The organism is Streptomyces sp. CA-142005 (genome assembly GCF_050942335.1).
In the GTDB taxonomy this organism is placed as follows: Bacteria; Actinomycetota; Actinomycetes; order Streptomycetales; family Streptomycetaceae; genus Streptomyces.
Genome location: NZ_CP192078.1, coordinates 844,702 through 901,111 on the forward strand (window position 1 = coordinate 844,702; position 56,410 = coordinate 901,111).

General features: G+C 71.0%; 50 protein-coding genes and 2 pseudogenes (2 of these 52 running past the window's edge). 24 read left to right on the forward strand and 28 right to left on the reverse strand.

Annotation, left to right across the window (positions count from 1 at the left end; translation table 11 throughout):
- The 11 genes from ACQPXS_RS04250 to ACQPXS_RS04300 all read right to left on the reverse strand — a co-directional run.
- Positions 1-704, reverse strand: partial view of an SMP-30/gluconolactonase/LRE family protein gene (locus ACQPXS_RS04250; RefSeq protein WP_433447041.1) — the 5' portion only. The gene continues 229 nt to the left of window position 1, outside the view; only the first 704 of its 933 coding nucleotides appear in the window; its start codon is at positions 702-704; the stop codon falls past the left edge of the window.
- Positions 701-1,333: a bifunctional 4-hydroxy-2-oxoglutarate aldolase/2-dehydro-3-deoxy-phosphogluconate aldolase gene (locus tag ACQPXS_RS04255; protein ID WP_433447043.1), complete on the reverse strand. Its 633-nt coding sequence runs from the start codon at positions 1,331-1,333 to the stop codon at positions 701-703. Before ACQPXS_RS04255 ends, ACQPXS_RS04250 begins: the two co-directional genes overlap by 4 nt.
- Before the next feature lie 33 nt (positions 1,334-1,366).
- Positions 1,367-2,206 (reverse strand): hypothetical protein, encoded by an 840-nt coding sequence (locus tag ACQPXS_RS04260; protein WP_433447045.1) that lies wholly within the window; start codon positions 2,204-2,206, stop codon positions 1,367-1,369.
- A 5-nt stretch (positions 2,207-2,211) separates the two neighbouring features.
- Positions 2,212-3,357, reverse strand: a complete 1,146-nt coding sequence (gene dgoD / locus ACQPXS_RS04265; protein WP_433447047.1) for a galactonate dehydratase — start codon at positions 3,355-3,357, stop codon at positions 2,212-2,214.
- Positions 3,354-4,091, reverse strand: a complete 738-nt coding sequence (locus ACQPXS_RS04270) for a FadR/GntR family transcriptional regulator (RefSeq protein WP_433447049.1) — start codon at positions 4,089-4,091, stop codon at positions 3,354-3,356. The genes dgoD and ACQPXS_RS04270 overlap by 4 nt, the downstream gene beginning before the upstream one ends.
- 85 nt (positions 4,092-4,176) lie before the next feature.
- Positions 4,177-4,947 carry an SDR family NAD(P)-dependent oxidoreductase gene (locus tag ACQPXS_RS04275; RefSeq protein WP_433447051.1) on the reverse strand — a complete coding sequence of 257 codons (771 nt, stop codon included), beginning with the start codon at positions 4,945-4,947 and terminating at the stop codon, positions 4,177-4,179.
- 73 nt (positions 4,948-5,020) lie between these two features.
- On the reverse strand, positions 5,021-7,117 hold the full coding sequence (locus ACQPXS_RS04280; protein ID WP_433447053.1) for an alpha-galactosidase: 2,097 nt from the start codon (positions 7,115-7,117) through the stop codon (positions 5,021-5,023).
- Positions 7,114-7,977, reverse strand: a complete 864-nt coding sequence (locus ACQPXS_RS04285) for a carbohydrate ABC transporter permease (protein ID WP_433447055.1) — start codon at positions 7,975-7,977, stop codon at positions 7,114-7,116. Before ACQPXS_RS04285 ends, ACQPXS_RS04280 begins: the two co-directional genes overlap by 4 nt.
- Positions 7,977-8,912 carry a carbohydrate ABC transporter permease gene (locus ACQPXS_RS04290; protein ID WP_433447057.1) on the reverse strand — a complete coding sequence of 312 codons (936 nt, stop codon included), beginning with the start codon at positions 8,910-8,912 and terminating at the stop codon, positions 7,977-7,979. Before ACQPXS_RS04290 ends, ACQPXS_RS04285 begins: the two co-directional genes overlap by 1 nt.
- Positions 8,912-10,201: an ABC transporter substrate-binding protein gene (locus ACQPXS_RS04295; protein ID WP_433447059.1), complete on the reverse strand. Its 1,290-nt coding sequence runs from the start codon at positions 10,199-10,201 to the stop codon at positions 8,912-8,914. Before ACQPXS_RS04295 ends, ACQPXS_RS04290 begins: the two co-directional genes overlap by 1 nt.
- Positions 10,202-10,317: 116 nt before the next feature.
- The gene (locus ACQPXS_RS04300; RefSeq protein ID WP_433455704.1) at positions 10,318-12,450 is read right to left on the reverse strand and encodes a glycoside hydrolase family 27 protein; all 2,133 of its coding nucleotides are present in this window, start codon (positions 12,448-12,450) and stop codon (positions 10,318-10,320) included.
- Positions 12,451-12,760: 310 nt separating this feature from the next.
- On the opposite strand from ACQPXS_RS04300, the gene ACQPXS_RS04305 reads away from it, so the two are divergent.
- Both ACQPXS_RS04305 and ACQPXS_RS04310 read left to right on the forward strand, forming a co-directional pair.
- Entirely contained in the window at positions 12,761-15,049 is a 2,289-nt protein-coding gene (locus tag ACQPXS_RS04305) for a SpoIIE family protein phosphatase (RefSeq protein WP_433447061.1), read from the forward strand.
- 35 nt (positions 15,050-15,084) lie between these two features.
- On the forward strand, positions 15,085-15,513 hold the full coding sequence (locus tag ACQPXS_RS04310) for a hypothetical protein (protein ID WP_433447063.1): 429 nt from the start codon (positions 15,085-15,087) through the stop codon (positions 15,511-15,513).
- Between the two features lie 871 nt (positions 15,514-16,384).
- Here ACQPXS_RS04310 and ACQPXS_RS04315 read toward each other — a convergent pair.
- The 6 genes from ACQPXS_RS04315 to ACQPXS_RS04340 all read right to left on the reverse strand — a co-directional run bounded on the left by ACQPXS_RS04315 (position 16,385) and on the right by ACQPXS_RS04340 (position 24,780).
- Positions 16,385-19,750 carry a GH92 family glycosyl hydrolase gene (locus ACQPXS_RS04315; RefSeq protein WP_433447065.1) on the reverse strand — a complete coding sequence of 1,122 codons (3,366 nt, stop codon included), beginning with the start codon at positions 19,748-19,750 and terminating at the stop codon, positions 16,385-16,387.
- A gap of 820 nt (positions 19,751-20,570) precedes the next feature.
- Positions 20,571-21,989, reverse strand: coding sequence for an MFS transporter (locus ACQPXS_RS04320; protein ID WP_390682346.1), 1,419 nt, complete (start codon positions 21,987-21,989; stop codon positions 20,571-20,573).
- A gap of 323 nt (positions 21,990-22,312) precedes the next feature.
- Complete coding sequence (locus tag ACQPXS_RS04325) at positions 22,313-22,657, reverse strand: hypothetical protein (protein ID WP_433447068.1); 345 nt, start codon at positions 22,655-22,657, stop codon at positions 22,313-22,315.
- Between the two features lie 371 nt (positions 22,658-23,028).
- A complete protein-coding gene (locus ACQPXS_RS04330) occupies positions 23,029-23,913 on the reverse strand; it encodes an alkaline phosphatase family protein (protein WP_433447070.1) in 885 nt (294 codons plus the stop codon).
- Positions 23,914-24,125: 212 nt separating this feature from the next.
- A complete protein-coding gene (locus tag ACQPXS_RS04335) occupies positions 24,126-24,350 on the reverse strand; it encodes a hypothetical protein (RefSeq protein WP_433447071.1) in 225 nt (74 codons plus the stop codon).
- Positions 24,351-24,426: 76 nt separating this feature from the next.
- Entirely contained in the window at positions 24,427-24,780 is a 354-nt protein-coding gene (locus ACQPXS_RS04340) for a VOC family protein (protein WP_433447073.1), read from the reverse strand.
- Positions 24,781-25,211: 431 nt separating this feature from the next.
- On the opposite strand from ACQPXS_RS04340, the gene ACQPXS_RS04345 reads away from it, so the two are divergent.
- Entirely contained in the window at positions 25,212-26,066 is an 855-nt protein-coding gene (locus tag ACQPXS_RS04345) for an alpha/beta fold hydrolase (RefSeq protein ID WP_433447075.1), read from the forward strand.
- Positions 26,067-26,165: 99 nt separating this feature from the next.
- Here ACQPXS_RS04345 and ACQPXS_RS04350 read toward each other — a convergent pair whose 3' ends face one another.
- A complete protein-coding gene (locus tag ACQPXS_RS04350; RefSeq protein WP_433455706.1) occupies positions 26,166-26,627 on the reverse strand; it encodes a DUF2199 domain-containing protein in 462 nt (153 codons plus the stop codon).
- A gap of 526 nt (positions 26,628-27,153) precedes the next feature.
- Between ACQPXS_RS04350 and ACQPXS_RS04355 the strand changes: the two genes are divergently transcribed.
- Complete coding sequence (locus tag ACQPXS_RS04355; protein WP_433447077.1) at positions 27,154-28,446, forward strand: lanthionine synthetase LanC family protein; 1,293 nt, start codon at positions 27,154-27,156, stop codon at positions 28,444-28,446.
- A gap of 26 nt (positions 28,447-28,472) precedes the next feature.
- Here the strand turns inward: ACQPXS_RS04355 and ACQPXS_RS04360 are convergent, their stop codons facing one another.
- Together ACQPXS_RS04360 and ACQPXS_RS04365 are read right to left on the reverse strand one after the other, a co-directional pair.
- Positions 28,473-30,104 (reverse strand): sigma-70 family RNA polymerase sigma factor, encoded by a 1,632-nt coding sequence (locus ACQPXS_RS04360; protein WP_433447079.1) that lies wholly within the window; start codon positions 30,102-30,104, stop codon positions 28,473-28,475.
- A gap of 109 nt (positions 30,105-30,213) precedes the next feature.
- Positions 30,214-31,362, reverse strand: a complete 1,149-nt coding sequence (locus ACQPXS_RS04365) for a PP2C family protein-serine/threonine phosphatase (RefSeq protein WP_433447081.1) — start codon at positions 31,360-31,362, stop codon at positions 30,214-30,216.
- A gap of 170 nt (positions 31,363-31,532) precedes the next feature.
- On the opposite strand from ACQPXS_RS04365, the gene ACQPXS_RS04370 reads away from it, so the two are divergent.
- Positions 31,533-31,736: a hypothetical protein gene (locus ACQPXS_RS04370; protein WP_433447083.1), complete on the forward strand. Its 204-nt coding sequence runs from the start codon at positions 31,533-31,535 to the stop codon at positions 31,734-31,736.
- Between the two features lie 53 nt (positions 31,737-31,789).
- On the opposite strand, the gene ACQPXS_RS04375 is transcribed toward ACQPXS_RS04370, so the two are convergent.
- Entirely contained in the window at positions 31,790-32,275 is a 486-nt protein-coding gene (locus ACQPXS_RS04375) for a hypothetical protein (protein ID WP_433447085.1), read from the reverse strand.
- Between the two features lie 192 nt (positions 32,276-32,467).
- Between ACQPXS_RS04375 and ACQPXS_RS04380 the strand changes: the two genes are divergently transcribed.
- Together ACQPXS_RS04380 and ACQPXS_RS04385 are read left to right on the forward strand one after the other, a co-directional pair.
- Complete coding sequence (locus ACQPXS_RS04380; RefSeq protein ID WP_433447087.1) at positions 32,468-33,304, forward strand: DUF2182 domain-containing protein; 837 nt, start codon at positions 32,468-32,470, stop codon at positions 33,302-33,304.
- Between the two features lie 157 nt (positions 33,305-33,461).
- The gene (locus ACQPXS_RS04385; protein WP_351810091.1) at positions 33,462-34,154 is read left to right on the forward strand and encodes a DUF899 domain-containing protein; all 693 of its coding nucleotides are present in this window, start codon (positions 33,462-33,464) and stop codon (positions 34,152-34,154) included.
- An 811-nt stretch (positions 34,155-34,965) separates the two neighbouring features.
- Here the strand turns inward: ACQPXS_RS04385 and ACQPXS_RS04390 are convergent.
- Entirely contained in the window at positions 34,966-35,478 is a 513-nt protein-coding gene (locus ACQPXS_RS04390) for a hypothetical protein (protein ID WP_433447090.1), read from the reverse strand.
- A gap of 421 nt (positions 35,479-35,899) precedes the next feature.
- Here ACQPXS_RS04390 and ACQPXS_RS04395 point away from each other — a divergent pair, with 421 nt between their 5' ends.
- From ACQPXS_RS04395 to ACQPXS_RS04410, 4 genes are read left to right on the forward strand one after another with little or no spacing between them, the layout of a single operon-like run.
- Positions 35,900-36,334 carry an SRPBCC domain-containing protein gene (locus tag ACQPXS_RS04395; protein ID WP_433447092.1) on the forward strand — a complete coding sequence of 145 codons (435 nt, stop codon included), beginning with the start codon at positions 35,900-35,902 and terminating at the stop codon, positions 36,332-36,334.
- Positions 36,321-36,671, forward strand: coding sequence for an ArsR/SmtB family transcription factor (locus ACQPXS_RS04400; protein WP_433447094.1), 351 nt, complete (start codon positions 36,321-36,323; stop codon positions 36,669-36,671). The genes ACQPXS_RS04395 and ACQPXS_RS04400 overlap by 14 nt, the downstream gene beginning before the upstream one ends.
- A gap of 39 nt (positions 36,672-36,710) precedes the next feature.
- On the forward strand, positions 36,711-37,376 hold the full coding sequence (locus ACQPXS_RS04405; protein ID WP_433447096.1) for a DUF2182 domain-containing protein: 666 nt from the start codon (positions 36,711-36,713) through the stop codon (positions 37,374-37,376).
- A gap of 60 nt (positions 37,377-37,436) precedes the next feature.
- Positions 37,437-38,204 (forward strand): DUF899 domain-containing protein, encoded by a 768-nt coding sequence (locus tag ACQPXS_RS04410; RefSeq protein ID WP_433447098.1) that lies wholly within the window; start codon positions 37,437-37,439, stop codon positions 38,202-38,204.
- 46 nt (positions 38,205-38,250) lie between these two features.
- Here ACQPXS_RS04410 and ACQPXS_RS04415 read toward each other — a convergent pair.
- From ACQPXS_RS04415 to ACQPXS_RS04425, 3 genes and pseudogenes are all read right to left on the reverse strand, one after another.
- A pseudogene (locus ACQPXS_RS04415) lies at positions 38,251-38,577 on the reverse strand (response regulator transcription factor); the annotation flags it as partial.
- A gap of 203 nt (positions 38,578-38,780) precedes the next feature.
- On the reverse strand, positions 38,781-39,236 hold the full coding sequence (locus ACQPXS_RS04420; protein WP_433447100.1) for a hypothetical protein: 456 nt from the start codon (positions 39,234-39,236) through the stop codon (positions 38,781-38,783).
- Between the two features lie 101 nt (positions 39,237-39,337).
- A complete protein-coding gene (locus ACQPXS_RS04425) occupies positions 39,338-40,051 on the reverse strand; it encodes an FAD binding domain-containing protein (protein WP_433447102.1) in 714 nt (237 codons plus the stop codon).
- A 252-nt stretch (positions 40,052-40,303) separates the two neighbouring features.
- Between ACQPXS_RS04425 and ACQPXS_RS04430 the strand changes: the two genes are divergently transcribed.
- From ACQPXS_RS04430 to ACQPXS_RS04490, 13 genes are all read left to right on the forward strand, one after another.
- Positions 40,304-41,260 (forward strand): DMT family transporter, encoded by a 957-nt coding sequence (locus ACQPXS_RS04430; protein ID WP_433447104.1) that lies wholly within the window; start codon positions 40,304-40,306, stop codon positions 41,258-41,260.
- A 10-nt stretch (positions 41,261-41,270) separates the two neighbouring features.
- The gene (locus ACQPXS_RS04435) at positions 41,271-42,338 is read left to right on the forward strand and encodes a glucose-1-phosphate thymidylyltransferase (protein ID WP_433447106.1); all 1,068 of its coding nucleotides are present in this window, start codon (positions 41,271-41,273) and stop codon (positions 42,336-42,338) included.
- Between the two features lie 127 nt (positions 42,339-42,465).
- On the forward strand, positions 42,466-43,065 hold the full coding sequence (locus tag ACQPXS_RS04440; protein ID WP_433447108.1) for an acyltransferase: 600 nt from the start codon (positions 42,466-42,468) through the stop codon (positions 43,063-43,065).
- A gap of 271 nt (positions 43,066-43,336) precedes the next feature.
- The gene (locus ACQPXS_RS04445) at positions 43,337-44,509 is read left to right on the forward strand and encodes a hypothetical protein (RefSeq protein WP_433447110.1); all 1,173 of its coding nucleotides are present in this window, start codon (positions 43,337-43,339) and stop codon (positions 44,507-44,509) included.
- Positions 44,506-45,276 carry a WecB/TagA/CpsF family glycosyltransferase gene (locus tag ACQPXS_RS04450; RefSeq protein ID WP_433447112.1) on the forward strand — a complete coding sequence of 257 codons (771 nt, stop codon included), beginning with the start codon at positions 44,506-44,508 and terminating at the stop codon, positions 45,274-45,276. Before ACQPXS_RS04445 ends, ACQPXS_RS04450 begins: the two co-directional genes overlap by 4 nt.
- Positions 45,276-46,535, forward strand: a complete 1,260-nt coding sequence (locus tag ACQPXS_RS04455) for a nucleotide sugar dehydrogenase (protein ID WP_433447114.1) — start codon at positions 45,276-45,278, stop codon at positions 46,533-46,535. The genes ACQPXS_RS04450 and ACQPXS_RS04455 overlap by 1 nt, the downstream gene beginning before the upstream one ends.
- 4 nt (positions 46,536-46,539) lie before the next feature.
- A complete protein-coding gene (gene wecB / locus ACQPXS_RS04460) occupies positions 46,540-47,655 on the forward strand; it encodes a non-hydrolyzing UDP-N-acetylglucosamine 2-epimerase (RefSeq protein WP_433447116.1) in 1,116 nt (371 codons plus the stop codon).
- A 51-nt stretch (positions 47,656-47,706) separates the two neighbouring features.
- Complete coding sequence (locus ACQPXS_RS04465) at positions 47,707-48,555, forward strand: chain length determinant protein (protein ID WP_433447118.1); 849 nt, start codon at positions 47,707-47,709, stop codon at positions 48,553-48,555.
- Positions 48,518-50,086, forward strand: coding sequence for a lipopolysaccharide biosynthesis protein (locus tag ACQPXS_RS04470; RefSeq protein ID WP_433447120.1), 1,569 nt, complete (start codon positions 48,518-48,520; stop codon positions 50,084-50,086). The genes ACQPXS_RS04465 and ACQPXS_RS04470 overlap by 38 nt, the downstream gene beginning before the upstream one ends.
- A 5-nt stretch (positions 50,087-50,091) precedes the next feature.
- Entirely contained in the window at positions 50,092-51,147 is a 1,056-nt protein-coding gene (locus tag ACQPXS_RS04475) for a hypothetical protein (RefSeq protein ID WP_433447122.1), read from the forward strand.
- A gap of 8 nt (positions 51,148-51,155) precedes the next feature.
- Positions 51,156-51,956: a glycosyltransferase family 2 protein gene (locus tag ACQPXS_RS04480; RefSeq protein WP_433447124.1), complete on the forward strand. Its 801-nt coding sequence runs from the start codon at positions 51,156-51,158 to the stop codon at positions 51,954-51,956.
- Between the two features lie 41 nt (positions 51,957-51,997).
- Positions 51,998-52,675: a class I SAM-dependent methyltransferase gene (locus ACQPXS_RS04485; protein ID WP_433447126.1), complete on the forward strand. Its 678-nt coding sequence runs from the start codon at positions 51,998-52,000 to the stop codon at positions 52,673-52,675.
- Positions 52,669-53,652 (forward strand): class I SAM-dependent methyltransferase, encoded by a 984-nt coding sequence (locus tag ACQPXS_RS04490; RefSeq protein ID WP_433447128.1) that lies wholly within the window; start codon positions 52,669-52,671, stop codon positions 53,650-53,652. The genes ACQPXS_RS04485 and ACQPXS_RS04490 overlap by 7 nt, the downstream gene beginning before the upstream one ends.
- A 96-nt stretch (positions 53,653-53,748) precedes the next feature.
- On the opposite strand, the pseudogene ACQPXS_RS04495 reads toward ACQPXS_RS04490, so the two are convergent.
- The 3 genes and pseudogenes from ACQPXS_RS04495 to ACQPXS_RS04505 form a co-directional block, all read right to left on the reverse strand.
- Positions 53,749-54,980 (reverse strand): annotated as a pseudogene (locus tag ACQPXS_RS04495) (GNAT family N-acetyltransferase).
- Between the two features lie 111 nt (positions 54,981-55,091).
- The gene (locus ACQPXS_RS04500) at positions 55,092-55,991 is read right to left on the reverse strand and encodes a glycosyltransferase family 2 protein (RefSeq protein ID WP_433447130.1); all 900 of its coding nucleotides are present in this window, start codon (positions 55,989-55,991) and stop codon (positions 55,092-55,094) included.
- Positions 55,988-56,410: the end of an O-antigen ligase family protein gene (locus ACQPXS_RS04505; protein WP_433447132.1), read on the reverse strand. The gene runs 1,605 nt beyond the window's last position; the window shows 423 of its 2,028 coding nt (coding positions 1,606-2,028); its start codon lies off the right edge, out of view; it ends in the stop codon at positions 55,988-55,990. Before ACQPXS_RS04505 ends, ACQPXS_RS04500 begins: the two co-directional genes overlap by 4 nt.

The window sequence follows — 56,410 nt, forward strand, 5'->3', positions numbered from 1 at the left end:
GCGGGCAGCCGTACGACGCGGTCCAGGGTGCCGTCGGGAAGGTGGCGGCGTACCGTCCCGGTGCCCCACACGGCGACCCATACGGCGCCTTCCGCGTCGATCGTCATCCCGTCGGGGCTGCCGTCGTCCACGGTGACGAAGACCTCGGGCATGCCGAGCCGGGCGGTTCGGGGGTCGACCGGATAGCGCCGGACGACGCCACGGGCGCTGTCGGCCAGGTACATGGAGCAGCCGTCGGGCGTGAACACCGGTCCGTTGGGCACGGTGATGCCGTCCAGGACGCGTACGACCGTGCCGTCGGGGTCGACCCGGTAGAGCGAGCCGGCTCCCTCGTCGGCGTCGTACGCCATGCTGCCGGCCCAGAACCGGCCCGAGGGGTCGGCCACGGCGTCGTTCATGCGCATCCGCGGGCCCGGCTTGTCCTCCGGGCTTGCGAGCCGGCTCGTGGTGCCGTCGGGGTGCAGGAGGCAGATGCCGGTTCCCGCGGCGGCGATCCAGGTGCCCGGGTGACCGGCCACGGGAGCCACGGCCCCCAGCGGGACCGGGAGTTGGGCGAGGGTCTGCAACGGGGCGGCGGGATCGTCCGGGGGCGCGAGGAGGCGACCGTCGAGGAGGTCCACAAGGACGATCCCGGCGCCCGTCCAGCGGATGCCCTCGCCGAGTTCGAGGCGGTCGGGACGGGTGGCGAGGGGGTGGGGGGTCACGGTGCCGCCTTTCGTACGGCGGTGCGGAAGGCGTGGGCGCGGGCCCTGAGCGCGTCGAGGCTGCCGCCGTCGGCGGCGTCGCCGACGAGAGGGGATCCCACGCCGACCGCCGCCGCGCCCGCGGCGAGACAGTCGCGGGCGACGGCTTCGTCGACTCCGCCCACGGGGACGAACGCGGCGTCGGGGAACGGGCCGCGCAGGGCCTTCACATACGCCGCTCCCCCGGCCTGGGCGATCGGGAAGATCTTCAGTGCCGCCGCGCCCATCCTCCGGGCGGCGATCACGTCGGTCGGGGTGAACACGCCGGCGAGCACCGGCAGCCCGAGGTCGTGTGCCGCGGGTATGGCCTCTCCCAGGCCGGGTGTGACCACGAACGTCACGCCGGCGCGGTGGGCGGCACGGGCGTCGTCGGCGGTCAGGACGGTGCCGGCGCCCAACGCGCGGTCATCACCGAGGAGTTCGCGGGCGCGCGCGATGACGGTGAGGGCGTCCGTGCCGGTGAGCGACACCTCGATGAGTTCGATGCCCTCCTCGGCCAGGGTGAGCACGGTGCGCAGCGCGGCGTCGGCGTCACCTCCGCGGACGATGGCGAGCAGGCGGTGGGCTGCCAGCGCAGCGGGTAGATCCACGAACCGGTCTCCTCGGTCTCCGTGACGGCTGATTCAGGGGCAGCGGCAGGCGGTGGTGAGCGTGAGGCGCCAGCGCAGCCGTCCCGTGGCGGGCACCTGTGCGGCGTCCTCGGGGCCGGCGTCGGCGAGGTCGAAGACGCGGCCGAGCATCGGCTCGACGCCCGTGCTGCGGTAGGGGTCCGGCTGGGGGAAGCCGCCGAGGTTGCGCCACAGCGCGATCGACACGGGCTGTCCGGGTGCAGCGCGCCCGGCCGGGGGCTGGTCGTGCACGCGCAGGCTCAGGGCCAGCCGGTCGGTGCCGTCGTGCACGCAGCACAGGTGTGTGTCCACGACGGCTCCGACCGCCGTGCCGTCGTCGGGGCCGAGCCGGTCGAGGGCCGGCCCGCGGGGGGTGGGCCAGGCACCCTCGATCCAGGGTGCGCCGGCGGGCCACGGCTCCTTCAGGAGAGGCGCGGCTTCCGGGAACAGACGGGTGGCCGCGCCCCTGCTCATGCGGAGGATCGCGTCCGGTGAGAGGTCGAGCAGGGCGTGGGCCGCCCAGAGGAAGCGGAAGCCCGGTTCGGCGGTCAGCGTGTAGTCGGCCTCGGCTCCGTCGGGCGTGGCGCGGATGGTGCGGGAGAGGGTGAAGGCGTCGCAGTGGACGCGGTCGGTGTCGCCGTCCCGGGTCCACGGGCGGGACCAGGCGTCGCCGTGGTCGGGGCGGCCGCGGACGGTCGGCAGACACTCTTCGAGCCCGCCCGCGTCCACGAACGCGTCACCGGGGACGGCCTTGTCCCGTTCCGGCACGTGGCGGTGCCACAGCCATTCGCGGCCGTCCGCGCGCAGGGAGGTCCAGCGGCCGCCGTGCGCGGGGTCGGTGACGATCTCCAGCATGCGGCTCACCACTCCGCGAACGAGCCGTCGGGGTGCCGCCACACGGGGTTGCGCCAGGCGTGTCCGCTGCGGTCGGCGGCACGCACGGCCGCCTCGTCGATGGTGATGCCGAGGCCTGGGGCGTCGCTGCGGCGGGCGTGGCCGTCGACGAACCGGAAAAGCTCGGGGTCGGCGACGTACGACAGCAGGTCGGCCTCCTTGTTGTAGTGGATGCCGCGGCTCTGCTCCTGGATCAGGAAGTTGGGGGTGGCGAAGGCGATCTGGAGGCTGGCCGCGAGTGCGATGGGGCCGAGGGGGCAGTGCGGGGCCAGCTGGGCGCCGAAGGTGTCCGCGAGGGAGGCGATCCGGTGCACTTCGGAGATGCCGCCCGCGTGGGACAGGTCGGGCTGCGCGACGGCGATCCCGGCGGTGAGAGCAGGCAGGAACTCGCCGCGGGAGTAGAGGCGTTCGCCGGTGGCCAGCGGCACCGTGCTCGCGGTGACGAGACCGGGCAGCAGGTGCTGGTGCTCGGGGAGGACCGGCTCCTCCACGAACAGAGGGTGCAGCGGGGCCAGTTCGGCCAGGACCCGGCGGGCGCCGGCGGCGGTGAAGCGGCCGTGGAAGTCGACCGCCACGTCCCGGTCGGGTCCGAGCGCCTCGCGGGCGGCCGCCACCCGCGTCACGACGGCCGCCGTCTCGGCCGCGGTCGTGATCGGTGAGGTGGCCCCTGCGGCGTTCATCTTCACCGCCGTGAAACCGGCCTCCACCTGGGCCGCTATCTGGTCGGTCAGCTCGGCGGGCTCGTCGCCGCCGACCCAGGCGTAGACGCGGACGCGTTCGCGCACGGGCCCGCCGAGCAGGGCGTGCACCGGGGCGCCGTAGGTGTGGCCGGCGATGTCCCACAGGGCCTGGTCGAGACCGGCGACCGCGCTGGACAGTACGGGGCCGCCTCGGTAGAAGCCGCCCTTGGTGAGCACCTGCCAGTGGTCCTGGATGCGCAGCGGGTCCTGGCCGAGCAGCTGTTCGGCGAGTACGTCCACGGCGGTGCGGACCACCTCGGCGCGGCCCTCGACGACGGGTTCGCCCCAGCCGACCACGCCGTCGTCGGTCTCGATCCGGCAGAACAGCCAGCGCGGCGGAACCAGGAACGTTTCAATGCGGGCGATCTTCACTTGCCGCCGGTGCCTTTCGTGTCGTCGGGGCCGTCGATCCGGTCCAGGTCGCGTCCGGCCTGCTCGAGCAGGGCGTGCATGGCGGCCTCGGCGGCCCGCGGGTCCTGGTCGCGTACGGCGTCCAGGACGGCGCGGTGGGCGGGAACCGGGTCCTCACTGTGCGGGGAGCTGTGGACCAGGCGGTCGCGGTGGGCGAGGCCGGACTCGATGACCATCTCCATGCGCTCCAGCAGCTCGTTGTGGGTGGCTGCGAGCAGGGCGCGGTGGAAGGCGAGGTCGGCCTCCACGGCGTGGCCGGGGTCGGCGTCGTGCTCCGCCATCGCCGCGACGGCGGTGTCCAGGGCGGCGAGGTCGGCGTCGGTACGGCGCTCGGCGGCCAGGCGGACGGCGGCCGGCTCGATGATGGCGCGCACCTCGGCCAGGTTGCGCAGCAGCGCCCGGTCGGCCTCGCCGGCCCCGCCCCCCTCGAACTGCCAGCGCAGGACGTCGGCGTCGAGCAGGTTCCAGTCGGCGCGCGCCCGGACGAAGGTGCCGCGCTTCTGGCGGGCGTCGACCATGCCCTTGGCCGCCAAGACCTTCAGGGATTCACGCAGGGCGGTGAGGCTGACGTCCAGTTCGCTCTGCAGCGCCACCAGATCGAGCGTGGCCCCCTCCGGGATCTCGCCGCTCAGGATGCGGCGGGCCAGCGCCTCCACGGTCTGTCCGTGCACGCCGCGGCGGGCGTAGGGCGTCATGTCGTACAGCCTTTCTCCTCGGATGTGCACGTGTGGGTCGAGTACGGATCGGATGTGCACGTGTCCCATGTGACCACGGCGGTGATCACGCGGACGCCTTGACGACGCTCCAGCCGCCGTCGACGACGAGGTGCGAGCCGGTGATGAAGGAGGCCTCCTCGGCGCTGAGGAAGGCGATGGCCGCGGCCACTTCGGCGGGGGTGCCGAAGCGGCGGGCCGCGGTCCCGGCGACGCTGCGCTCGCGCTCCTCGGGCGGCACCCGGTCCCAGGCCCCGGTGAGCACCGGTCCCGGCAGGACGGCGTTGACGCGCACCTCTGGCCCGTACTCGACGGCGAGTTGGCCGCACAGGGACAGCAGCGCGCCCTTGGAGGCGGCGTATGCCGGGTGGCCGGGGATGCCGGCGTGGGCGTGGACGGACGAGGTGAGCACCACCGCCCCCGCGCCGGAGCGCAGGTCGGGCAGGACCGCCCGGAAGCCGAGGAAGGCGGCGGTGAGGTTCACGGACAGCTGCCGCTGCCAGGAGTCCAGGGACATCTCGTGGGCCGGGGTCACATCGACGGTGAAGGCGTTGCTGACCAGCACGTCGACGGGCCCGTAGGCATGGGCGGCGGTGACGATCCGCTGCCAGTCCTGCTCGGCCGAGACGTCGGCGGACACGAACCGGGCCCGACCGCCGTCCTTGGTGATGCGCTCGGCGACGGCCTCGCCGCGCTCCTCGGCGACGTCGGCCAGGACCACGGCCGCGCCCTCCTGGGCGAGGCGTTCGGCGGTGGCGGCCCCGATGCCGGAGGCGGCTCCGGTGATCACGGCCGTGCGGCCGGTGAAACGGGCGCCGTGCCGTCGTGCGGGATCCATGGGGCGTGGGCTCCTTCGTTTTGGGTGGCCTTCGATGGCTGCGGGCAGAGGTGCGGCGATGCGTGCGTTCGGGCTACTCGCGGGCCAGCACCACCAGTTCCGCATCATGGTCGGCGGTCCACGCGAAGGGCACCCCGTAGTGCAGCAGATGGGCGCCGCTGTACGTGATCGCGGTGGCGGTGTCGCGGTAGGCGGCGGTGGGTTCGAGGCCGCGCAGCCGCAGCCGGGCGGGGCGGCCGGGCACGAGCGGGGCGCCGTCGAGGCGTCCGGTGCTGAAGGCGGCCACGACGGTACGGCGCCCGTCCGGGGCGTCGTACTGGACTCCGCAGGTGGCGTCCCGCGGGCTGCCGAGCAGACGGGCCTCGCCGTGGTGCACGACGTCCCGCACCTCCTTGTACCGGGCGATCCAGCCGGCTGCCTCGGCGCGCTGCTCGGGTGTCCAGGCGCGCAGGTCGGCGCCGATGCCGAGGACCCCGCACATCGCGGTGACGAAGCGGAAGGCGAGGCTGCGCGGGCGGGGGTCGAACACGCCGGGCGCGTCGGTCACCCACGAGCTCATCACGTGGGGCGCGTGGGCGTGCAGGAAGCCGTGCTGGACGGCGAGCCGGTCCAGGGGTGCGGTGTTGTCGCTGGGCCAGACGACGTCGGTACGCGCGAGGGTCGTGTGGTCGACGCGGCCGCCGCCGCCCGCGCAGCCCTCGATGGTGACGTGGGGGTGTGCGCGCAGATGGTCCAGGACGCGGAGATAGCCGTGGACGTGCTCGGCGTCGAGGTCCAGGCGGTCCGCGGGCCCGGCGCCCGGGCGGCCGCGCTCGGTCGGCGGGCGGTTCATGTCCCACTTCAGGTAGCCGATGTCGTGGCCGGTCAGCAGCAGGTCGAGGGTGGCGAGGACGAAGTCCTGCACGTCGGTGCGGCCGAGGTCGAGCAGGAGCTGGTTGCGGATGCGGCGGGACGGACGGCCGTCGATCCGGTAGACCCACTCCGGGTGCTCGGCGTGCAGGCGGCTGCCGGGGCTGACGGCCTCGGGTTCGATCCAGAGCCCGAAGTCCAGCCCGAGGGCGCGGATGTCGTCGACGAACCGGTCGAAGCCCTGCGGGAAGGCCGCCGGGTCGGGGTGCCAGTCGCCCAGTCCCCCGGTGTCGTCGGTGCGGCCGGTGAACCATCCGTCGTCCACCACGAACAGCTCGGCGCCGAGGTCGGCCGCCGCCTTGGCCAGTTCCAGCTGGCTCGCCGCGTCGACGTCGAAGCCGGTGGCCTCCCAGGAGTTGTAGAGGACCTTGCGGGGGCGGTGCAGGCGCTCGCCGGCGAGCCGGCGCTCGTAGCGGTGCCACACGCGGGACAGTCCGTCGAGCCCGTCCGGACTGAAGGCGCAGGCCAGGCGCGGGGTGGTCAGGGTGTCGCCGGGAGCCAGGTGCAGCACGCCTTCGTGCGGTACGCGTCCGGCGCGGACACGTACCGCTGCGCCGGGCCCGGCCTGCGCGGTGATGTGCCAGTTGCCCGGCCACTCCAGGGCGATGCCGTAGGTCGGGGCGGGGGCGTCGTGGGGTGCCGTCGCGTCCTGGACGGCGAGCCAGGGCGCGTAGGCGTGGCCGGGCACGCCCTGGGTGCTGCCCATGGTGAACGTGCCCCGGGCCAGGTCGAGTTGGGTGCGCTGGAACTCCTGGGACCACTGGCCGGTCAGATAGGTCAGCCGGGCCGCGGTGGCGACCGGGATGTTCACGGCGGCCGAGTCCAGCCGTTCCAGGCGCACTTCCTCCTCGCCCGTGCAGGTCAGCTCGGTCCAGCGGTGCAGGACGTCGGTGCCCGGCACGGTGGCGTAGCACAGGGTGGTGCGCAGGCCGAGGACGTCGTCGGTGAAGGTGAGCCGGAGCGTGCCGGTCGTCTGCTGTGCTCCCTCGAAGGTCCACCACACGCCGCGTTCGGAGCCGGGTCGTGCGGCGACGAGGTCGGCGCCGGTGAAGGGGCGCAGCCCGTGGGGCAGGTATTCCGCGGGGGCCGCGTCGGCCGGGGTGATGAAGTGGGTGCGGTGGGACCAGTCCAGCGCCGGCGGTCCGTGCTCCACGCCGAGCGGTCCCCAGGCCTCGAGTTCGGCCCAGGGGCCGTCCGTGGAGAGCCGGACGGTGTAGCCGGTGTGGTCGGTGCGCAGGGTCCAGCGCTGGTGCGGTGTCACTTCACTGCTCCGAGATTCAGGCCGGCCACGAAGTGGCGCTGGAAGCGGAGGAAGACGGCCACGGTGGGGGCGGCGGCGATGACGGAACCGGCGGCGATCACGTTCCACATGGACACGTACTGTCCCTGGAGTCCGATGAGGGCGGCGGTGATCGGCATGTTGCTGTCGCTGCGCAGCACGGTGATCGCCCACAGCAGGTCGTTGAAGATCCAGGTGAAGGACAGCGCGCTGAGCGCGGCGAGCGCGGGCCGGGTGAGCGGGAGGATGATGCGCCAGAAGATCTGCCAGGGCCCGGCGCCGTCCACGACCGCCGCCTGCTGGATCTCGGCGGGGATCGCGCGCATGAAGCCATGCAGGACGAAGACGTAGAAGCCGACGCCGAAGCCGATCTGCACACCGATCAGGGCGGGCAGGGTGTCGTAGACGCCCATCATCTCGCTCAGCTTGGACACCGGGATGAGCAGGATCTGCGGTGGCAGCAGGTTGCCGCCGAGCATGAGCAGCAGCAGGGAGCGACGGAAGGGCATCTCGTAGCGGCTGAGGGCGAACGCCGCCATGGCCGCCAGCGCGAGGGTCAGCAGGACGCAGGGGACGGTGACGATCAGGCTGTTGATCAGGGCGCGTTGCTGGCCGCCGTCGACCCAGGCCTGCCGGAAGTTGTCCAGGGTGAAGGAGCGGGGCACGCTGCCCAGGCCGTGGGCGGCGATGTCGTTGAAGGACCGCAGGCTGGTCACCAGGACCAGGAGGATGGGCAGCAGCCACAGGACGGCCAGGGCTCCGGCGCCGAGGTGGAAGCCGGCGGTGGCGGCCCGCCGGCGGCGCAGTGCGCGGGCGGAGGTACGGGGGTGGGTGAGGGACATCAGTCGGCCTCCCGGAAGGCCCGGACCAGGTAGGAGGCGATGACTCCGAAGGCCAGCAGGAAGATGACGACGGCCAGGGCGGAGCCGTATCCCAGGCGCAGGGACTGGAAGGCGGTGGAGTACATGTAGGTGCTCAGCAGTTCGGAGGAGTGGTAGGGACCGCCGCGGGTCAGCGACCAGACCACGTCGAAGGAGCGCAGCGAGTCGATGATGATGACGGACAGCACGACGGCGTTGACGCTGCGCAGCTGGGGCAGCGTCACATGGCGGAAGCGCTGCCAGGCGCCGGCGCCGTCGACCTTGGCCGCCTCGTACAGCGCGGGGTCGATGCCTTTCAGGCCCGCGAGGTAGAGGACCATCACGTAGCCGATCTGCCGCCACAGCGCGGGGACGATCACCGCGTAGAGGGCGGTGTCCTGGTCGGCGAGCCAGGCATGGCGCAGGCTGTCCAGACCGACCGACTCCAGGAGCCGGTTGAGCACGCCGTCGGGCTGGTAGATGGCCTGCCAGACCAGGGCCGTGGCGACGAGGGAGAAGACGACGGGCAGGAACAGGGCCGCGCGGTAGAAGCCGACGCCCCGGCGCTCCTGCTGGAGCAGGAGCGCGGCGGCCAGTCCCAGCAGGGCGGACAGGCCGCCGAAGAGCAGCAGCCAAAGGACGGTGTGGCCCACCGCGCCGCGGAAGACGTCGTCGCCCGCCATCTCGCGGAAGTTGCCCAGCCCCACGAACTTCGGCGCCGAGACCCCGTCCCAGCTGGTCAGGGCGAGGTAGAAGCCCTGCAGCGCGGGCCAGAAGACCCACAGGGCCTCGGCGAGCAGGGGGACGAGGACGAAGGCGAGGACCAGCGGAGGTGTGCGCCGGGGGCCCCGGCCCCGGCCGCCTCGCGGCGGCACGGGGACCGGGGACTTGCGGTGCGGTGCGGTCAGGACGGCCATCAGGCGTTCCAGATCTTCTCGGCGTCGCGCTGCCAGTCGGTGAGGATGCTGCCGACGTCCTTCGGCTTGGCGATGAACTTCGTGAGCGCGGTGTCGGCGGTGGGCTGGAGGGCGTCGCTGGAGTCGCGGTTGAAGAACTGGGTGATCTCGACCGCCTGCTCGATGTGCCTGCGGCCCTTCTTCACCAGTGCCGTGCCGGCGTCCTTGGCGTCGGGGTTGCAGGGCAGGACGGTCCCGGACGAGCCCTTGATGTAGATCTCCTGGGCCTCGGCGGTGGCGAGGTAGCGCATCAGGTCGAAGACCTGGTCGCGGTGTCCGGTGCGGGCGCTGGCGAAGTAGCCGTCGGTCGGGGCCTCTTCGGCGAGCGGGACCTTGGGATCGATGACGGGGAAGCGGAAGAAGTCGATGTCCTCGAGGGCGCTCTTGGGAGCGGCGTCGGCGAAGAAGGTACCGATGAGCATCATGCCGGTGCGGCCGTTGAGCAGGGCGGTCGTGGCGTCCTGGAAGGCCAGGGCGGTGCCGTTCGGGTCGAAGTACGGCAGCACCTCCCGCCAGCGGTCGAAGACCTTGTGCACCTCGGGGTCGTCGAAGCGGTGCTTGCCGGCGAGGAGTTCGCGGTGGTAGGCGGCGCCGTTGATGCGGATGTCGAGGTAGTCGAACCAGGCCGAGGCCACCCATGGGGTGCCGCCGCCCGCGCCGAGCCCGATGGGTGCCACGCCCTTGGCCTTGAGCTTGTCGCACAGGTCGAGGAACTCGTCCCAGCTGGTGGGCTCACTGACGCCCCACTTGGCGAAGTTGGACTTCCGGTAGAACATGCCCCACCAGTAGTAGGTGGTGGGCACGAAGACCTTCTTGCCGGAGCTCGCGGTGCACAGGCGGTTCAGCGCCTTGGTGTACCGCTTGAGGTCGGGCGAGGAGTTCCAGACCTCGTCGAGGTCGAGGAGCAGGTCCTTCTTCGCGTAGGCGTCCGACACGGAGCCGGGGTACCAGGTGTACACGTCCGGCGGGTTGGCGGAGGTCAGGTAGGTCGGCAGCTGGGTGCGGAACGTCTCCGCGGCCACCGTGTTCAGGCTGGCGTTCCCCTGTCCCTTCTTGCCGTAGGCGGCGACGAGGTCCTCCATCGCGGCCTTGGCCTGGGGTGCGGAGAGGTTGGACTGAAGGGTGACCGGGCCCTTGGAGGAGGATTTGGCGGAGGAGGTCGAGGTGACGCAGCTGCTGAGCAGTGCCGTCGCTCCGGCGGCTCCGAGTCCGGTGAGGAAGCGGCGGCGGTCGGTCAGGTGGTTCGTCATGGAGGGCTCCCTGCGGCTCCGCAGCGGCGGGGACCGGCCCCCCTTGTGGCCGGTCCCCGCTCGCGGCGGATCCAGAGTCGCGTGGCGATCTCGCCACGTCAAGATTAATTACTAATTTATTTGAACTGGGTTCTGTGCACGTAGCCGTCGACGCCGCGGTACACCGCGTCGACCGCGCCGTCCGGGCCGGCGACCGCTCCCAGCGCGCCGTCGAAGGCCGCGCTGGGGAACTCCTGCCGCTTGGTCCAGCCCTGCCACGCGCCGCCGTCGTACCGCTGCTGCCACAGGGTGTAGTCGGCGGCCCGCGCGTACAGCACCACGGCGTCCCCCACGGCGACGAGCGTCGGGCTGCCGCTCACCGTGCCGCCGAGCGAAGTCCAGCCCGACCACTGCCCCGAGACGTCCCGCGCGATGGTCCACACGTCGTCCGCGGCGGTGCGTACGGCGACATGGACACGCCCTGCGGCGTCGACGACCGCGGACGGCCTGCCGTACACCGGCCGGTCACCGGGCGTGCCGAGCGACGACCAGGCGGACGACGGCCCGCGCTGCACGACGCGCCCGTCGGCGTCGCGGGCGACGAGCGTCCAGTGCGCGGGGTCGGTGAAAGCCACGGTCGGCGCGTCGGTCAACCTCCCGCCCAGGTCCTGCCAGGCACTCCAGCGCCCGCCGGAGAAGACCCTCCGGTAGGCGTGGTCGTCGGTTCCGCGGACGAAGACGTCGACACGGCCGCCCGCGGAGGCGTAGGCCGCGGGCTGGCCGAGGATCCGTCCCCCCACGGGGCCGGCGAGGTCCCTGCTGCGCGCCGGATCCGTGCCGCCCTCCGTGTGCTGGACGAGAGTCCCGCCCGGCCCGCGGAAGAAGGTGGTCAGCGTGTCGCCGTCACGCACCACGGCAGGGCTCGCCGACGCCTTCTCCCCCAGGCTCGTGCCGGGCGGCGCGTCCTGCCCGGTCAGCCCGAGGAACGCGGTGCCGTGGGCGGGGACCTCGACGGTGTACGAACCGGTGTGCGTGCCGCGGTCGGCGCGTGCCCGCAGGTCCCGCACCTGGACGGGCCCGCCGAGGGCGACGTCGGCGAAGTTCACGGTGCGCTCGGCCGGCCGATCCGAGCGGTTGAGCAGGACGACCGCACGCCGGCCGTGGCCCGAGAGCACCTTGCTGTAGACATCGCCGACGGCGTCCGTGGCAACGCGGACCCCCTGGATCCCAAGCGGGTCCTGGTCGACGGCGATGATCTCCGGGTTGCGCAGCGTGGCGATCATCGACGGGGACAGGGTGCGCGGGTCGGACCCCAGGACGAGCGGGGAGGCCATCTCGGCCCACATCACGAACTGGGTGGTCGACTCCTCCTGGGTCAGCTCCAGGGAGCCGTCGGTCATGCGGCGCATCGGGATGAGGTAGTCGGGGTCGTTGTAGTGGCCCGGTCCCTGCGCCTCGGGGTGCCAGGCGTTGGCGTCCATGTTGCGCAGGATGTTGGGCCACTCCCCCGGGCTCGGGGTGCCCCAGGCGATGTCCGTGCCGGTGCGCCAGGAGTCCGCGATCGTCGGCGCGTAGGCGAAGGTGTTGTGCGCGTCCTGCTCGGGCGTGTGCGGCAGGCCCCAGTCGTCGGTGAGCGGGTTGCACAGGTTCAGCAGCATCCTGCGGCCGGACTTGGCGACCGCGTCGCTGAACTCCTTGAACGCCGGCCCCGGATCGAGCTTGGCACCGATGCCGCACAGGAAGTCGACCTTGATCGCGTCGATCTTCCAGCCGGCGAACTGCCGCGCGTCCTCGGTGTAGTGGCCGCGGCTGCCGAGTCCGCAGCTCTTGCCTCCGTCGTAGGTACCGGCGTCGGTGTAGATACCGGCTCGCAGCCCGCGCTTGTGCAGATAGGAGACGAGAGCCGGGATGCCGGACGGGAACCGGTCGGGGTTGGCCACCAGCCGCCCCTGCGCATCGCGGGGGTTGTCGGCCTGCCAGCCGCCGTCGAGCCAGACGACGTCGTAGCCGCTGTCGCGCAGTCCGCTGCTCACCAGCTTGTCGGCGACCGCACGCACCTCCTTCTCGGTGGGCGCACCGAGTCCGTAGTACGTGTTCCATCCCATATAGGGCGTGGGGGCGAGACCGCTGTCGTAGTAGGTGGGCGCTCCTTGGTCCACGGTGTCGGCCGCGGTGGCCGCGGGCACCGCGGAGGCGGTCAGCACGACCGCGATCGCGGCGGCCAGCGCCAGGCGGGTGGTCCGGGTGCGCCGGGATGCACGTACGGGCAAGCGTGAAGTCACGTGCGACTCCTGGAAGTTGGGGAGCAGGAGAGGCCGCCGGAAGGTGGCGGAAGGCGGGGTGTCCGCCGCCCGCAGCGGGCGGCGGTGTACGGCGAAGACTGTGGCCCGCGGCCAGAAGCCTGTCAATATTAATTACTAATTTAGTAGCAGCCCTGCTTCTGGGTACGGCGGCCGGGACCGGGTTGCGCGGTTCGGGGACACGTGCACCTGTATGCCGCTCATCAAGGTGAGCGGCCCGATCACTTACCCCACTATGGAAGGGGCGCGTGTGCGCGGGCCGAGCGGAGGTGTGGTTGCGATGTCGAGCGGTGCCGTGCTCTTGCGAGTCGCCGACGACGGGCGGATCGTCGAGTGCTCCGCGCGGGCCGCGGACCTGCTCGGCCGGTCCCGAAAGGAGGCTGTGGGCCGCACCGTGGCCGAGCTGATGTGCGGTGGCAACGGCACCACGGGCCGCGGGACCTTGCCGGCGGCTCTGGGCGCGGTGTCCGTACGGCCGGTGGTTTCCGGCGCAACGCTCACGTGGGAGGTGTGCGAGGAGCAGGGCGACGGCACCACGGCCCGGGATCTGGCGATCCTGCGGACGCTCTTCGTCCACTCTCCGATCGGCATGAGCGTCCTGGACAGCGATCTGCGTATCGTCCGGGCCCGGTGCGGCATGCGCTCGGCAGCGCCGGGGACGGACGGCTCGCTGGCCGGCCAGGAGTTCTCCGAGGTCCTGGGTGTCGAGGATCCCGAGAAGGAGCGCGCGGTGGCGCGCCGGGTTCTCCTGACCGGGGAGCCGGCGCTGCAGCGCGTCGTACGGGCCGTGCCGAAGAACGGCACGGGCCGGCCCGTGGACTACTTCATGTCGTACGTGCGCCTCGAAGGCGTGGACGGCGAGGTGCTGGGCCTCGTCGCCTGGGCGCTCGACGTGACCGGTCACGAGCGGGCGATGCGGCGGCTGAAGCTGCTGGAGAAGGTCCGCACCACCGTGGGTGAGCGGCTCGAGGTCGTGGCCGTGTGCCAGGAGCTGGTGGACGCGGTCGTACCGGCGTTCACGGGTATCGTGGTGGTCGAGGTCATCGAGGACGTCATCCGGGGCGAGGAGCCGCCGCTGGCTCCGGTGGACCAGGACGTGCCGTTGCGGCGGGCCGCCTTCAAGGGACTGATCTCGGCTCACCCGGTAGGGGATGTGCGCCAACTGCCGCACGGCACTCCCTTCTCCCGCGTCCTGAGCGACCTGCGGCCCAGGCTCGTCACCGTGACGAAGGACAGTCCCTGGCTCTCGGCGGACCCGGCGCGGGCCGATGCCATCATCCGGTCGGACGCGCACTCCCTGATCGTCGCGCCGCTCACCGTGCGCGGTCAGGCGCTGGGCGTGGTCAGCTTCTACCGGCACCGCGACGAGGAACCCTTCGACGAGGACGACATCGCGCTGACGTCGGACCTCTGCGCCCACGCGGCCCTGTGCATCGACAACGCCCGCCGCTTCACCCGGGAGCGGACCATCGCCGCGACCATAAAGCGCAGGCTCCTCCCGCAGCCGACGTCGGCACCGTCCACGATGGACCTGGCCCCCATGCACATCCCGGGGCCGGGCGGCGGAGGCGCGTGGTTCGACGTGATCGAACTGGCCGGGGGCCGGACGGCATTGGTGCTCGGGGACGTGGTCGGCCGGGGGATCGCCACCGCGACCACCATGGGACAGCTCAGGACGGTCATTCACGCACTGGCCGCGCTGGACCTGGAGCCCAACGAACTGATGGCACGGCTCAGCGACACCGCCGCGCAGCTGGCCTCCGAGCGGGCGGCGCTCCCTGCCGGGGACCCGCTGCACCGCGAGCCACTCACCGCCGGCTGCCTGATCGCGGTGTACGACGCGGTCGACCAGACCTGCACCCTCGTCCGCGCCGGCCTGTCCGAGCCGTACCTGGTCCGCCCCGGGGGCGACGCGAAGCCCGTACCCGCGCCGGGAGGCCCGGTGCTGGCCGGCACCGACCGCGCGCCCTTTCCCGCGACCGAGATCCCGCTGCCGGCCGGCAGCATCCTCGCGGTCGGCAACGAGGACCTGCTGCACCGCGAACCGGGGTTGCGCGACGTGCTGTGCGAGGGAGCGAAGCTGCCGCTGGACGAGCTGTGCGACACGCTCGCCTACACGCTGCGGGACCGCCACGAGACCGAGAAGCTGCTCCTCCTGGCGCGCGCCACAGGGCTGCCCGCCAACCAGGTGATGACGGTACCGCTGGCCGAGGACCTGGCGGCGGTCCCGGAGGCCCGGGCGGCGGTGCACGGACAACTCGCTGCGTGGGACATCGGCGCGGAAGTGGCGTTCACGACGGAACTCATCGTCAGCGAGCTGGTCGCCAACGCGCTTCGCTACGGCGCGCCGCCCTACCGGCTGCGTCTCATTTTCGACGAGCGCCTGACCTGCGAAGTCCGCGACGGGGGCGACAGCGTCCCCCACCTGAAGCACGCCCGCGCGATCGACGAGGGCGGCCGCGGCCTCTTCATCGTCGCGAGCATCGCCAATGGCTGGGGCATCCGGTACCACGCTCAGGGAAAGACGGTCTGGGCGCAGCAGTGCCTGGGTACGGCGGGGCAGATGTAGACGCCGTTCGCCGTCTTCGCACCGGACTCGTCACCTTGCCGTGGCCGGGCCACGACGCCCGGCCGACACCGCTGCGCCTGGAGCTGGACATGCCCCCGCGCGTCACCGCGGCCGACCCGCGGGCCGACGCCGTGCGCGGCTGCGTGGCCCTGGAACGCGGACCACTGGTGTACTGCGTCGAAGCGGCCGCCCAGACGGCCGGACAGCGGCTGGACGACCTGGTCGTGGACCCCGAGGCGCCGGTCACCGCCAAGGAGCGCCCCGACCTGCTCGGCGGCGTCGTCACCCTCACCGCCTCCGGCCGGCAGCGGCCGCGCGCCGAGTGGCCCGACTGGTGGCCGTACGGCGCCCTACCGCCCGAGGACGCCGCGCACGGCGAGGCCGTGGAGCTGACCGCCGTGCCGTTCTTCGCCTGGGGCAACCGTGAGCCCGGCGCGATGCTGGTCTGGCTGCCCACCCGCTGATCCACCCGGCGGAGGCGGATCACCGACCGCCTTCACCCGCCCTCCCCCGGCGTCGAAGGAGACACCGTTGCCCATCGCGCAGCCGCGCCGCACCCTGTGGTGCCTGGTCGCCGCCCTCCTCGCGCTCACGCTCGTCGGCTGCGGCCAGGCCGTCCTGCCGTCCCCTGACACCGCCGCCGAAGGCTTCGGCACCGGCGCCGGGCTGGACGGTCGGCGCCTTCCTCACGATCACCACGGCGGTCGTGGCCACCTGTACGGCCGAGGTCACCCGCCGCGTCCGACGGCGCACCTCCCGGGGTGGCGCCATGGCCTTGGGAGGCCGACTGTGGGCAGCGTGGTGCGCGGCCGCCGCCCTGGCGGTGCTGCTGCCGCGGGGTCCGCTGCTGATCGGCTACCTGGCGCTGGTGATGCTGCTGTGGGCGGCGGCGGAGATGGTGCACGGGCCGGCCTCGATCGGGCTCGGTGCGGAGGCGGCTCCGGAAGGGGCACGAGGGACCTACCTGGCGGCGTTCCAGTACTCGTTCACTACGGCGGACATGGTGACGCCGGGCCTGTTCGGCGTGAACCCCGTGTTGCGGGTGGGGGGTTGCGGGCTGCCTTGCCCTGACGGCGTCCGTGGTGATCCGGCCTCTGGAGCGGCGCTTGGTGGGCGGTGCCGCGCCGACCCACTGACACTCCCCCGACCCCGTCCGGACCCTGACCTCGTCGCCCTCGCCTCTACCGTCTTCATGCCCGCACGTGCGCCGCTCCCGGCCCGTGCGGGTGCCGGAGCTCGGCCGGTGGGCGGGCGAGCGCTGCGGCACGTCAGGTGGGCCGGTCCCGGGACTCGGGGTCCCGGGACCGGCCCACCGTCGTCAGTGTCTGCCGTATCTCACCGGCCGAAGCCGTAGGCGAACAGATGGTCGGTGCCGGTCGAGCCTGTCACCGGCAGGGTGACCGACGCCACCTGCTTGGACGCGTCGAGCGGGACCTTCGTGGCGAAGACGTAGGTCTTCACACCGTCCCGGCCCCCGTTGCCGGTGTTCCGGTAGCCCGTCGTGACGGCCGTGGCGTCGTCCGCGAGCGGCTTGCTCGAACCGCCGTTGAGCGTCCAGTCGGAGAAGCCGATCGTCGCCCTCGAGATGGTGCCGTCGGCGTAGGTGACGGTGACCGTGCCGGATACCCCGCTGCCGTCGGTCGGTGCGTTGGTCGCCGTGCCCAGCAGGCCCAGCGCCGTACCCGACGTGCCGGCCGGCATCGGGATGGTCTGGCCGGCCATCTCCAGGTTGTCCAGCTGACCGGACGTCACCGTCGGCCAGGTGTAGGAGATGCCGTCGACCGTGACCGTGGAGCCGCTCGTGACACCGGCCGCCGACAGCGCATTCTGCGAGAACGCCCAGCCGCCGCCGTCGAAGCCGCCCGAGAAGCTCGCGCCGTCGGGGTAGATGCCTTCGTTGGTCGCGTACGGCCACAGCTCGCCGGCCTTGGCCACGGCCACGCGGAGGGCCGCGCCGCTCAGTGCCGTGCCGGTGCTGTGGTCGGTCAGCGCGAAGGTGACCGGGAACGTTCCTTCGTCCGCGCCCGCCGTCACATGGACCTTCGCCTCGGCGCTGCCCGAGGCGGGCACCTTCAGCGAGCCGGACGCGGTGTCGAGCGTGACGCCGGAGGGCGCCGTCGCCTTCCAGTCGACGGTGACGTCCTTGCCGCCGAGGTTGGTGAGGTCGAGCATAGCGTCACCGGACGCGCTCGGCTGGAGCACCAGGCCGTCGCTGGAGGGGCCGGTCGCGGCCAGGACCCGGTCGCCGCCCGTGGTGTCCGACGGCGGCACCGCCGACGGGTCCGACGCCCAGGACTTGTTCGGCTGGGTGCCGAGGGTGAAGTCGACCGTGCCCGCGCCCTTGAACTGCTGGTACGTCAGCCAGGAGGTGTTCCACGCCTTGCCCTTGACGTCGAGGGACTGCACGTACGGGGCCTCGGGTGCCGCCTGCGGCGCGCTGATCCGCACCGTCTTGCCGCCTGCGAAGGTCACCTTGGCCACCGGGAACGCCGGGCTGCCGAGCGCCAGGGTGTCCGTGCCCGGGGTCTCCGGGTACATGCCCAGCTCGGACCAGACGTACCAGGAGCTCATCGCGCCGAGGTCGTCGTTGCCGAACGAGCCGACCGGAGCGTTGAAGTACAGCTTCTGCTGGGCTTCGCGGACGGCCTCCTGGGTCTTCCACGGCTGGCCCGTGTAGTCGTACTCCCAGGGGATCTCGACGCTGGGCTCGTTGCTCAGGTCGGCGTTGGTGTTGCCGGGGTCGGTGATGTTGTCGAGCAGGCTGTCCAGGTAGGACGAGTACGCCTTGTCACCGCCGCGCGCCTGGATGAGCTGCCGCAGGTTGAACGGGACCATCGGCGTGTACTGGGCCGAGGTACCCTCCACGAAGCCGTTGGAGGTACCGGGGGTGAAACCGCCCGCGAACCGGCCGTCCTTGTTCTTGGCCTGCATGTAGCCGGTCTGCGGGTCGAAGACGTTCATCCAGTCCTGGGCGCGGGTGGCGAACTTCGTGTAGACGTCCGTCTTGCCGAGCGACTTCGCGAAGGCGGCGAGGGCGTAGTCGGCGGAGTCGTACTCCAGCTGTGTGGAGACGGGGCCGTAGAAGTTGCAGCAGCCGTAGTCGTTCTCGTCCAGCGGGAGGTAGCCCTTGGCGTCCCGCACCGACTCGCCCGGGCGGTCGTTGTTGCGGACGGTGGCCTCGTGCTGCAGGGCGGCGAGCGCCTTGTCCGTGTCGAAGCTCCGGGCGCCGAAGGCGTACGCGTCGGCGATGATGCCGGCGGCCGGGTCACCGACCATGACGTAGCTCTCGCCGTTGTTCGAGGCCCACTTGGGCAGCAGTCCCGTCTGGTCGTAGCCGTTGAGCATCGAGGTGACGACGTCGCTGGTGACCTTGGGTTCGACCATCGCCATCAGCTGGGTCTGGGAGCGGTAGGTGTCCCACCCGGAGTAGTTGGCGTACTGGGCCTGCTGGCCCTTGGCCAGCTTGTGGATCTGGTTGTCCATGCCCATGTACTGGCCGTTGTCGTCCGAGAAGACGTTCGGGTGCAGCAGCGCGTGGTAGAGCGCGGTGTAGAACTGCACCTGCTGGTCCTTGGAGCCGCCGCCGATCTGGATCTTGTTCAGCACCGTGTTCCAGGCGTCGTGGTTCGCCTGCTCGACGGCATCGAAGTCCCAGTTCCTGATCTCCGTGTCGAGGTTGGCCGCCGCGTTGGCGTCACTCGTGTAGGAGATGCCGACCTTTGCCTTCACCGTCGAGTCGGAGGAGGTGTCGAAGGTCAGGTACATGCCGTTCGCGCCCGTCGTGGGGGGTTCGGCGGACGTGTTCGCGGCGGTCTTTCCCGTGCCCGACGTCCGGGGCGCCGCGCCGGCGCTCGGGGCCGGGGAGGGCGTGCCCGAGGACTTGCCGGTGCTCCCGTGCACGGTCGGGGACGGGGCCGCGGGAACGGTGAAGTGCTTTTCCTTCAGCGGCTCTGACGGGTGCGCCTGCAGGTTCTGCCGGGCCCTGCCCGCTGTCAGCGACGTCTCACCGGGGTTGATCGTGCTGCCGATCCAGGTGCCGCTGGTGGTGAACGGCCGGTCGAACTTGACGTCGAAGTGCAGCGTGTAGCGGTTGTTCGCGCCGCAGAAGTGACCGCTGTCGATCGAGCCGCTGATCTCCTGCTTGTTCACCACCTGGACGCGGGTGCCGTCCACCCGGGTGGCGCCGCCGCTGAGCTTGAACAGCAGGTTCGCCTGCTTGCCCGCGGGGAAGGCGAAGCTGCCCAGGCCGGCGCGGGTGGTGTCGGTCAGTTGCGTCGTCACCCCGCCTGCGTCGGTGACCTTGTAGTGCCCGATGCCGGTCTGCTCGTCGTCGTGGCTGAAGCCGACGGATGCGTTGCCGAGGTCGCCCGACAGCGTGCCGGTCACCGGCAGGACGGGCAGGTCGCCCGCGACGCCGCAGCCGGGTCCCGAGACGTGGGTGAGGCTGAAGCCGGATATTTTGCCGTCGTTGTACTCGTAGCCGCCGCCGGAGGGGCGGTCGGGCGTCGTGTCGGGACCCCACTGCACCATGCCCGCCGGCATGTCGGGGCCGGGGAAGGTGTCCACCGCTCCGGAGGTGCCGATGAGGGGGTTGACGAGGGACGCGGGGTCTTTCACGAAGGCCGGTGTCGCGGCGCTCGCGGCATCGGCCTGCCCTGTCGCCGGGAGCGGGAGCGCGGCGATTCCCAGCACGGAGATCACGGCCAGGCGTTGGCGAAGTCTTTTTCGGTTACGTGGCGCAGCTGAACGTCGGGGTCGGACCATCGGTTGCCTCCGCAGCGGTTCGTGCTTCGCACAGGTGCTGACGTGCCGAAGGACGCGGACGTCAGTGACAGGCAACGTTGTCGGGCCGGCGCTCGGACGGCCTGACAACGTTGCCATGCACGAGTGTCGAGTGAAACGCCTGAGCTAACGGCATGTCAACGAGGTCAACAGAGCTTTCTGAGCGCGAAGTTCGCAGTCCGAGGTCCTCGGCACCACGCCGCCGTGGCAGGCACGCGGTCGCGGACGCCCGGCCGAACCTTGGTCGGCCCCGGCCGAACCTCACGCGCGGCCCCCGCCGTCGAGCGAACAGCGCCGCCCGCCTTTGACCGGACCAGCCGGGAACGGGGCTGAGCCGTGAGCCAGTTGCGCACCCACGAGCGCAAGGCTCCTTCCGCACCCCCGCGATGGGCATGCACCAGCAAGGACACGGCGAGGGCCAGGCTCCGCCCCTCGCGCCGGGGCTTCATGCGCCCGCGGCGCATGAAGGCGGGGCGGCAACGGCGAACCCGCTTCCGGCCCTTCCCGGCGACTGGGTCAACGGGTCGGTCCAGGCGGCACCTCGAGGCGCTGCGCACGCTCCCGTGCCACTACGCCGGCATCGTCCAGGAGTTGCCGATGAGCTCGACGCCGCAAGGACGACTTCATCGCCGGCAACGCCCCACCGTCGCAAAAGCGACCGGCAACGACACGGACCGCGCTCCTTGCCCGCACCGGCGGCAGCCACCGGACAACGCGAGCCTCGGCACACAGCGCCCCGCTACTTCCCTCGGGGCCTCGCCGGCACGCACAGCCACGCGAGAACCGCTGCCGTCAGGTAGGCGAGCGCGCCCACGGTCATGCTGATGCGCAGTCCGGTGGTGTAGTGGGTGGCTGTGGCGAGCAGGCTGCCCCCGAGTGCCACGCCGGTGGCGCTGCCGATCTGGCGGGCGGTGTTGAAGAGGGCGGAGGCGGCACCCGAGTAGGAGGCGGGCGCGGCGCCCATCACCGTCGCGGTGGAGCCGGTGAGGGCGAAGGACGTGCCGAATCCCGCGGCCATCATCGGGGCCACCAGCAGCGGGTAGGCGGGTTCGGCACCCGCCGCGGCCCAGCCCGCAAGCCCCAGGGCGGCCAGGAGCATGCCGGCGACGACCAGGGGACGGTCACCGGTACGGCGGGACAACCGCCCGGACAGCACGGAGGCGAACATGGTCATCGCCACTGCCGGGAAGAGCGCCAGCCCCGTGCCGAGGGCGGTGTATCCGCGCTGGTGCTGGAACTCCAGGCTCGCGGTGAACACCATGCCGTAGAAGCCGAAGTTGAACAGCAGTCCCATGACGGCTCCCCCGCTCAGCGCCCGTGAGCGCAGCAGGCGCAGGGGCAGAACGGGTGACCGGGCCAGCCGCTCACGTACCAGGAAGGCCGCGGCGGCCGCGCCGGCAAGGCCCACCCCGGCGAGGACGGCCGGGTCCGTCCAGCCCCGCCGTCCGGCCTCGTTGAGCGCCGCGGTCAGCAGCGCCACCGTCGCCACGACCGCGCACTGCGCAGGCCAGTCCAGGGGCCGGTCGGCACGCCGGGGTGAACGCGCCACGTGCCGCAGGCTCAGCAGCAGGCAGGCCGCACCGACGGGAAGGTTGATGAGAAAGACCCAGCGCCACCCCACCGTCGACACGAGCAGGCCGCCCAGCAGCGGCCCGGCCGACGCCGCGATGCCCGCCATCGAACCCCACAGCCCGAAGGCCCGCGAGCGTTCCGCCGGTTCCGGGTAGGCCTGCTGGAGCAGGGCCAGGGAACCGGGCACGATCAGCGCCGCGCCGAGCCCCTCCAGCAGTCGGGCGGTGACCAGGAAGGGGGCGTCCGGCGCAAGGGCGCACGCGGCCGAGGACACGGTGAACACGGCCACGCCCCAGCAGAAGACCCGCCGGTTGCCGAGCCGGTCGCCCAGTGCGCCACCGGTCAGCAGGAAGCCGGCGAAGACCAGGGTGTAGCCGTCGGTGATCCACTGGATGCCGGTGAGCGAGGTCGCCAGGTCCCGGCCGATGACGGGCACGGCTACGTTGATGACCGTCACGTCCAGGATGACCATGAAATACCCGGCGCACACGGCGAGGAGCGGTACCCAGAAGTGCCGCTTGGGCTCGGGCACCGACGGGCGAGAGGGCGGGGACCCACCGCCGTCGTTCGGCTCCGCGAACGCCACGGTCTCAACCCCATCCCGCGCACGGACGTACACAGCCGAACGTCACAGTAAGGGACATGTGCCGCGGAATCCGGGAAGACCCGGCCGCCGTGCCTGACGGCTTGCGGCCGTCACCGGCTGTCGGCCCGGCGGGCGGCTGTCAGTGGTTCGCCATCCACCCGCGGTACCAGTCCAGCGTGGCGTCCAGCGCATGCCCCGGCGAGGTGGGGGTGGCGCCGAAGGCGCGCTCAAACAGACGGACTCACTCGCGGACCCCATCACCCTGGGCTGACCCGGCATGCCCTGGTCATGAAGCGGACGTCCAGCGCGCCTTGATACGGCAGTCAGTCGCCAGGCCGGAAGCGGAGCGCCGACCACGTGTCGTCGATGGCGATCTGCCGCACCGGCCGCACGCCCCGCTCGGACAGCGCGGCGGCCAACCTGTCCCGGTTCAGATCCGTTCCGAGCTTCCCACCCTTCGGGTAGGCCACCCACGCGAGGGCATCACGCTGCGCGGCGGCAAGCGCCGCCTGCGCATCGGCCCCGAGAAGATCACCCGAGGTGGTCACGAAGACGAGCACGGCATCGGCAGAAGCCGCGTCAGCCCCGGCCTCCACGTCCAGCTGGACGTCGTCGGGCTCGCCCAGCACCGCGACACTCTGACCGGGCTTGATCTGCAGCTTGCTCATGACGGACACCTGACTGATCGTGCCATCTGGGACGCGGCATCGCCCACCCAATCGCCATGTCACCTGACGACCGTGTCGCGGGCGACCAGCCGAGGACCTGGTCGAGGCCGCGTGCGCCGGTGCGGTGTTCGGCGGGCAGGATGGTGGGCGGGCAGGATGTGGACGCGCAGGCCGCAGGCGGTGGCGCCGCCGTCGCGTAGGCGCCCCGGCAGCCCGTGAGGTGCTCGGTGAGCCGGCGGCGGCGATGTCCACCACGTCGTGCGCGCCGGCGGACGAGAGGTGGACGAGCGGGACCGCCGCCTCCTGCGAGGCGGCGGTCCTGGTGCGGTGTCACCGACGCGGACCGGCTGTGCAGGGAGTCTGCCGCAGGGTCAGTTCCAGATGCCGGTGATGTCGGAGGCGTTGGCAGCGGCTCCGGCGTGGGTGGTCAGCCCGGCCAGGTCCTCGACGGTGCGCAGCGTGTTGTAGTGGTTGTAGCGCGTCGAGGTGGAACTGCCCGGCGCGACGTGCGCGCCGTAGAGCACGGTGGCGATGTGGTTGCTGTGCGAGCTGTCGTCTTCGTCGAAGGTGACGGCCAGGATGCTGTTGTGCGTCTTGGCCCAGGTGGCGTAGGCGCCGAGGTTGTTCTTCAGCCAGTTGTCGCCCGTCGTGATGGAGCAGTCGTGCATGTCGTTGCACAGGTTCGGGATGACGAACGAGACCTTGGGCAAGGTGGTGTAGTCCGTCGGGAACTGCGTGAAGGTGTGGGCCGTGTTCAGCGGGACGTTGTTGAAGGCGAACCACGGGTTGTGCTTCCGGGCGTACTTGGTGGCCGAGTTGGTGCACACGGTGGAGCCCGCGGAAGGCAGGCCCTCGTTGTAGCTGCCCCAGGTCTTGCCGGCGGCGATGAGCTCGGAGCCGAGGTTCGCCGCGCTGCTGAACTGCGGGGTGTAGCAGTTGTCGTTGGTGACGCCCTGGTTGTTGCCGGAGAACAGGTCCAGGTAGTTCGGCTGGCTGGGGTGGGTGATGGCGAACGAGTTGGTGAGGTTCGCGCCTCCCGCCTTCAGCGTGTTGTTGAGGTACGGGGCACTCGTGCTGCCGATGACCTGTTCGTAGGAGTGGTTCTCGAACACCACGACGATCACGTGGTCGGGGGTGGGCAGAGCGGCGGCCTGCGCGGCCGGGGCGGCGGCCCATGTCCCGGCCAGGGAGGCGGGGAGGGCGACGGCGAGGGAGAGCGCCCGGCGCGAGCGCTTGATGCGGGACAGCAAGGACACGGTGGACCTCCTGTGTGAGCGGTGTGCGGGGAGGTTCTCCACTGATCAGGTCCTTTCTGATCAGGCGTTAGGAGCCTAGAGGTGCGCCGTCGCGGCCTTCAGGTGCCTGCCGGTGAAGACCCCTCGAACAGGCGTTGGCTGCCAGTGGCTCCTGCGCTCCTTGTTTTCACCTGCTGGAGGGTTGCCCCGCACACCGGGACCCCGTGGCCCGCCTACACCTCACCGGTGGCGAACAGCTCCAAGTGCCCGCACTTGGGGCAGCGGAACGCCTCGATCTGCCGCCGGGGCCGGCCCATCCGCTTGGCACCGCCGAAAATCCCCCGCTCCAACGCGCCTTCGATCCAGCGCGCGTAGCCACGCGAGTGCTCGCCGGCGTCCTCTATGAAACCCTCCATCAGGCCGACGGTGCCGCAATGGGTGCACGCGTAGTTGTTCATCCGGTGAGTGTAGGAAACGCTGCGCGGGTCCGGGACGGGGCAGCCCACCAGCCGTCGCCTCCTGCCCGGCGGGGAGTCAGGCCGGCTGCCACAGCTCGATCCGATTGCCCTCGGGGTCGGTGACCCAGCCGAATCGGCCGACCCCCTCCATGTCCTGCGTTTCTTCGGCCACGTCCGCTCCCCTGGCGCGCAGTTGCGCGAGCATCGCATCCAGGTCGCGGACCCGGAAGTTGAGCATGGTCTGCTGGGCGCGGGATCCGAAGTAATCGGTCTCGGACTCGAACGTCGCGAACACCGTCGGCCCGGCAGCCTGACGCCACAGTCCGTTCTCATCGGCGTCCAGGCCCAGGCAATCGCGATACCAGGCGCTCAGGGCCGTGGGGTCGGCTGCCCGCAGGAAGTAACCACCGATTCCAAGCACACGTTCCATGCCGCCATCCTGCCAGGACGGCGATCGGGCGGGCGGGCATCCGCAGCATCCCCCGCTTCGACGAGCGGTGTTCGTCACCGTTGATGAAGAGGGTCTGGCCACGCGCTGCGCGCTACTGATCAGCCGTACGAGAGGCTCGCACATGCTCACACGACCGGCCAATGATCATGCCCGCCCCGACCGGGGAAGAAACCTGGCCTCACTCCAATGCCCCATGCCCCTCACCCGGCTGGGCGATGCTGCCGGGCCCGCACCCGTCGATGCGTCGAGGCTCTGAATCGTAAGACCCGACGGAAAGCGAGAACGGTATGACGGGCTCTGCGATATCCGGCTCTTTGCGCCGTGCCACACGCCTCCGCGTCGCTACGGCAGGAGCCGCAGTCGCCACCTTGTGCACGGGGGCTACGGCCCCGGCGCCGGCAAACACCAGCGTGGCAAGCGGCGCGGCGCCCACGATCGTCCTGGTACACGGCGCATTCGCAGACGGCTCCAGCTGGAACGGGGTGATCGAACGGCTGGAGCACCGCGGGTACAAGGTCATGGCCCCGGCCAACCCGCTGCGCGGGCTGTACAGCGACTCGACGTACATCGCCTCAGTGCTGAAGTCGATCAAAGGTCCCATCGTCCTCGCCGGCCACTCCTACGGCGGAGCGGTCATCAGCACAGCCGCTGCGGGCAATCCGCAGGTGAAGTCCCTGGTGTACATATCCGCGCTGATGCCCGACGTCGGCGAAAGCGGCATGTCACTGGCCGCCCGGTTCCCCAGCGCCCTCGCCACCGCCACCAACTCCGTGCCCTACCAGACCGGGGACACGAGCGGCACCGACCTCTACCTCAAGCGAGACAAGGTTCACCCCGTGTTCGCCGCCTGCCTGCCGGAGAGCCAGGCCAACCGGCTGGCAGTCACCCAACGCCCGGCCGCCACGACCGCGTTCTCCGAGAAGGCCAAGGTCGCCGCGTGGAAGGACATCCCGTCCTGGGCCCTCGTGGGCCGGCAGGACATGACCATCAACCCCGAGCAGGAACGCTTCCAGGCCAAACGCGCCCACTCCCACACCGTGGAGATCGATACCTGCCATGTCTCCCTCATCGCCCAGCCCGACGCCGTCGCCGATCTGATCCTTCAGGGAGCGGCTGCCGCCGGGCCCGACCCGCAGCCGGCGCAGACCGGCACCGACGGGCGCACCCAACAGACGACCATGCTCGGTGCCGCTGCCGCTGCCGTCCTGACCACGGGCGGCGGCCTGTTCCTCCTCGGCCGCCGGCAGCACCGCCACCGACCCTGACAGGCACAGCACACGTGCAGACAGGCGCCTGGCGCGGGCTGAGGCGAGGACGCTGCCGTGTGTCCGGTCCGACGTCGAGCATGCCGTGGCGCGTCGGAATCAGAGGTTGTCCCTGTCGGCGTGGAGGACGGCCTCCGCGATCTCGCGCACGCGGTCCTGGGTGATGCCGGTGCGCTGTTCGACGGCGAGGGGGTGGTCGGTGGGTTCCAGCTCGATGAAGGGGCGGCGGCCGATCGGTCGGGTATGGGCGTTCGTCCTCAGATTGAGGGTGCTGGGCGAGTACAGGCTCAGCTCGGTGGTCAGCCAGCCGAAGTACGGTTTCTCCGCTTCGCGACCGGGGGTGTTCCACATGTCGAGAGCTCGGGCGAAATTGTCACGGCTCAAGGAGACCCAGACGCCCCAGGAGAAGGAGTCGTCCCTGCCGATCACAGGTATCTCGATCAGGCCCTTGATGAAGAAGTGGCGGCCTTGGACAACGCACTGGTCGGGAGAGAGCATGCTGTCGGGATCGTCCGCGAAGCGCTGGTCCCATACGTCAGGCGCCATGGTGGAGTAACCCATCGGAAGCTCCGAGTGGTACTGCCCGCAGCATGAACAGGTGAAGCCGAGGTCGTTAGCCATGGCGGGGAGCTTAACCAGCACCGGCCCACGGAATGTGCCCGGCGCCGGCGGATGCGCGAGCCTCTGGCTCCCGGCTGCCGACCGAGAAGACTGCGATGACCCGCGACGACGCCCTTGGCCGGGGGCGAAAGCCCCTCCCTCGCCATGGCGGCCGGCCTCCTCCGGAGCGAAGAGCCCGAAGCATCAGAGCTCTTCGACCGGGTGCTGGACGAGTTGGGACTGCTCTTCCGCCCGCCTGCCCACCCCCGGGCCGCGAAGTGGGCGGCGGCCTCTTGGATCGCCGGCCGGATCGCCGACGGATCCAGAGACTCAACCGGGACGCGGTCGAGGCAGCGAGGCAGTTCTTGGGCAAGCACTCGGCGACAGAGGCGGGGGACCGACCACCGCACTTCGTTCTCGCTCTCGGATTGGTCCAGCCTCGACCGGTACCTCGCTCAGAGTGTCCCCATCATGGAAGAGTGGGCCCATGACGGCACCAGAAGCCGCGGTCGTGGCGGTCGACGAGGTCGAGGAGCTGGCGGTGGACGGGCTGCGGTGGCTGACCGCGGCGGCGCGGGAGACGGGCGACGGAGGTCTTGCCTGGACGACCAGGCCCTCGGACGGCGAGCCCAACCCGACGTTCTACAGCGGTACGGCCGGGATCGTGCCCGTACTCCTGGAGGCGTGGCGGCACTTCGGCGACGATTCCTACGCCGACACCGCCCTGCGCGCGGCCCGCGGTCTCATGGACTCCATCGACGGCATCGACGACGACTCCCTCTACTTCGGCCGTACCGGAATGGCCGTCGTCCTGCGGGCGGTTCACGACGACCTCGGTGACACGGCCGCCGGCGCGGCCGCCGGCCGTGCGCTGGAACGCGTGCGGTCAGGCTTCGACGGGACGCGCTGGGGCGAGCTGTTCGAGCTGATGGGCGGCAACGCGGGGATAGGTCTCGGCGCTCTGTCGGCCGGCGACGCCGAGCTGGCCGTCCTCGCCATGGAGCCGTATCTGCGGACGGCGGAGCAGACCCCAGCGGGCGTGCAGTGGGCGCACCGCGCGGGCATCGACTCCCGTCTGCACCACATCTCGCACGGAACGCTCGGCATCGTCCTGGCTCTGGCCCGGGTCGGCCGGGCCACCGGCCGTGCGGACCTGGTCGAGCCGGCGCTGGCCGGTGCCGCGGACGTCGTGGCGCGTGACCAAGCGGGGCCGGAGGGCTTCCTGGTGCCGCACTCCACCCCGCAGTACCGCCCCGACGTGATCGAACCCGTCAGTTACGGCTGGTGCCACGGCCCGGCCGGTGATGCCCAGGTCTTCCGGCTGCTGCGGGACATCACGGCCGACCCGGTCTGGTCCGCCCTCGCCGACCGCTGCTGGCACACCGTCACCCGCTCCGGTCTGCCTCGGCGGCTGCGTCCTGGCTTCTGGGACAACAGCGGCCGCTGCTGCGGCACCGCGGGCGTTCTCGCCCTGGCCTGTGACCGAATCGCCGAGCAGGACGACCGGTACGACTTCGCCCACGTCCTCGTCGCGGATCTCGCCGCCCGCGCGGTCCGGGACATCGGCGGCGCCCGCTGGTCCAATGTCGAGCACCGGGCCACCCCGAGCGCCCTCGAACCGTGCACCGGCTGGGCCATGGGCAACGCGGGCATCGTGCGGGAACTCCTGCGGTTCGTACGGCTGAGTCGCGGGGGCGATCCGAGGTATGCGTTCACCTGGCCGGACCAGCCTCCGGTGCCCGCTCGGTCCAGGCCGTTCCGTACTCAAGGTCCCATGTGAGCACCGGCCCGTACTCGGATGTGCCGTCACAGCTCGGCGCCGAAGTCCTGCGTCCACCACGGGCCACCCGCACCCTTGTGAACGCCCACGCCGATGTTCTTGAAGGAGCAGTTCAGGATGTTCGCCCTGTGGCCGGGACTGTTCATCCAGGACTGCATGACAGCTGAGGCGGTCTGCTGGCCTTCGGCGATGTTCTCGCCATAGGTGGACCAGCGATAGCCGGCGGCTGTGATGCGCTGTCCGGGGCCGGCGCCGTCCGGGTTGGTGTGGTCGAAGAACTGACGTGCGGCCATGTCGTCGGAGTGGCTCTGGGCCGCCTTTTGCAGCTGCGGGTCCTCGGTGAGGGGTCCACAGCCGACGCCTGCTCGCTCCTTGTTCACGAGCGTAACCACTTGACCGACGACATCCGTCCGGTCCGGCAGAGCCTGCGCCGTACTCGTCGGGGCCGCAGTCGGCCGGGCGGGCCGGCGGTCGGTGGGGCCACTCGCCCTTCCACGGCCCGCCGCCTTCGCAACCCGCGACGTCGTCGGCTTCACCGGCGACGGGGAGGGCGAGGCCGACGGTGACACGCCACCGGCACTGGGCGTGGAGAAGTCCGGGACGGGGACGGCCGCTCTTCGCTCCGCGCTCGCGCTGTCGCGGCCGGTACCGGAGTCCGTACCGAAGTACCACAGACCACCACCGACGACGCAGGCCGCGACGACGGCCCCTCCGGCGGCCCGCCGCCGCACACGCCGGCGCCGACGGGACTCGCGGCGCGAGCCGGTCCCGCCGCGTATGCCACGTCGTGGCGCGCCCGGGCCCGATCCCGTGTCGCCCTCGATGACGCCGAGCGGTGCGGCAGAACCTGCCGGCACGACGCTCCCCATCGAGGGGGACAGCTTGGCGAGCAGCGCGGAGGACACCGCGACCAGCGCCAGACCGGCCAGCAGTCCTTCCGCGGGCATCAGACCGCTCCACAGCCCGCTGCAGCGGGCGCAGCCGCGCGCGTGCCGGGCTATTCGTTTGCGCCACAGGGCCGAGGGCCTGCCGTCCCAGGAAGCCAGGACGACGCGCAGTTCCTCGCACCGTGGCCGTGCGCCGAGGGCTCGTACGACCACGCGGGCCGCCTCCAGCTGCGCCTTCATCCGCTGTACCCGGACCGCCGCGTGCTGAGGCGACAGGTCCAGTGCCGCAGCCACCTCGGCCCGGGTGAGCTCGCCGGCACACTCCAGCCACCACAGGGACAACAGGCCCCGGTCGTCGGGCTCCAGCCAGCGCGTCGCCCGCGCCGTCTCCTGGCGTTGTCCGGCGAGCTGGAGTTGGACCACGGTCAGGTCGACGAAGTCAGCACCCGGATCGGCCAGATCCGCGGCTTCCTCCATGGTGCCCGGGGCAGCGCGCCGGTTCTGCCAGTGCGCCCGGACCTGGTTCATCGCGATCGCCACGAGCCAGGAGCGAAAGCGCTCAGGAGTACGCAGTTCACCCAACCCGTCCAGGGCGCGCAACATGGTCTCCTGCACCACGTCGTCGACATCCACCGAGCCGTTCAGGGCCCGGCCCACAATGTTGTAGACCAGCGGGAGGTAGGCGTTGACCAGCGCGTCCTGGGCATGGGTGTCGCCCTCTCGGGCGGCCGTGACCAGTATCGCCGTCTCCACCGCGTCCTGCGTACTCATCCAAGTGTTCCCGTCATCGAGGCCGAACGATTGTGTCCGATACCTGGGAGATCACTCGACGCGCCCCGGATAACAGTTCTTCGGAAGTGAGTTTCAGTCGGCTTGCGCTTCAGGCGCTTCCGCCCAACCTGCCCGCGTGGGTGACGCGCCCGTGATGGCGGCGTCGGTGGGCGTCGGGCTCACGACGGAGCGCGACGAAAGCCGCGTCGTCGTCAAGGCGTCCGCGCGTGTACGCGAGCAGGTCGCGCCGGATGTGGTGCAACAGCGACTCCGGGCCGGCCTCGCTCCACTGGGCGGCCCGTGTCTCGAAGGGGTAGAAGTCGCCATCGGAGTCGCGGGCTTCGATGACGCCGTCCGTGTAGAGCAGGAGCGTGTCGCCGGGCTCGAAGGAGAGCACGTCGATCCGGTATCCCTCCGGCCCCACTTCGCCGATCCCCAGCGGTGGCGCAGGGTGCAGGCTGGGCACGGTGAGAACACTGCCGGGGCTGAGAACCAGGGGCGGTGGGTGCCCGCAGCAGACTACTCGGATGATGTGATCGTCGTCTGGGAGCTCCAGCAGCAAAGTGGTGGCGAACCGTTCGCCGGTTTCCTCGGCCGGCTCGAAGTCGGCCAGGTAGCGGGTCACGCTCTGTTCCAGTGATGCGGCCAGATCGGGCAGGGAGGTGTGCCGGTGGGCGGCTTCACGGAAGGCCCCGAGCAGGAGGGCGGCCTCGCCGATGGCGGACAGCCCCTTGCCCCGGACATCGCCCATCATGATGCGCACGCCTCCGGTGATGCGGGTGGCCGCGTAGAGGTCACCACCGATCTGCGCCTCGTCCTCGGCGGCCATGTACAGGCAGGCGATCCGCAGGGCGCCGATCCGCTCCGGCAGCGGCCACAGCAGCACGTGCTGTGCGGCCTCGGCGACCGACCGCACCTGGGCCAGCTGGCGTCTGTGCCGCTCACGCACCACGCAGAAGAACACGATCATGGCTGACAGCACTGCCAGGGCCAGGATCTGCACCAGCACGTTACGCGAGAACAGCACGCCGAAGTGCCAGCCGATGTACGCCTGTGCCCCCACCGCCAGGAACCCGACCAGTCCGGTCAGCCAGGGGCCGGCGAACGAGGCGGTGATCGCAGGGGCGATGACCAGGAGCGGGCCGAGATGGACGTCGGCCGGGACCAATTGGTCCACCACCGTGATCACCACGATGAGCACGATCGGGATCACCAGCAGCGTATGGCTCGACTGCCACAGCTGCCGCACACCAGCCAAGCCGTGCCCGGCTTCCACTTCTCCAGATTGCCACCGTCCAAGGCAGCTGACGACCGGCCACCGGGAGAGGAGCGGGGGCGACGACATGCCCCTGAATACGGTCCAGACCTCCCCGGGTCGGCGGCCGCGTCGGCATGCGAAGAAAATCGAACACGTGATTGAATTTCGCCATGCGTCCGATTCCTGCCGACCTCGCCCACGCACAAGAGCAGTGGCACGCCACCTACCGGCAACTCGCCGCGCGCCCGCGGACCACGCTGCGGCGGCGACTGATCCACCTCTCGGCACAGGTGCTGTTCCACCCGTACTGGCGGGGACAGCGATCGGGGGCCTGGGCTGCGCTGCACGACGTGGGGCGGGGTGGGCGAAGCTGACGGCGGGAGGGCCGGTGCCGAGCCGGGGTTCGACCTGGCCCGAGCAAAGGCGGCTACGCGGTCGTACCGAGTGCCGTCAGACGCCCTCGCTCCGGCCCGGGCCGGACTCGTTGCCGGGCGCTGATGCGAGGTCGACGAAGAGCGGCATTCTGTGCAGCGGCGGAGGCTCTCCCGGCAGGCCGAGCCGCTGCCAGGCCCGGCCGGGCCGAGATCTTCAGCACCCGTCGCGCCCGCACTATGAGCAGGACGGCGAGAGGAAGCTCGACCAGGACGGCCGTGGCGGCACTCCCCCACACGTCCGCCCTTCCCCAGCTCAAGGAGACGTCGAACCAGGCATCGCATATCAGGAGCGTGGCTGCCACGTACGACAACGGGACCACGGCCTGCCGCCTCAGCCACACCGCCACTCCCGCACCGGCCGGCGACACCAGCAGCATCACATCGAAGCCGACCCACACCACGGGCAGCATGGCGCTGTCCAATGAGAAGGCGCCGGCCGACGTACCGGCGGGTGCAGTCGGGTCCGTTCGCTCGCTCATCCATTCCTCCGGGCGTCGTGATGACGTTGCCCCGGTCGACAACCACCCCGTCGTCGTCCTCGTTCCCGCTGTCACGGTATGCGGCAAGGGCCGTGGCCGTCTGTGGGCCGGACTCACCCCCGCGACGAGAAGCGTGGCTCGCGGCGCAGGTGGCGGCATGGTCTCCTGGTCTTGTCCGCAGGAGAACGACCGATGCGTTTCACCACGAGCTCCGTCTTCGCGCCCGCCCGGTCCACCGCGCCTACCGGAGCGGCCGGCGGCCTGCCGCCGAAGCGGGATCTCGCCCTCGCCTGGGTCCTGGTCACGCTGGTCGCGGTGCCCGCGTGGGTGCTGACGGTCGCCCAGGCCCGGGCCATGGGGGCGGGGCCCGGGACCATGGGGACGACGCTGCCGCTGTTCCTGCTGCTGTGGGTGACGATGATGGCGGCCATGATGCTGCCCTCCATGGCCCCGGTCGCCGTCACCTGGGTACGGGGTATCGGCCGGAGTTCCTCGGGCTGGGCCAGGGCCATACGCACGGTGGAGTTCGTGTGCGGTTACCTGCTGGCGTGGACCGCCGTCGGGGCGCCGGTGTACGTGGTCCTGGCCGGCACCGGCCGACTGATCGCCGACCATCCCGCCGCCGGGCACTGGATCGGCCTCACCGTGTTCCTGATCGCGGGCCTGTATCAGCTGGGCCCGCTCAAGTACGTGTGCCTGCGGCACTGCCGCGCCCCCATGAGCCGTCTCGTCCGCCACGCCGGCTTCCGGACGCCCGTGCGTGATCTACGGGTGGGAGTCCACCACGGTGCCTACTGCGTGGGGTGCGGTGCGGGACTGACGGTCGTGCTCGTTCGGCTCGGTGTGATGAACGTGGTGGCGATGGCCGGACTGGCTGTGGTGATCTTCGCGGAGACGTTGTGGTCCCGGGGTCCGCTGCTCGCCCGGTTCGTGGGCGTCGCCTTCCTGGTGCTGGCGGCGCTCGCGCCGTTCCAGGACTGGCTGCTGCCCGGGCTGCGGGGTTCGATGCCGGCGATGAGTGCTGTGTGACCCTCCGGGGCCGTGTCCGCAAGGCCTGCGCAGCGTGCTCCACGTGCGCTGTCGTTACCGGCCCTTGTGACCGCAAGAGCCGGCCGCCGATGAATTCGACGGCCGGGCGGGGTCTACATCTGAACACCGCAAGCCGCGCACACGACAGTGAGGGATCATGAGCACCAACGCACTACCGCCCGTCGTAGACGCCGAAACCTGGCAACGAGAGCTCGAAGCCCTGCGTGCCCGGGAGAAGGCCGCGACCCGGGAACTGGACGCGATCGCCGCCCAGCGTCGCCGCCTGCCCATGGTCCGTATGCCCGAGTACACCCTTGAGGGCGAGAAGGGACCGGTCCGGCTGGCGGACGTCTTCGAGGGCAGTCGACAGCTGATCGTCTACAACCACATGTGGTTCCCCGGCAAGGAATGGCAGTGCCCGGGCTGCACCGGCTTCACGTCGCAGTTCACCCGACTGGAGTTCCTGGACGCCTATGACGCCCGGTTCGTCATCGTCACTCAGGGGCCGATCGACGAGGCACTCGCTTACAAGCGGCGGGTCGGCAATCACATGACCTGGTACTCCACGGCGAACAGCCCGTTCGGCAGCGACGTGGGTGCCCCGCCCGGCGGGGGGTTCGCCGTGAACGTCTTCCTGCGCGACGGCGACACCGTCTACCGGACCTGGCACACCAACGGTCGTGGCGTCGAGCAGCTCAGCCACACCTTCTCGCTCATCGACCTGCTGCCGTACGGACGCCAGGAGGAATGGCAGGACTCGCCCGACGGCTGGCCACAAGATCCGACGTACAGCCGATGGAGCTCCTCCGAAGACATCGCGGCGCTCTACGGCCCGGGACAGCACCCCTAGGCACCGGCTCTCGCCTCTGTGCGGGGGCGGACCACCATGCTGTGAGCTCTGCGGCGAACAACTCGCGCAGTTCTGTCGCTAGTTGTTCGTCTGCGGGGCTCATGAGGCTGCCCCGTTGCCGTGTTGGCCTCGGGCAGGTCCTGCTTCACGCCGGCCTCGGCGGTCATCTGACGGCGATGAATGGCGCCTGGCCCGACCCCGGCAAGTGGCCTCCAAAAGAGCCGAGTTGAGGCACGGATGACCGGGGCATGCGCTCAGGAGGAGGCTGCCTGTTGATGGTCCACGCGTCGTCCGAGAGGCGGAGCTCGAAGCGCCGGGTGGCTGCGGCAGACGCCGGATGCCGGGCGGCGTACCCGGCACGCTTCCTTGTCCTGAGAATGCTTCGATGCCGTCGTAGACCTCATCAACCGCCCGGTGGGCACCACGCCACCTTGGGTCAGCGCATGGGAGGACGGCCCCGTGCGGCACGTCATGCGCTGGGAGCCGGGTCGCGGCCCAGAGGGGAGGGACGGCGGTCCCCCGGCATGCGCCTCACGCCTTGGTCACCCGTTCGGCGGTAGCAAACACCGGGAAGGAAGCCGAGGGCCGAGGCGTCGGGACAGGCACCGACGGAAGGCCCAGGGGCGGCCGCCACCAGGCGGATTGGCCGGTGACCGAGGGGACGACCGCCCGGACAGCAGGCGAGCAGCGCCCGGTGCGCGGCGCCGACAGGCTGCGCACGGGCGCTTGTGTTGTCAGAGAATGGTCAATATTGAGGGCCCCGGCCCGATTCCGGCGAGCCGGGGCCCCACATCATGTATTCACCGCTGGACTAGTCCCAGTCGCCGCCGTAGTGCCGGACCACACGGAAGCTGGCGAGCACGCCGTCCCTGACGTGGACGCCATGGGTGGGGCACGGGCGCACCCCGTTCGCGGAGCTGTGAGGCCCGACGGTGGCGATGGGAGCGCCGTTGTCGCAGACCGCCCCGCGGAAGACCTCGACGGTCTTGTGCGTGTCGTTGCGGATGTTCAGCGTCCTGGCGCCCAGGCCGCTGACCACGGTGATGCAGTCGCCCGGGTGGGCGGAGTACGACCGCTCGTTGATCTCGATCCGACCCCAGTCGCCTCGGGGGCCTCCGGGGCCTCCGGGGCCTCCGCGGCCCCCGCGACCCTCGTTGCCCTTGCCCTGGCCGGACATGCCGTCGAGCGGAGCCGCGGCAGCAACGGCCGGAGCCGACTGGGGCACCGGGGCGGAAGCCGCCGATGCGTAGGTGATGCCGGTCGCGGTCAGCGCTGCGGCGGCCGCGAGACCAGCGGTGACCATAGTGGAACGGGGGACCTTCATATCGCTTCTCCTGTCTGCTGTCTCAGAGATACCGACCCGTCAGCCGGTCGTGATAAAAGCTACCTACAGCAGACATACCAGTCATATTGAATTACCGACATCAGGCGCCGATCGGGGTATTTCTGGCGACACGCGCCGCCTATCGGGGGATGTCGGCGAGCATCAAGTACCTGTGAAGCAAAGGAGATTGATGCGACATTAGCCCTTTTGGCTGATCTCCTGATGCCTGCTCACCTTGCAGACAACAGCGTGTCGCTCCCCGAGGGGAGGCCGAGTCGTGCTAGAGGCTCCGGCCGTGGATGCGACCAAGTCGATCACAGCAGGTGTGACGACCCTCGACACCTCGGTCGATTCATTTGACGCAACCAATCGGTTGCCATACTATCGCAATCAGATGGTTGCTATACCTGTGGAGGCACACATGGCATTCCCTGATCGAATCGAGCGCACCATCGAGATCGCACACCCGCCGGCCAAGGTGTGGGCCGCGCTCACCACGGCCGAGGGACTGAGCGCCTGGTTCGGCAACGAGGCCGGGATCGATCTGCGCCCGGGCGGTTCGGCCTGGATGAAGTGGGAGGGCGGCCACTTTGCCGACATGCGGGTGGAACGGGTGGAGGAGCCGACGGTGTTCGGCTTCACGTGGCGCATGGCCGAACTGCCCGCGGACGATCCGCGCCGCACCTATGTGGAGTTCACGCTCGAACCGGTCGGCACCGGCACCCGGCTGACGGTGGTCGAGACCGGCTTCGCCCAGCTGCCGGACGAGGTCTACCGCAAGGAGTACGGCGGCCACACCGAGGGGTGGGCGCGCGAACTGGGCGAACTGGTCGACTACCTCGATGCCGCAGCCTGACATCGAGGCGATCGCCGAACAGGTCTTCGCCGCCCTGGCCGACCCGAGCCGGCGTGCCATCCTGGCCGCGCTGGCTTCCGGGGGGCCGGCGACGGCGACGGACCTGGCCGGCCGGCTGCCGATCACACGGCAGGCGATCGCCAAACACCTGGCGTTGCTGGCCGATGCCGGCCTGGTGACGGCCGAACCGGGTGAGCGGCGCCGGGTGCGATACCGGCTGCGGTCGGCACCGATGCAGGTGGCGCAGCAGTTCCTGGCCGCGCTGGCTCGCGACTGGGACAGCCCGCTCGGCGCGCTGAGAGACCACCTCGATGAGCAGGCGCGCGGAACACCGTGACGGCGTCCGCCGCCTGACACACCGGAGGGAGAACCGACGGTGAACGTGGAAATCCGGCACCCGGCCTCGTCGGCGTGGGTGCTTGGGGTGACGCTCGGGCTCGCCGCGGCATGCTGGGTGGCCGCGGTCCGGCTGATGCAGGGCATGGACATGGGGGTCGCGACCAGGCCCGGGTCGTTCGGGTTCTTCGCCGCGACGTGGATGACGATGATGGCGGCGATGATGCTGCCGGGCGCGGCCCCGACGGTCGCCAGGCACATCCGCCTGGTGCGCGGGCCGCGGTGCGCGCCGCTGTTCGCCGGGGCCTACCTGGCCGTCTGGGCGCTCGCCGGTGTCGTGGCGTACGCGCTGGTCCGGCCGCACGGACCGTCGGCCGCCGGCGCCGTGGTGATCATCGCGGGCGCCTACGAGCTCACGCCGGTCAAGCGGTGGTTCCGGCGACGCTGCCACGAGGCTGCCGGTTCCGGACTGAGGTTCGGACTGTACTGCGCCGGCTCGAGCATCGGGCTGATGGCGATGCTGGTGGCGCTGGGCGTGATGAGCGTGTTGTGGATGTCGTCGGTCGCCGTCCTCGCCACCGCCCAGAAGCTGCTGCCCGAGAAGCCCGCGATCGATGTTCCGCTCGCACTGGCGATCGTCGGGCTCGGACTCGTGATCGTCGTCGCCCCCTCGCTGGTTCCGGGACTCACGCCACCGGCGATGTAGCGACGAGAGTCAGGACAAGGCAGGACAAGGCAAGAGCGAGGCAGGACAAGGAGACAGGCAATGACCAGTCACAAGACGGGGACACGCGAGGAGTGGCTTGCCGCGAGGCTGGAGCTGCTCGAGGCGGAGAAGGAGCTCACCCGGCGCGGCGACGAGCTGGCCCGGCGACGGCAGGAGCTGCCCTGGGTCCGGGTGGACAAGGACTACCGCTTCGAGACCGCCGAGGGAACGGCGTCGCTCGCCGACCTGTTCCGGGGACGCTCACAGCTGCTCGTCTACCACTTCATGTTCGGGCCCGACTACACCGCCGGATGCCCGTCCTGCTCGGCGATCGCCGACGGCTTCAACGGCTTCGCGGTCCATCTCGCCCACCACGACGTCATGTTCTGGGCGGTGTCGCGAGCCCCGCTCGCCAAGCTCCACGCGTACCGGGATCGGATGGGCTGGACCTTCCCGTGGGCCTCGTCCTACGGCAGTGACTTCAACTTCGACTTCGGGGTGGCGCACACCAAGGAGGAATGGGAAGCGGGTCTCGTCGCGTACAACTTCGGTGAGGAGGACATGCGGCCGGCGACGGACGACGAGCAGAGTTCCCGCGACGCCTTCACCCGGTCGATCGTCGGCACGGACTGGGAGACCTACCGGCGAGAAGGCCCCGGTGTGAGCGCGTTCGCGCTACAGGACGGCGCCGTCTACCACACCTACTCGGCGTACGCGCGCGGGCTGGACGCCCTGTGGGGTATGTACCAGTGGCTCGACCGGGCGCCCCTCGGCCGCAACGAGAACGGCTTCTGGTGGCGCCGGCACGACGAGTACGACAACCAGTGAGCGACCACCGTAGGATCACGAGGGCGGCCTGCACCGGCGCGTGGCGCTACGGCGACTCGGTCAGGCCGCTGCGGTGGGCGAAGACGACGAGTTGAGCGCGGTCACGGGCGCCGACCTTGGCCATGGCGCGGTTGACGTGGGTCTTGACCGTTGCGGGGCTGAGCACGAGCTGGGCGGCGATCTCGTCGTTGGACAGCCCGGTCGCCACCAGCGCGGTGATCTGCCGTTCGCGGTCGGTGAGCGCCTCCAGACCACGGCGGACCGCCTCGTCCAGGGGACCCGGGGCGGCCGGGGTGGCGAGGAAGCGTCTGATGAGGGTTCTGGTCGCTGCGGGAGACAGCAGTGCGTCGCACGGTGACCAGGATCGGATGGAACGGATGCCCGTACGGCCCTGCCAGCGCGCCACTGACCGGCTGCTTCGCCTGCCGCAGGCCTTCCAGACCACTGTTCGCCGTCATACGGAACCTCGTCCCTGAGCCGGCCGTCGAGCTATTTCACCCATGACTGTTGGTCTTATTTAGGCCATGGGTCAAGGCCCCGTCGGCATGCAGAGGCCGTGCGACCGACGCGCGAGGCTCAGCGCTTCGGCATTCCTTGCCCGTACGCGGTACGCATCCGGCCCGCTGTGTACGGCGGTCTCGGCTCGGCACCGGTCGTCGGGCGTCCCAGCCAGGCGAGGAAGGCAAGGACGAACAGGCCTTCGACGACCAGGGACACGGGGCCGTACGGCGCCTCCCACCCGGGTTCGTAGTAGCCGTCCGGCAGGCCGACGGTGCGGGACAGCAGAAAGCCGACGATCATGCCGAGGCTGACGAGGGCCCCGGTCAGCCAGGCGACCATGGGGCGGGCCAAGGCCACCAGTGCCGCCGCCACGACGAGCATGACGACACCGCCGACCATGAACAGAACGCCGATGTAGAACTTCTCCTCAAGGTGATCAGGGACGAGGACGGCGTGCAGCACCACGTTGCCGACGGCGCAGCACACCCCCACTCCCCTGAGGGCGACTTCGGTGGCGAAGGCGGAGTTCATGGTGACTCCAGTTGCTCTCCGGGGCCACCGTCATGGCCTCCTGTGTCGTCATACGCAAACGACCTTGGATGAGATTGCCCCACCGGAGCACCACACGCGCCTCACCGCTGGAGCCCCAGCAGGCCGGTGACCTGGGAGCGTACGACGTCCCACGCGGCGGTCGGCAGGTCGCCGAAGGCCGTCGCGCGCAGCGCGTGCAGGGCCTCCTCGGTGTCCGCGACGCACGGGGCACTGCCGCTGAGCACGTCGTAGCCGTCGCGTAAGGCGACCCGCAGCCGGTTCCCACCGTCGTCCGCGTGCACCGCAGAGGCGACGACGAGGGGCGGCGGTCCACCCGCCACGCCGGCGAGTTTCCGATACGCACAGGCGATCGGTTCACGCCAGCGCAGGCTGAGCAGGACGGGGCGCTTGGCCACCAGTTCGGCCAGGTCCGTCTCATGGACGCCGTCTGATTCCAGCACCGTCGCCCGGGCGTCCAGGACGATGGCCGCGGGCAGAAGACAGCGCAGTGCGCTCCCGACGAGGTTGCCGCCGACCGTCGCCGCCCGCCGCACGGCCCCGGTGCCCACCGCGGCGGCCGCCAGGCGCAGCACGTCCGGCACCCGGTCGTCGATCCGGTGCAGGACCACGGCGCTTCCCACCGTCTCCCGCTCCAGCACGTTGGCCTCCGGCACATCCCGCAGGGACACCGCCAGTTCGGGGAAGCCGTCCCGCTGCCAGGTGGCCCACACGAGCGTGGCCCCGCCGACCGGCACGGCCCCCTCGGCCAGGCATTCCTGCGCTTCGGACACCGACGTGGGGAGACGCAGCAACACAGCGACCGGCCTGCCTTCCTCAGGAGTGGACCGAAGGCGGTGGGTGATGCTTTGCCCGACCGCCCTCGCCTGGGCAGTCTTCTCGACCGGGCGGGGGGCGCGTACAGGGCTCACACGAGCACGCCGTGCACTCTCTCGTCGTACGGCGCCCGCGCCTCGCCGATCCGGCCGCCGGGCATTCTTTTTGGACCCCTGCACCGGTGACCTTGTGGACCTGTCCATCACCTCCGTGGTAAGGGCAGCGTGGACGGTATGCGCACACCTTCCGCTTCGTTCGCCCAGCTCGTCCCCGGCATGGTCGGGATGGCGTTGGTGGGCAGCAGCGTGACCGTCTCCCGCACGCTCGTCGACGCCCCGCTGTTCACCACCCAGGCGGTCCGGTACGCGGCCGCGACCGTCATCCTCTTGGTCATGGCGCGGCTCGCCGGTGCCCGCCTGGTGTGGCCACGGGGACGGGAGTGGCTGTGGCTCGCCGGGATCGCGGTCACCGGCCTGGTGCTGTTCAACGTGGCCGTGGTCCGGGGCGTCGGCCATGCGGAGCCCGCGGTGATCGCTGTCGCGGTCGCGTGCGTACCGGTGGTTCTCGGGGTGGTGGGCCCGGTGCTGGAGCGGCGCAGGCCGAGCGCGCAGGTGCTCTGGGCGGCGCCTGTCGTCATGGCGGGCGCGGTGCTGGTGGAGGGCACGGGTCGCACCGATGCCGTCGGGGTGGCCTGGGCGGCGCTGGCCCTGGGCTGCGAGGCCGCGTTCACGCTGCTCGCGGTGCCGGTGCTGCGGCGGCACTCGCCGTGGGGGGTGTCCGTGCACGCGATGTGGCTGGCCGGTGTGCTGCTGGCCGTGCTGGGTGCGGCGAGGGAAGGGCCGTCCGCCGTACGGGAGTTGTCCGGGGCCCAGTGGGCGGCCGCCGGTTATCTGGCGTTGATGGTGACGGCGGTCGCGTTTGTGTTGTGGTACTCCACGGTCCGCGCCGTAGGAGCCGGGCGAGCGGGGTTGCTCACCGGCATCGCGCCGCTTGCCGCGGCGGTCGTCGGCGCCGTCTCGGGCGGCGGCGCGCCGGGGCCGTGGGTGTGGCTGGGCATCGCCGTGCTGATCCTCGGCCTGGTCGGTGGCCTGCGTCCTCGCAGCGTTCCTGAGGACGTGCCGGTGGGGCCTCGCTCTGTGCGGTCCCCCGCGTTACCGGAATCCTCCCGTCAGCAAGTCGGACGTAAGTAGGCTGATATGCATGAAGGCACTTTTGTTGTCTGGTGGCTCAGGTACCCGTTTGCGCCCCATAACCCATACTTCGGCGAAGCAACTTGTACCGGTCGCGAACAAACCGGTGCTGTTCTACGGCCTGGAGGCGATCGCCGAGGCGGGCATCACCCAGGTCGGGATCGTCGTCGGGGACACCGCCGAGGAGATCCGGGAGGCGGTCGGCGACGGCTCGGCGTTCGGCCTCGACGTCACCTACATCCCGCAGGCGGCCCCGCTGGGTCTGGCCCATGCGGTGCTGATCTCCCGTGAGTTCCTGGGCGACGACGACTTCGTGATGTATCTCGGCGACAACTTCGTCGTCGGAGGCATCACGGATCTGGTGGACGCCTTCCGCAGCGAACGGCCGCAGGCGCAGATCCTGCTGACGAAGGTGCCGGACCCGACCGCGTTCGGGGTGGCCGAGCTTGACGCGGCGGGCCAGGTGATCGGCCTGGAGGAGAAGCCCAGGCATCCCAAGAGCGAGCTGGCCCTGGTGGGCGTGTACCTGTTCTCCCCGGCGGTCCATGAGGCCGTGCGCTCCATCCAGCCGTCCGGGCGAGGTGAGTTGGAGATCACGGACGCGATCCAGTGGCTGATCGACGCCGGACGTGATGTGCGTTCCACGATCATCTCCGGGTACTGGAAGGACACCGGGAACGTCACCGACATGCTCGAGGTCAACCGCTCGGTGCTGGAGACCCTGGAGCCCCGGATCGACGGCACGGTCGACGACGACAGCGAGATCATCGGCCGGGTGCGGATCGAGCCCGGGGCGAAGGTCACCGGCAGCCGGATCGTGGGCCCGGTGGTCGTCGGCGCGAACACCGTGATCTCCGACTCGTACGTCGGCCCCTTCACCTCGATTGCCGGCGACTGCCGGATCGACGACAGCGAGATTGAGTACTCGATCGTGCTGCGCGACTCCTCGGTGAGCGGGGTCCGGCGGGTGGAGGCCTCCCTCATCGGACGCAACGTCGAGGTGACTCCCGCGCCCCGCAAGCCCGCCGCCCACCGTTTCGTCCTCGGCGACCACAGCAAGGTGCAGATCGCGTCGTAACCGCCAGGATCTTGATGACGGGCGGTGCCGGGTTCCGTGACGCACCCATCGAACGCCGCCATCGAACGACGATCAGGTAACGCACGGCTTTTCCGGCTCAGCTCCACCCGAGGAAGGGTTCAGCCCGGTGAACTTCAGGATCCAGCCGACCGCCCAGGTCGACGAGACGGCCACGGTCGGTGACGGGACGACGGTCTGGGACCTGGCCCAGATACGGGAGAACGCCCGGCTGGGCAGCGGGTGCATCGTGGGCCGGGGGGCGTATGTCGGCCCGGGGGTGCGGATCGGCGACAACGTGAAGCTCCAGAACTACGCGCTGGTCTACGAACCCGCGGAGCTCGGCGACGGGGTGTTCGTCGGCCCGGCGGCGGTGCTGACCAACGACTACTTCCCCCGGTCGGTGGATCAGCGGGGCCGGCTCAAGCGCGGTGGCGACTGGGAGCCCGTGGCGGTGGTGGTGGGCGAGGGTGCGTCCCTGGGGGCCCGCTCGGTGTGTGTGGCGCCGGTGCGCGTCGGTCGTTGGGCGCTGGTCGCCGCGGGTGCCGTGGTGACCCGGGACGTGCCGGACTTCGCGCTCGTGGCGGGCGTTCCGGCGCGCGGGATCGGCTGGGTCGGCCGGGCCGGGGTGCGACTCGTCGAGCGCGAAGGCGAGCCGGGCGGCTGGGAGTGCCCCGAGACGGGGGCGCTGTACGACGAGAAGGACGGCGAACTCGTCGAACGCGCATGACTTCTGATTCTCCCAAAACACCAATACTCGAACACGTGCAGGCATAACATGTGTGCGAACTGTGCAGACCGGGCACAGTTAGCGCACAAACCAGTGCCCAGGGGGGTTACCGGGGTGGGGACACCTGTGTCCGAAGCGGGGAGTGACGGCCGCTTCGTCGCCTGACGTCTGACGTTCCGACGTCTTCCTTCCGCCGCGTGGCAGTCCGCGACGCGGCGCTCACAAGCCTGCGCAAAAAGAGGACCCACAGGGGGGTTGGTGTGCCCAGAAGATGACCATCACACGTCTGGCGGCGCTCGGTCGTGAGGAGCCGCCGCTGCTCGCGCTCGCCCGCCGGCTGCTCTCGGTCGCCGAGGCGGGGCTGCCGTCGATGCTGCTCCCCGGCGGTGAGGCCTTCGCCTTCACCATGGCCGGGCGGAAGGCACCGGATGGTTCCTGGACCCTGGAGCGGCGCGGCACGAGTACCCGGTACGCGGCCATCACCGCGCTGGGGGCCCGGTTCCTCCCCGAGGACCGCCAGCGCGCGGTACTCGGCGGCCGCACTGCCCAGGAGTTCACGGGTCTGCTGGTCGAGTCGCTGCCCGCGGTGACCAACCTCGGTGACGCGGCGCTCATCTCCTGGGCCGCCGCCGAGACCGGGCACCCCAAACTGTCCGACGCCCTCGCCCGGGTCGAAGCCCTGGACCAGGAGGACCGGCCGCAGTACACCGTCGAGGCCGCGTGGGTGCTGTCCGCTCTCGCGGCGGCTCGTGCCACGGCCGATGTGGAGAAGCACTTCACCGCGGCCCGCAACCGCCTGCTGCGCGCCCGGATCGGCGACAGCCCGCTGTTCCCGCACGCCACCGGACCCGGCCTGGTGCCCTGGTACCGGGCACACGTGAGCTGCTTCGCCGACCAGACGTACCCGCTCCAGGCCCTGGCCCGCGCGCACGCCAGCGACGACGCGGGGGGCGATCCGGAGGCGCTGGCCGCGGCCGAGGCCTGCGCGGCGCGCGTCTGCGCGCTGCAGGGCGACGGCGGGCAGTGGTGGTGGCATTACGACGCGCGCACCGGCGGTGTCGTGGAGGGCTACCCGGTCTACAGCGTCCACCAGCACGCGATGGCGCCGACCGCCCTGTTCGACCTCACCGACGCCGGCGGCACCGACTTCGGCGCGTCGATCCGCAAGGGCCTGCGCTGGATGACGGACGTGCCCGAACTGGCCGAACGCCCCGAGCACCGGGAGCCGTTGATCCTCGACGACCTGGGCGCGACCTGGCGCAAGGTCTACCGCGGCGACCCGAAGAAGGCCGTACGCGCCGCCCGGGGACTGGGCACCCGAGTCGCCCCGAGCCTTCGGCTGCGGTCCCTGGACCGGATGTACCGGCCGCTCTCCGTGGACCGCGAATGCCGGCCGTACGAATTCGGCTGGATGCTCCACGCCTGGCAGGGGGGCCGCATATGAGCGGGCGTCAGTCCCTCTTCGGCGTCGAGCTGGATCCTCTGACCATGGACGAGACCGTCCAGCGCTGCCTGGACGCGGTCCGGGACGGCAGACAGCTGGAGATCGGGGTCGTCAACGCCGCGAAGCTGGTGAACATGCGGCGGGACGCCCGGCTCGCCCGGGCCGTGGCGGGCTGCGATCTCGTCCTCGCCGACGGACAGGCCGTGGTCTGGGCCGGCCGGGTGTTGCGCGCACCGCTGCCGGAACGGGTGGCCGGTATCGACCTCTTCCTGCGGCTGCTGGCGGAGGCGGAGTCGGCGGGCATGTCGGTGTACTTCCTGGGCGCCAGACAGGACGTGCTGGAGCGGATGCTGCGCCAGGTGGCGGACCGCTTCCCCCGCCTGAAGGTGGCCGGCAGCCGGAACGGCTACTTCGACGACTCCCAGCAGGAGGCGATAGCGGACGCGATCGCCCGAAGCGGCGCCCAGATGCTGTTCCTCGGCATGACCTCGCCCAAGAAGGAGGTCTTCACCGCCGCCTACGGCGCACGCACCGGCGCCCGCGTCGTACACGGGGTCGGCGGTTCCTTCGACATCCTGGCCGGGGTCACCAAGCGGGCCCCAGCCTCCTGGCAGCGGTGGGGCCTGGAGTGGCTCTACCGCGTCGTGCAGGAGCCGCGCCGCCTGGGCCGGCGCTACCTCACCACCAATGCAGCCTTCGTCCTCATGACGGCGCGCGAGTTCATCCGGCTCGGCCCGTCGCCCGCTTCCGCGAACAGGAGTCACTGATGCGCGTCGTCGTGGTCGGACAGGGATACGTCGGCCTGCCACTGGCCATCCGCGCCGCCGAGGTCGGACACGAGGTGATCGGCTACGACGTCGACTCCCGGCGGGTCAAGAGCCTGTCGGCCGGTGAGTCCTTCGTCGAGGACGTCTCCTCCGAGCGGATCCGCGCGGCACTGGACAGCGGCGCCTACCGCGCGAGCGAATCGGCCCGCGACTGCGGCGGTTTCGACGTCGCCGTCGTGACCGTGCCGACCCCGCTGCACGAGGGCATGCCGGACCTCCGCTACATCAAGGAGTCCGCGGTCACCCTCGCCCGCTACCTGCGCCCCGGGGCCACCGTCGTCCTGGAGTCGACCACCTATCCCGGCACCACCCAGGAGCTGTTCGCCCCGATCCTGGAGGACGGCTCGGGCCTCACCGCCGGTACCGACTTCCACCTCGGCTACAGCCCCGAGCGGATCGATCCCGGAAACGCGGTCTGGGGTTTCAAGGAGACCCCGAAAGTCGTGTCGGGCGTCGACGCCGCGTCGCTCAAGGCCGTTCAGGACTTCTACGCACAGCTCGTCGACACCACGGTGCCGGTGGGCTCGCCCAAGGAGGCCGAACTCGCCAAGCTGCTGGAGAACACCTTCCGCCATGTGAACATCGCGCTGGTCAACGAGATCGCGATGTTCGCCCATCACCTGGACATCGACGTCTGGCAGGCCATCGACGCCGCCTCCACCAAGCCCTTCGGCTTCATGCGGTTCACGCCCGGACCGGGTGTCGGCGGCCACTGCCTGCCGATCGACCCCTCGTACCTGTCCTGGCGGGTCCAGCGCGAACTCGGCCAGAGCTTCCGGTTCGTGGAACTGGCCAACGACATCAACAACCACATGCCCGAGTACGTGGCGCGCCGTATCAGCGACCTGTTCAACCAAAGACGCCGTTCCGTGAACGGCTCGCGCATCCTGCTGCTGGGCCTGGCCTACAAGAAGAACACCGGCGACGCCCGCGAATCGCCCGCCCTGCGCATATCCCAACTGCTGCTCGACATGGGGGCCCAGGTCAAGGCGGCGGACCCGCACGTCGTCGAGGGCCTGCCGGTGGACACCAGGCTGGTCCGGGTCGAACCGACCCCGGAGGAGCTGGCGGCCGCCGACGTGGTGGTGCTGCTCGCCGACCATGACAGCTTCGACTACGAACTCGTCGCCGAGCACGCCCCCTTCGTCCTCGACTGCCGTCGACGGCTGCCCTCCGGACCCACGATCGAGGTGCTCTGAAGCCATGCCGCGCATCGTCTGCGTCGCCGGGGCGCGACCCAACTACATGAAGATCAAGCCGGTGATGGACGCCCTGGAACGCCGCGGCACCGAGGTGGTCCTCGTGCACACCGGTCAGCACTACGACCCGGCCATGAACGACGTGTTCTTCTCCGATCTCGGCATCCGGCCGCCCGACCGCTTCCTCGGGGTCCGCTCCGGCACCCACGCCGAGCAGACCGGCCGCGTGATGACCGCGTTCGAGCCCCTGCTCGGCGAGCTGTCCCCGGACATCGTCGTGGTGGTCGGCGACATCAACTCCACCCTGGCCTGCGCCCTCGTCACGGCCAAGGCCGGACCGCTGCTGGCCCATGTCGAGGCCGGTCTGCGCAGCCGTGACTGGAGCATGCCGGAGGAGGTCAACCGCGTCGCCACCGACCGGGTCAGCGACTACCTGCTGGCCCCCTCCCCCGACGCCGTGGAGAACCTGCGCGCGGAAGGGTACCGGGAGGACCAGATCCATCTGGTCGGCAACGTCATGATCGACACGCTGCTGGCCAACCTGGAACGGGCCAGGACCTCGGACGTCCTCGACCGATACGGCCTGGGCAGGGGCGAATACGGCCTGGTCACCCTGCACCGGCCCGCCAACGTGGACCACCCCGAGGTCCTCGCCGCGCTCCTGAAAGCCCTGGGCGAGATCGCCGGCCGCTGCCCGCTCGTCCTGCCCGTGCACCCCCGCGCGGCCGGACGGCTGACCGAGATCGGCGTGCCCGGAGGCATCCGGCTCGTGCCGGCCGCCGGGTACCTGGATTTCATCGCCCTGCAGGACTCCGCCCGGCTCGTGCTGACCGACTCCGGCGGCGTGCAGGAGGAGACCACCGCGCTGGGCGTGCCGTGCGTGACCCTGCGGGACAACACCGAGCGGCCGATCACCGTGGAGCAGGGGACCAACGTGCTCGCGGGCCGGGATCCGGCACGCGTCGTGACCACCGTCGACCGGGTGCTGGACGATCCGCCCGCGCCGCGCCGGCCCGAACTGTGGGACGGTCACGCGAGCGACCGGATCGCCGACGTGCTGCTGGAGGGAGGCAGCGCGAGCACGCGGCCGCGACCGACCGCCCAAACGCTCCTCATATGATCCGCTTGCAACATATGCTCGTCGAACGTCGGGTCGCTAGGGGGGACCACCATGGATCTCGCTGAGATCTTCCGGGTCATGCGCAGGCGCTGGTACGTCCTGCTGCCCGGACTGCTGCTGACCGCCGGCCTGATCGTCGGCGTGGCCCTGATGGTTCCGGTCACCTACCAGTCGCAGAGCACGGTGGTGCTGCTGAACTCCCAGAAGGCCACCGTGGCCTACGACGGCAACCCCTTCCTCAGCTCCCAGACCTCGCTGACCGGGATGGCCGACAGCCTGGCCCGCAACCTGAACTCCGACGGCTCCGTCCGGGACCTCAAGTCCCGTGGCGCCACCGGTGCTTTCGCGGCCAAGCTCGCCGACAACGCACAGGGGCCGCTCCTCTGGCTGACCGTCACCGGCACCGACAAGGCCGCCGTGCTGGCCTCGGACAAGATCCTGACCGCGTATGCCAAGGAGCGGCTGGATCTGTTCCAGAAACAGCAGTCGGTCGCCCCGAAGGCGATGATCCGGATGACGACCATCGTGCCTCCGCAGGACCCGGTGGCGCAGACCAAGACCCGGATCGAGTACCTGGTCATGGCCGGGTGCCTGGGCCTGGTGCTGAGCCTGGTCGCCGTCTTCTACGTGGAGGCGCGCAAGAGGTCGCACAAGCCCGAGCCCGAGCCCGAGCAGGAGCAGGAGACGACCGTCCCTGTCCCCTCGGCCGGGGAACCGGCGGTGGACGAGACGCTCGCCATCCGGCGGCCGCCGAGTTGGTCGCGGTCCGCCGCGGACGGTCCAGGCACCGCAGAGCCCACAGCGCCACGTCCCGCCATGGCCGTGGCGTCCGCCGCAGAGCCGCTCGACGAGGAGTCGACTCATGGACACCGCCCGCGCACCGGAGAGCGAGACCGGTGAGACGAGCGACGCCCCCGCTCCTGCCGCTCCCGCACCCACCGTTGCCGACTCCCTTGATCGCAAGGTCCGTTCGGCGGCCCGGTGGAGCCTGATCAACACCGTCGTCCTGCGCCTGGGCAACTTCGCGACCGGCATCGTGCTGGCGCGCTTCGCCCTGGGCCCCGCGGCCTGGGGCGTGTACGGCATCGCCCAGACCGTGCTGCTGGTCCTGCTGTCCGCGAACGAACTGGGCGTGGGCCTGGCCATCGTGCGCTGGGAAGGGGACGCACGGCGGTTCGCGCCGACCGTCCTGACCCTCAGCACCCTCTCCAGCGGCCTGCTGTACGTGGCGCTGTTCGCGGCGGCACCGACGGTGGCCGGACTGCTCGGCTCACCGGACGCCACGGGCGTCCTGCGGGTGATGTGCCTGTGCGTGGTGATCGACGGGGTGGCGCAGGTGCCGGGCGGCTTCCTCACCCGTGAGTTCGCCCAGGGCAGGCGGATGATCATCGACGGGCTCAACTTCGTGCTGGGCACCTCGGTGACGCTGCTGCTGGCCTTCGCGGGCTGGGGGGCGATGAGCTTCGCCTGGGGAGCCGTGGTGGGCAACCTCGTGACGCTGGTCGGCTGCCGGCTGGCGGCACCGGGCACCCTGAGATACGGCTGGGACCCCGAGCAGGCCCGCGCGCTGCTGAGGTTCGGGCTGCCACTGGCGGGGGCGAGCCTGCTGGCCCTGGCGGTGGTCAACGTCGACACCATGGTCGTGGGCGCGACGCTGGGCAATGTGTCCCTGGGCTTCTACGTGCTCGCCTTCAACATCTCCGGCTGGCCCGTCAGGATCATCTCCGAGGCCGCCCGCCGGGTCTCCTTCGCCGGATTCTCCCGCCTGGCCGACTCGCCGCAGGCGCTCGCCCAGGGATTCAGCCGTGCCCTGGGCGTGGTGATCACCGGCACCGTCCCGCTGTGCGTGCTGCTGGCGGGCCTCGCGGAGCCGGTCATCCACCTGGTCTACGGAAGCCGGTGGACCCCCGCCGCCGCGGCACTGCCCTGGCTGATGGCCCTCGGCCTGATCCGCATCGGCAGTGAACTCGCCTACGACTGCCTGGTCGCGATCGGACAGCGCCGTTCGCTCTTCCTGGTGCAGGGCCTGTGGCTGGTGGCCCTGATCCCCGTGCTCCTCGTCGCCGCCCATGCGAACGGCATCGTCGGAGTCGCACAGGGCCACGTCCTGGTCGCCGGTGGCATGGTGGTGCCCGTGTTCCTGATCGCCCTGCGCCGTGGCGGCATCGGCCTCGGCCGGATCGCCAGGGCCTGCGCCTGGCCCTTCCTCGGCGGGGCCGTGATGGCGGCGATCATCCTCGGCCTGGAGCGTCCGTTCGGAGACGGCCGGCTCGCGCTCCTCGCCCTCGGCACGATCGCCCTGGCCGGCTACACGGTGTGCGTGCTGCCCAGCCGCGCCTTCCTGCGCGGCGTCGGCCGCGGCGACCGGCCCCACCGCGGCCGGCACCGATCGTCCGCGGCCGTTCCGTCCACCCGACAGGACCTGAGGTGAACCGGATGTCACGACGTATCGGCCTCAGTTCCCTCGCGGGGCCGCTGATCGCGGCCTTACTGGCGGTCGTCGGGGTGGCCTGCTCGGGCACGGACCGGAACGCCGGTCCCTCGCCGTCCGCAACGGGGAAACCAACCGGGACGGGAAAGCCCGGCGCAACGGGGAGACCCACCGCGGCGGGGAAGGCCACCGCGACGGCCGGCGCGGGCGGTGCGTCCGCGCATCCCGCGGCCGGTCCCGCGTGCGCCTCCCCGAGCGCCTGCGGCTTCCCCGACGCCCGTACCACCGGCCCCCGCACCGCGCTCAAGCCCCACAAGACCGGCTACCTGGCCGTCCGCACCAACGGGCTCGTCATCCGGGGCTGGGACATCACCGGCTCGCTCGACATCTACGCCGACGACGTCACCGTCATCGACACCAAGATCACCTCGGACAACTGGTGGGGCATCAACCTGCGGCCCGGCTACCACGGCCTGCGCGTCCTGCACTCCACCATCACCGCCGTGCCCGGCAAGGGGCCCGACAACGGGGGCGTGGACTACGCGGTGTCGAACATGGGGGCCAGTTCCATCGAGGTCGGCTGGTGCGACGTCTCGGTGTTCGGCGACGCCCTGTCCATGGGGCAGGGCGATCTGCACGACAACTACGTGCACGACATCGTCCCGTTCGTCAACCAGGGCGGCGAGTGGCAGCACACCAACGCCGTCATCAGCGGCGGCGGCAACACCGGTCGGCTGACCATCCGCCACAACACCCTGCTGAACCCGACCAGCCTCAAGCAGGGGGCCTCGGGAAGCATCGGTCTGTTCGCGGACACCGGGGTGGTCCGCAATGTCACCGTCGACCACAACTGGATCGCCGGCGGCGCGTACGCCCTCTACGGCGGTGACAAGGGCGCCACCGGGATCCAGGTCACCGACAACGTCTTCTCGACGCAGTACCACCCCGCCTCCGGCGGCTACGGCGTGGTCGCGCACTGGAACGCGAGCGGCGCCGGAAACGTGTGGCGGAACAACCGGATGTCCGACGGCCGCCCCGTCCAGCCGGAGCCGTCCTCGTGAGCGGCGGCATGACGCGCCGTGCCGCGCGGGCACCCTGGACGCTGCTCAAGGCGTTGTTCGGCTGGCTGGTGCTCTTCGAGGCCAGGAACAAGGTCCTGCTGGCCCCCAGCGCGGTGCGGCTGCGCCGGATCGAGGACGCCGAGACCCGACGGCTGGCCGCCGTCCTGCCGTCGCCGCCCTCGGCGCTGGTCGCCACGGTGATCGCCACCCACCGGCGCCCCGAGGCGCTGCGTGCCGCGGTCCGCTCGGCCCTGGACCAGACCGTGCGCGACCAGGTCGTCATCGTCGTCGACGACGGCGCCGGACTGCCCGAACTCCCCGACGACCCGAGGCTGTTCGCCGTCTCCCTGGCGCACAACACCGGCGTGGCCGGCGTCGTGCGCAACGTGGGCATCCGCCTCACCCGCTCGCGGTACGTGGCGTTCCTGGACGACGACAACCTGTGGGAAGACGACCATCTGGAACGGACGTTGGCGGTCCTGCAGTCCCCCGACGGACCCGACGGCGTCTACACGGCGCTGCGCCGCGTCCTGCCCGACGGAACCGAGAAGGACGTCCTGTCGGTGCCCTACGACCGGCGCCGGGCCGCCCGCGAGTCCTTCCTGGACACCAACGCCTTCGTCGCCCGCCGCACTCGCGCACTGCACTTCAGCCGCCTGCGCCGGACCCCGGAGGTGCTGCCCCGGGAGGACTGGGAGCTGATCCGCCGGTACGGCCGCAGGCACCGGGTGCTCCATGTGCCATGCCCCACCGTCCGATACCTGATGAACCCGGCCAGCTTCTACACCCAGTGGGCACCGCCCAGCTGAAACGTGCTCCCTTTCCGCTCCGACCCCAGGTGGTTGATCCCATGCCCCGCTCCCGCGCCCTCAGAAACAGATTCGTCGACGCTCCCGGCTCACTGGGCGAACGACTCCGCATCGCCCGCTGGGAGCGGTTCCGGCGCTGCTTCCCCGGCATCGAGAACATGAGCGTCGTGGACCTGGGCGGGACCGCCGAGATGTGGCTGCGCGCACCGGTGCGCGCCAAGCACGTCCACCTGATCAACCTGGAGGAACACCCCGCCGAACTGCCCGACTGGATCAGCGCGGAGAACGCCGACGTCACCGACCCGGCGGTCGCCGCCGAACTGAGCGGCCACGGCGGCTACGACCTGGTGTTCTCCAACTCGACCATCGAGCACGTGGGCGGCCACAGCCAGCGCCGGAAGTTCGTCTCGGCCGTCGAGCAACTGGCGCCGCGGCACTGGATCCAGACGCCGTACCGCTACTTCCCCGTCGAGCCGCACTTCGTGGCGCCCGGCTTCCAGTTCCTGCCCCTGGCCGCCAGGGCACGCCTGGTACGGCACTGGCCGCTCGTCCACAGCCGCCCCGACAGCCCGGAGTCGGCGATGAACGCCGTGATCAACATCGAGCTGCTGACCCGCGCCGAGATGCGCTACCTCTTCCCCCGGTCGGTGCTCCTCAGCGAGCGGGTGCTCGGTGCCCCGAAGTCGCTCATAGCCGTACGAACGGAGTCCGCATGCTGAACAACCTGGTCAACAGACATGACGCGGACCGGCTGCTGCGCAAGGTGCGGAAGCTGGAACTGGACCGCGTGCTGGCCAAGCTGCGGGTGCGCGGCGGCGCGCGAGTGGTCCAGCACTGGTCCCAGGTCGACCCGTCGCTGACCGAGTGGTGGGCGATACCGGCGGTCATCGAGCGGTGGAACCTGCTGATGACGGGCGACGCGGCCACGTCCTTCCCCCAGTACGTGGCCGCCAAGCACTTCGCGCCGCGCACCGATCTGCGCGGCCTGTCGCTGGGGTGCGGCACCGGCGGGAACGAGTTGCTGTGGGCGAGGACCGGCGCGTTCTCCCTCCTGGAGGGCGTGGACGTGGCGCAGCAGCGGATCGACTTCGCCACCCGCGCCGCCGCCGAGAACGGTCTCGCCGACGTCCTGCGCTTCCGGGTCACCGACGTCAACCGGATGACCAGCGACGGGGAACGCTTCGACGTGCTGCTGGGCCTGCAGTCGCTGCACCACTTCGACCATCTCGACGAGACCCTGCCGCGACTGTCCCGGCTCATCCAGCCCGACGGGCTGTTCGTGATCGACGAGTTCGTCGGTCCCACCCGCTTCCAGTGGACCGACGGCCAGCTGGACGCGGCCAACGCCCTGCTGGCCCAGCTCCCCGAGGAGCGGCGGCGCCTGCCCGACGGCCGGATCAAGCGCCGTGTCGTGCGGCCCAGCAGGCTGTCGATGGTGCTGGACGACCCCTCGGAGGCGGTCGACGCGGCGGCGCTGCTGCCCGGCCTGCGGCGCCATTTCGAGGTCGTCGAGGAACGGCCGTACGGGGGCACGGTGCTGCACATCGCGCTCTCCGGGATCGCGCACAACTTCCGTGACCAGGAGCCGGAGACGCTGGCGCTGCTGGAGCGGTGCTTCGCGGCGGAGGATGCGGCCCTGCCGGAGGTGGGGCACGACTTCGTCGCCATGGTGTGCCGCCCGCATAACGCGGGCTGAGCGCTCCGCGGGAACCGCCACGACGGCCCGGCGCCCGTCTGCGGCGCCGTCGGGGCTGGTCGCGCGGTTCCCGCGCCCTTGTGCGGCGCTCCGGGATCAGAACCAGTGCAGGCAGTGCGGGGTGCGTTCGGCGCGGAACAGGGCGTCGGCGAGGGTGGCGGCGCCCGGGTGGTGGGCCCGGATGTGTCCGGCGCGCACGAGCGTGCCCGGGGTGGTGCCGCCGAGGTAGACCGAGCCCAGGTCGCTCACGTCCAGGGACAGGTCGGGCTCCCGGTCGGTCGGGACGCAGTCGGCCTTCCCGTCCCGGACGGTCAGCAGGTAGCGGCCGTGCTCGCCGAGGAACGGGTCGTCGACGTCGAGGACGAGCTCGCCGTCCGTGAACCAGCCACGCGCGGTCAGCGCACGCGGGACGTCCAGCAGCCGCACCCAGAGCCAGTCGGTGTCGCCGCTCACCTGGCCGGCCCGGAAGTCCGCGAGCTGCCAGCGCAGCGGGTGCCCGGGCGGGACGTGCTTGAAGACGACCTGAGCGACCAGGTCGTGTCCGAGCACGAAACGGGCCAGGGCCGTGAAGACGGCGTCGTCGGTGGCGACGGTCTCGTCGACCGTCAAGGTGTCGCCCTCGACCGCATAGCTGGCGTACCCGTCCGGGACGCCGTCGGCGTCGCGGTGGACGGCGACGTAACGCGGCGCCGGAGAGATCGGCGGCTGCCCCGCGCCCGAGGCCCACCAGCGGTGCGGCCGGGACAGCCCGCCGGGCTGTGCCCGGCGGTACCGGTCGTAGACGTCCTCCAGGATCTCGCCGCACTCGGCACGCCGCAGCAACTCGACCGAGCCGGTGTCCGAGCCGGCCGCCGGGGCGTCCGCCGTCGCGCGCGCCCGTGGGAGGGTGAGGGCGGCCTGCCGGCGCGGCACCGTCAGCCGTTGCGTGTAGGTCGCCGGTCCGTAGCCGAACCTGCGGTAATCAAGGCCTCGGAGGCCAGCAGTACGGAGAGGAACTCCCCGCGTTCCCGCAGCTCCGCGAGCTGATGCCGCATCATCGAGCTGAGCACGCCCTGGCGTCGGTGCGAGGGCAGGACGCCGACGGCGGTCACCCCGGCGGCCGGGGCTAGGATCTCACCGGGCAGGGTGAGCTCGAAGGAGTACGCGGCGGCGGTCCCGACGGGCCGCCCGTCCGCCGTCGTGGCGAGCAGGCCGCGGTCCATCTCGAGCGCCGACCACCAGACCCCGCCGCCGCCCTCGGTCGGGGTTTCCGGGAAGCGTCCGAACGCGGCATGGAGTGTGCCGACGAAGACTTCGAGGTCCTGGTCGGTAGTGGAACGTATCTCCATCGCTGCCGTCGCCTCCCCTGGATACCGGCACCACGCGGCGTGGTGTCCGCCACAATCCTGCGTTGTCCCGAGGCCAGGTCAAGCGAATTACGGCCGGGTCCGCGGACGCGGTCACGGCCCCGGCGTGGCGCGCAGGGTGCCCGGCCGGGCGAGTGCGGCAGCGGCCGCGCGGCTGGCCGGGCGGCCGAGGGCGGCGCGTGAGGTCTCCCGGAGCAGGACGGCGGCGCGAAAGGCGGCCGTGGCGAGGGCGCCGTGCCGACGCCGGTACAGCCGGACGCGGTTGAGGGTGAGCAGGGTCCAGAGGCGGGGCGACACCTGGGAGTCGCCGCCCAGGTGGACGGCCTCGGCTGACGGCTCCAGCTGTGTGGCGTATCCCCGGTCCCGCGCTCGCAGGCAGTACTCGGTCTCCTCCGAGTACAGGAAGAAGGACTCGTCCCACGGGCCGCACGTGACCAGGCACTCCCCCGAGACGGCCATGAGCGCGCCGGTCGCCCAGTCCGCGCGTGTGGGCCGCTGATATGCGGCGGGGTGGGTGACGAGCTCGCTCAGGGCCGGGAAGCGCCCGGCCCGGGTGTTGCCGATGAGGGCCTCGCCGAGCGCTCGGAGCACGCTCGACTCGCGGCGCAGCGAGTGATGGGGCGTGGCCCTTCCTTCTTCGTAGAGCAGGGGTACGGCGATCCCCACTCCGTCCGCGAGGCTGTCGACGAGACGTTTGGCGCAGCCCTGCCGCATCCGGATGTCGGGGTTGCAGATCACAACGGCTTCGTACTCCCCGGCGGCACGCAGCGCCGCGTTGATCCCGGCCGCGTAGCCGGCGTTCCGGCCGGTCTGCACGACCGTGGCGTCGGGGGCCAGTGTCCGCAGCACCTCGACGGTGTCGTCGGCGGAGTCGTTGTCGGCGACGACCAGCCGCCAGTCAAGGCCGGCCATGCCGTCGGGGAGCGCGGCGAGGAACCCGGGGAGCACGGAGGCGCTGTTCCAGGTGACGACGATGACGGCGACGGGGCTCATCGGGACTCCGCGAGTTGGGGGAGCTGGGTTTCGGACGGCTTGCGGGGGGCGGGGACCGTGGCCGCGGCCGCCTCGCGGCGGATGAAGCCGAGGTAGCTGCCGCCGGCGCCCAGGGTCAGGAAGAACATCCCGGCGTACATGGGGAAGCTGAGCGCGTCGAAGGTGGCGCTGATGACCAGGGCGACCAGGGCCGAGGCGAGAAAGGCCTGCCCGAGCTCGCGGTCCGATTCGGTGCGGGCGAGCCGGCGGATGGCACCGCCTTGATGGATCCCGGTGACGAACAGGGCGAGCAGCGCGACCAGCCCGACGATGCCCGTCTCGGCCAGGGTCAGCATGTACTGGTTGTCCGTGAAGAAGTACAGGTCGGGGGTGAAGGTGCCGAATCCGCGCCCGAACCAGGGGCGTTCGCCGAGGTAGGG

What these genes read in the sequence shown, in the direction of transcription:
- ACQPXS_RS04260 (WP_433447045.1), bottom strand. Translation starts at nt 2,206, where the DNA reads ATGCTGGAGATCGTCACCGACCCCGCGCACGGCGGCCGCTGGACCTCC.
- ACQPXS_RS04270 (WP_433447049.1), bottom strand. Translation starts at nt 4,091, where the DNA reads ATGACGCCCTACGCCCGCCGCGGCGTGCACGGACAGACCGTGGAGGCG.
- ACQPXS_RS04275 (WP_433447051.1), bottom strand. Translation starts at nt 4,947, where the DNA reads ATGGATCCCGCACGACGGCACGGCGCCCGTTTCACCGGCCGCACGGCC.
- ACQPXS_RS04285 (WP_433447055.1), bottom strand. Translation starts at nt 7,977, where the DNA reads ATGTCCCTCACCCACCCCCGTACCTCCGCCCGCGCACTGCGCCGCCGG.
- ACQPXS_RS04290 (WP_433447057.1), bottom strand. Translation starts at nt 8,912, where the DNA reads ATGGCCGTCCTGACCGCACCGCACCGCAAGTCCCCGGTCCCCGTGCCG.
- ACQPXS_RS04295 (WP_433447059.1), bottom strand. Translation starts at nt 10,201, where the DNA reads ATGACGAACCACCTGACCGACCGCCGCCGCTTCCTCACCGGACTCGGA.
- ACQPXS_RS04305 (WP_433447061.1), top strand. Translation starts at nt 12,761, where the DNA reads ATGTCGAGCGGTGCCGTGCTCTTGCGAGTCGCCGACGACGGGCGGATC.
- ACQPXS_RS04325 (WP_433447068.1), bottom strand. Translation starts at nt 22,657, where the DNA reads ATGAGCAAGCTGCAGATCAAGCCCGGTCAGAGTGTCGCGGTGCTGGGC.
- ACQPXS_RS04335 (WP_433447071.1), bottom strand. Translation starts at nt 24,350, where the DNA reads ATGAACAACTACGCGTGCACCCATTGCGGCACCGTCGGCCTGATGGAG.
- ACQPXS_RS04340 (WP_433447073.1), bottom strand. Translation starts at nt 24,780, where the DNA reads ATGGAACGTGTGCTTGGAATCGGTGGTTACTTCCTGCGGGCAGCCGAC.
- ACQPXS_RS04350 (WP_433455706.1), bottom strand. Translation starts at nt 26,627, where the DNA reads ATGGGTTACTCCACCATGGCGCCTGACGTATGGGACCAGCGCTTCGCG.
- ACQPXS_RS04355 (WP_433447077.1), top strand. Translation starts at nt 27,154, where the DNA reads ATGACGGCACCAGAAGCCGCGGTCGTGGCGGTCGACGAGGTCGAGGAG.
- ACQPXS_RS04360 (WP_433447079.1), bottom strand. Translation starts at nt 30,104, where the DNA reads ATGAGTACGCAGGACGCGGTGGAGACGGCGATACTGGTCACGGCCGCC.
- ACQPXS_RS04370 (WP_433447083.1), top strand. Translation starts at nt 31,533, where the DNA reads ATGCGTCCGATTCCTGCCGACCTCGCCCACGCACAAGAGCAGTGGCAC.
- ACQPXS_RS04375 (WP_433447085.1), bottom strand. Translation starts at nt 32,275, where the DNA reads ATGAGCGAGCGAACGGACCCGACTGCACCCGCCGGTACGTCGGCCGGC.
- ACQPXS_RS04380 (WP_433447087.1), top strand. Translation starts at nt 32,468, where the DNA reads ATGCGTTTCACCACGAGCTCCGTCTTCGCGCCCGCCCGGTCCACCGCG.
- ACQPXS_RS04385 (WP_351810091.1), top strand. Translation starts at nt 33,462, where the DNA reads ATGAGCACCAACGCACTACCGCCCGTCGTAGACGCCGAAACCTGGCAA.
- ACQPXS_RS04390 (WP_433447090.1), bottom strand. Translation starts at nt 35,478, where the DNA reads ATGAAGGTCCCCCGTTCCACTATGGTCACCGCTGGTCTCGCGGCCGCC.
- ACQPXS_RS04395 (WP_433447092.1), top strand. Translation starts at nt 35,900, where the DNA reads ATGGCATTCCCTGATCGAATCGAGCGCACCATCGAGATCGCACACCCG.
- ACQPXS_RS04400 (WP_433447094.1), top strand. Translation starts at nt 36,321, where the DNA reads ATGCCGCAGCCTGACATCGAGGCGATCGCCGAACAGGTCTTCGCCGCC.
- ACQPXS_RS04410 (WP_433447098.1), top strand. Translation starts at nt 37,437, where the DNA reads ATGACCAGTCACAAGACGGGGACACGCGAGGAGTGGCTTGCCGCGAGG.
- ACQPXS_RS04420 (WP_433447100.1), bottom strand. Translation starts at nt 39,236, where the DNA reads ATGAACTCCGCCTTCGCCACCGAAGTCGCCCTCAGGGGAGTGGGGGTG.
- ACQPXS_RS04430 (WP_433447104.1), top strand. Translation starts at nt 40,304, where the DNA reads ATGCGCACACCTTCCGCTTCGTTCGCCCAGCTCGTCCCCGGCATGGTC.
- ACQPXS_RS04435 (WP_433447106.1), top strand. Translation starts at nt 41,271, where the DNA reads ATGAAGGCACTTTTGTTGTCTGGTGGCTCAGGTACCCGTTTGCGCCCC.
- ACQPXS_RS04445 (WP_433447110.1), top strand. Translation starts at nt 43,337, where the DNA reads ATGACCATCACACGTCTGGCGGCGCTCGGTCGTGAGGAGCCGCCGCTG.
- ACQPXS_RS04450 (WP_433447112.1), top strand. Translation starts at nt 44,506, where the DNA reads ATGAGCGGGCGTCAGTCCCTCTTCGGCGTCGAGCTGGATCCTCTGACC.
- ACQPXS_RS04455 (WP_433447114.1), top strand. Translation starts at nt 45,276, where the DNA reads ATGCGCGTCGTCGTGGTCGGACAGGGATACGTCGGCCTGCCACTGGCC.
- wecB (WP_433447116.1), top strand. Translation starts at nt 46,540, where the DNA reads ATGCCGCGCATCGTCTGCGTCGCCGGGGCGCGACCCAACTACATGAAG.
- ACQPXS_RS04465 (WP_433447118.1), top strand. Translation starts at nt 47,707, where the DNA reads ATGGATCTCGCTGAGATCTTCCGGGTCATGCGCAGGCGCTGGTACGTC.
- ACQPXS_RS04470 (WP_433447120.1), top strand. Translation starts at nt 48,518, where the DNA reads ATGGACACCGCCCGCGCACCGGAGAGCGAGACCGGTGAGACGAGCGAC.
- ACQPXS_RS04475 (WP_433447122.1), top strand. Translation starts at nt 50,092, where the DNA reads ATGTCACGACGTATCGGCCTCAGTTCCCTCGCGGGGCCGCTGATCGCG.
- ACQPXS_RS04480 (WP_433447124.1), top strand. Translation starts at nt 51,156, where the DNA reads ATGACGCGCCGTGCCGCGCGGGCACCCTGGACGCTGCTCAAGGCGTTG.
- ACQPXS_RS04485 (WP_433447126.1), top strand. Translation starts at nt 51,998, where the DNA reads ATGCCCCGCTCCCGCGCCCTCAGAAACAGATTCGTCGACGCTCCCGGC.
- ACQPXS_RS04490 (WP_433447128.1), top strand. Translation starts at nt 52,669, where the DNA reads ATGCTGAACAACCTGGTCAACAGACATGACGCGGACCGGCTGCTGCGC.
- ACQPXS_RS04500 (WP_433447130.1), bottom strand. Translation starts at nt 55,991, where the DNA reads ATGAGCCCCGTCGCCGTCATCGTCGTCACCTGGAACAGCGCCTCCGTG.